The following is a 56,444-nucleotide window of genomic DNA, read 5'->3' on the forward strand; positions in this document are numbered from 1 at the left end:
CAGCCTCAACCCCACGGCGGCCGCCAGCGTCACAACCAGCCAGCGCCTGCCCTATGCCGCCTTCGATGCACATATCGAGCGGCATGCCGCCTACCCGCTGCAAGTGGCTGACCTGGCGCGCATCGCCGGGTTGTCCAGTGCCCGCCTGCATGCGCGCTTTACTGCGGAATGCGGGATGACGCCGATGGACTACATTCGCCAGCGGCGCTTGCTCAAGGCGCGACGGCTGGTGATGCAGACCTTGCTACCGATGGGAGAGATTGCGGCGCAGGTGGGGTACAGCTCGCAGAGTGCGTTTTCGGCGGCGATGTTGCGGGCGTTCGGGTGTACGCCGTTGGCTTTGCGGCGAGAGTCTGGCGACAAACCACACTAGCCTTGCGACAGAATGCATTCTCCTGAGCCTATACACTTGGCCTGTGCCGGCCCTTTCGCGGGTAAACCCGCTCCCACAGGTACTGCGCAGGCTTCGAAAGCGGTGCAGTAGCTGTGGGAGCGGGTTTACCCGCGAAGAGGCCGACACAGCCAGTAGAGATCTTGAGCAAGGACCACCCATGAACCACCGCACCGCCCTCGGCGCCCTGCACATCGGCGCGCTGTTCTTCGGCCTCACCGGCGTCTTCGGCAAACTGGCCGCCAGCGCCAGCCCGGTGATCATCGTCTTCGGCCGCGCCGCCTTCGCCGTGCTCGCCCTGGCCCTGTTCGCCAGCCTGGCCGGCCCGGGCTGGCAACGCCTGAGCGGCCAGGACGCCCGCCGCCTGCTGCTCGGTGGCGTGCTGCTGGCCGGCCACTGGGTCAGCTTCTTCATCGCGGTAAAGGTTGCCGGTGTGGCCATCGCCACCCTCGGCTTCGCCAGCTTCCCGGCCTTTACCGTGATCCTCGAGGGCCTGCTGTTCCGCGAACGCATCCGCCGCAATGAGGCTTTGCTGGTACTGCTGGTCAGCATCGGCCTGGTACTGGTCACGCCGGCATTCGACCTGGCGAGTGAAGCCACCGGTGGCCTGCTCTGGTCATTGCTGTCGGGGCTGCTGTTCTCCCTGCTGTCACTCACCAACCGCGCCGGCTCCGGCCGCCTGCCTGCAGTGCAGGCGGCGCTGTGGCAGAACCTGGTGGTGGGCCTGTGCCTGCTGCCGTTCGCGGTGCCGGACCTGGCCGGCGTAGCCACCATGGACTGGCTGTGGATCGCCCTGCTCGGCATCTTCTGCACCGGCGTGGCGCACAGCCTGTTCGTCGCCAGCCTGTCGGTGATCAAGGCGCGCACCGCCGCCGTGGTGTTCGGCATGGAACCGGTCTACGGCATCGCCGTGGCCTGGGTGGTGTTCGCCGAAACCCCCACCCTGCGCATGCTGCTGGGCGGTGCACTGATCATCTTCGCCATCGTGCTTTCCAGCCGCCTGGCCGCCGAACAACCGCCCAGGCAGCGGCCACTGGCCGAAAGCGCCTGACTCAGCGGTCGTTGTGACCCAGGTCACGCTGCGGGTCGATCTGGTCGCGCACCCGCTGCTTCAGCACCTTGGCTTCGGGGAAGCCACCGTCGGCTTTGCGCTCCCAGATCTGCACGCCATTGCAGGTAATGCGGAAGATACCGCCGGTGCCAGGCTCCAGGGCCACTCGGCCGAGGTCGTCGGCAAAGGTGCTGAGCAGTTCCTGGGCCAGCCAGGCGGCCCTCAGCAGCCATTGGCACTGGGTGCAATACGTGATGACAATTTCCGGTTTGCTGTCGGCCATGGTGAGGCATCTCCAGATGAGGGGCCGCTTATACTAGCGGTCTTTAGCCCACGGTTTGAGACTCACGATGCGCCGTTTGCTGTTCTGTTTCCTGCTCACCCTCTCCTCCTTCACAGCATTCGCCGCCGAACCGGCCAGGCCCAAGGTTGGACTGGTGCTGTCGGGGGGCGCGGCCCGCGGCCTGGCCCATATCGGTGTGCTCAAGGCCCTGGAGGAACAGGGGGTACGCATCGACGCTATCGCAGGCACCAGCATGGGGGCGGTGATAGGCGGCCTGTATGCCTCTGGCTACAGCGTCGAAGAGCTGGAAAAGCTTGCCACCACCCTCGACTGGCAACAGGCGTTGTCCGATGCCCCGCCGCGCAAGGACGTGCCGTTCCGGCGCAAGCAGGATGACCGCGACTTTCTGGTCAAACAGAAGCTCAGCTTTCGCGACGACGGCAGCCTGGGCCTGCCGCTGGGGGTGATCCAGGGCCAGAACCTGGCACTGCTGCTGGAAAGCAAGCTGGCGCACACCGCCGACACCCGTGACTTCGACAAGCTGCCAATCCCCTTCCGCGCAGTGGCCACCGACATTGCCAGTGGCGAAAAGGTGGTGTTTCGCCGTGGCCACCTGCCCCAGGTGATCCGCGCCAGCATGTCGATCCCGGCGGTGTTCGCCCCGGTCGAGCTGGACGGCCGGCTGCTGGTGGACGGCGGCATGGTCGACAACATCCCGGTCGACGTCGCCCGCGAAATGGGTGTGGACCTGGCCATCGTGGTCGACATCGGCACGCCGCTGCGTGACCGCAAGCAGCTGGCCACGGTAGTCGACGTGCTCAACCAGTCGATCACCCTGATGACCCGGCGCAACTCGGAAGAACAACTGGCCAGCCTGCACCGTGACGACATTCTCATCCAGCCACCGCTGACCGCCTTTGGCGTCACCGACTTTGGCCGCGCCAGGGAAATGATCGAGGCCGGCTACCGCGCCACCCGCCTGCTCGACCCGCGCCTTGTCGCCCTGCGCCAGCCCGAAGGTGACAGCAGCCTGGCCGTGGCCCGCTCGCCGCGCCAACGCACGCCGACGATCACCGCGATCAGGATCGAGAACGACTCCAAGGTCAGCGACGAGGTCATCCGCTCGTACATCCGCCAGCCGATCGGTGCGCCGCTGGAGCTAGGTCGCCTGCAGACTGACATGGGCACGCTGTACGGCCTGGACTACTTCGACCGGGTGCAGTACCGCGTGGTACACAAGGGCGACGACAACACCTTGGTGATCAACGCTCGGGGCCGACGCGGTGGCACCGACTACCTGCGCCTGGGCCTGAACCTGTCGGACGACCTGCGCGGCGACAGCGCCTTCAATCTGGGCGCCAGCTACCGGGTAAACGGCATCAACAGCCTCGGCGCCGAATGGCTGACCCGTGGCCAGATCGGCGACCAGCAGGAGTTGTACAGCGAGTTCTACCAGCCGCTGGACGTGGGCTCGCGCTACTTCATCGCACCGTACCTGGACTTCAGCTCGCAGAACATCGAAGCCACCCTGGACAACGACCCGGTGGCCGAGTACCGCCTGGAGCGTTACGGCTTTGGCCTTAACGTGGGGCGGCAGATCGGTACCAACGGTGAAGTGCGCCTGGGCGTGGGCAAGGCCTGGGGAGAGGCCGAGGTGCGCATCGGCGACCAGGACCTGCCCAAGGTCAGTTTCAACGAAGGTTTCTACGAGCTGAAGTACTCGTTCGACACCCTGGACAACGTGTACTTCCCGCACAGCGGCGAGGACATCGGCCTGACCTTGCGCAAGTATGACCAGTCGCTGGATTCCGACCAGGATTACCGGCAGTGGATGTTCAACCTGGACAAGGCCATCAGCAGCGGGCCGAACACCTTCGTGCTGGGCGGGCGCTACGGGCGCACGCTGGATGATACCGAGGTGGTGACGTCGAGCTTCGTGCTGGGTGGCGCGCGGGAGCTGTCAGGCTTCCGCCAGGACTCGGTGTCAGGGCAGAACGTGAGCCTGATGCGCATGGTCTACTACCGCCGCCTGACGCCACGGGCCTACGTACCGCTGGACTTCCCGCTGTACATCGGCGGGTCGCTGGAGCGAGGGCGGGCGTGGAACAACGACAACGAGTTCGACAGTGGGTACATCAATGCAGCGAGCATCTTCCTGGGACTGGAGACGCCGCTGGGGCCCTTGAACTTCACTTATGGTGCCAACAGTGCGCATGAGCAGGCGGTGTACCTGAACCTTGGGCATACCTTCTAGGTGCCGGACACATTGTGGGAGCGGCTTTAGCCGCGAACACCGGCAAAGCCGGTGCCATACACCGCGTTGCATTCTTCGCGGGTAAACCCGCTCCCACAAGCCGCAAAGCGGCCCCAGCCCCCCTCAGGATTTCTCCAGGTTGGCCAGAATCTTGGCATGCACCCGCATGCACACCTGCAGCTCCGCCTCATCCACCCCGGTGAACAGCTCTACCCGCAGTTGATTGGCAATGGTCTCGATCTGGTCGATCAGCGGCTTGGCCGGCGGGCACAGCACTATCTTCTTCGCCCGCCGGTCCTCCAGCACCGCCTGCCGGCGTACCAGCCCCTGCGCTTCCAGGCTATCGAGCAGGCGTGCCAGGGTTGGACCTTCGACGCCCACGCTCTGGGCCAGCTCACGCTGGGTCGGGGCCTCTTCGAAACGGGCCAGGTGCAGCAACACCAGCCAGCGCGCCTGTGAAAGGTTGAGCCCGGCCAGGCGGCGGTCCAGCTCGGCACGCCAACCCCGGGACATCTGGGCCAGCTGCATGCCGAAGCGGTGTTGGTTGTCGGTCAGGGGCATAAGCAACTCATTGAATAGATCTAATTATTAGGCAGCTAACCATGGCCCGTCCCACGAGGCAAGGCTCGGGCACTCTGGAATGTTCGATAATCGTCAAAAAACATGACAAAGGTCAGCAGATGGCAGTTCTGCCTCCGATCCTGTCACCACTTACAGCTCGAACTCGGCCGCCAGCGCAGCCCGCACGCAGTACAGCACGCCCTCCGGCACCCGTCCCCCGAACAGCGGCGCAATCGCAGACACCGGTGGCAGCTCGCCCTCGCCATCGAGGAAGGCATCCTGCACTTCCATCAACAGGTCTTGCGGGAGGTCCAGGGCCTGTTCCAGGCTCAGTTCCTGGCGCCCCAGCGCCTCGGCCAGCAGGCTGTAGACGTTCTTCTCGCTGCAGTTGAGCTGGCCGGCGATCTGCGCCGGGGTCATGCCGGCGCGTGCCAGGCTGACCAGTTCGTGGCGCAGGTCGAGCACTACTTTCGGTGCTTCGTCAGTGCCACCGCTATTGTTCAGCACCTCGAGGAAGGCCTGGCCATAACGCTCCAGCTTGCGCGCGCCCACGCCGCTGACCTGGGCCATGTCGCTGAGGCTGACCGGCTGGCTACGCAGCATCTCCAGCAGCGTCGAGTCGGGGAAGATGACATAGGGCGGCACGCTGTGCTCCTCGGCCAGCTTGCGCCGCAGGGTACGCAGTGCTTCCCACAGCTCGCGCTCTTCGGCACGCACCAGCTGGCTGGCCGGGCTGCCGCCACTGGACGACGAGGTCCTGGCGGTGGTCTGCGGCTTGAGGTCACGGCGCAGCTGCAAGGTCACCTCGCCCCGCAGCAGCGGCCGGCAGCTGTCGGACAGGCGCAGGCCACCGTAGCCTTCCAGGTCGATATCGACCAGGCCGCGCGCCACCAGCTGACGGAACAGCGAACGCCACTCGACCTCGGCCAGCCCCTTGCCGACGCCAAAAACCGAGAGTTTTTCGTGGCCGAAATTGCGCACCTTTTCGGTGTCCTTGCCCAGCAGCACGTCGACCAGGTGCCCGACGCCGTAGCGCTGGCCGGTGCGGAACACCGCCGACAGCGCCTGACGGGCAGGCTCGGTGGCATCCCAGGTCTGCACCTGGTCGACACAGTTGTCACAGTGCCCGCACGGTTGCTCGAGGGTTTCGTCGAAATAGGCCAGCAGTGACTGGCGGCGGCAGCGGGTTTCTTCGCACAGGGCCAGCATGGCGTCGAGCTTGTGCTGCTCGATGCGCTTGTGGCGCTCGTCACCTTCGGAGTTCTGCAGCATCTGCTTGAGCATGACCATGTCCTGCAGCCCGTAGGCCATCCAGGCATCGGACGGCAGCCCGTCACGGCCGGCACGGCCGGTCTCCTGGTAGTACGCCTCGAGCGACTTGGGCAGGTCAAGGTGGGCAACAAAACGCACGTTCGGCTTGTCGATGCCCATGCCGAAGGCAATGGTGGCGACCATGATCAGCCCTTCCTCGTTGAGGAAACGGTGCTGGTTGGCCGCGCGCGTCTCGGCTGCCAGGCCGGCATGATACGGCAGCGCCGGGAAGCCCTGGTCACAGAGGAAGGCAGCGGTTTCGTCGACCTTCTTGCGTGACAGGCAATAAACGATACCGGCGTTGCCGCGGCGCTCGCCGAGGAAAGCCATCAGCTGCTTGCGCGGCGCCTCCTTGGGCACGATGCGGTAGAAGATGTTGGGCCGGTCGAAACTCGACAGGAAGCGTTCGGCGCCTTGCAGGTGCAGGCGCTGGACGATCTCTTCACGGGTGCGCATGTCGGCGGTGGCGGTCAGCGCTATGCGCGGCACATGCGGGAACAGCTCGGCCAACTGGCCCAGTTGCAGGTATTCGGGGCGGAAATCGTGGCCCCATTGCGACACGCAGTGGGCCTCGTCGATGGCGAACAGCGAGATATCCAGGTCGCGCAGGAAGTCGAGCATGCGCGGCTGCACCAGGCGTTCCGGCGCCAGGTACAGCATCTTCACTTCGCCACGGCGCAGGCGCCCGGCCAGGTCACGCTGCTGCTCCGGGGTCAGCGTGGAGTTCAGCGCGGCGGCCGGCACACCCAGTTCGTCGAGCGTGGCGACCTGGTCATCCATCAGCGCGATCAGCGGCGAGACCACCACTGTCAGGCCCGGACGCAGCAGCCCCGGTACCTGGAAACACAACGACTTGCCGCCGCCGGTGGGCATCAGCACCAGGGCATCACCGCCATTGGCCACGCAGTCGATGATCGCTGCCTGGCGCCCGCGGAAACTGTCGTAGCCAAAGACGTCCTTGAGAACGCGCTGAGCCTGTTCGAGCATGTGCAACTCCACAAATCGCCGTACCATCCCGGATACAGGCTGGACGAAAAACCCGCCCCGCACACGCCAAATGCGTAAGCGGTTTTTGCCAGGCGGCCGGCAAATCCTGCCCCTGGATGAAAAATCGCGGAGTATACCGCAGCACCGCCCCGCGCAGGGCACCACGGCGATAGACGTTCCCTTTACCCCGCTGCCGTCGCAAGGTGCTAGAATTCGTTATCGTTTATTCCCCAAGGTAGCCCTGTAATGTCCTTCGCCGAGCAACTGACCCGCCTGCAAGCCTTCCTCGACGCCGACGAGCTGCACGAAGAAGCGCTGGACTATGTCGCCGCCCACGGCTACCTCACCGCCCTGTCGATCAATGCCGAGGAAGTGCCCGAGCGCGAATGGATCGACGCCCTGTTCGCCGAAGAGCCGCACTACGCCAGCGACGCTCAGCGCACCGAGATCGAGGCCACCCTGGTGGCGCTGAAAGCGCACATCGCCCGCCAGCTGGCCAGCGACGACGAATTCGAGCTGCCGTGCGACCTCGACCTGACCGAAGAGCCAGACGATTCCGACCTGCGCGGCTGGTGCATCGGCTTCATGGAAGGCGTATTCCTGCGTGAAGAGGCCTGGTTCGAGAACGCCGAGGAAGAAGTCAGCGAGATGCTGCTGCCAATCATGGTCGGCTCGGGCCTGTTCGACGAACAGCCGGAGTTCGCCGACATCGCCAGCAACGCTAACCTGCAGGACGACATGATCGTACAGATCCCCGAAGCACTGACAGCGCTGTTCCTGCTGCTGCATGCCCCTGACGAAAAGCCGGCACTGCTCAAGCCACGTCACCACTAAGTCGCCTGTGCGCTACCTGCTGCTGGCCACCGGCTGGCTCAGCGTCGCGTTGGGGGTGTTGGGGATATTCCTGCCGGTATTGCCCACCACCCCGTTCCTGCTATTGGCGGCTGCCTGCTTTGCCCGCAGCTCGCCGCGCTTTCACCACTGGCTGGTCCATCACCCCAAGCTCGGGCCATGGATCCGTGACTACCTCAGTGGTGAAGGCATCCCCCTCAAGGGCAAGGTCTACGCCATCGGCCTGATGTGGGCCAGCATCGGTCTGTCGTGCTATCTGGTGCCCCTGTTCTGGGCACGTATCTTCATGTTGTCCAGTGCCGTCCTGGTAAGCCTGTATATCCTCAGACAGAAAACCCTGCACAAGCCAAAGTGACAATATTTTGTCGCCAAATATCACTTTCGCCTAATTCGTGCTTCCCTTAGCCGAAATGATTCTGGAACTCGGTTAAAGCCCTGTATTCATTGGCCTTAATGGAGTTTTTCGCCGCCATTTCCAGTGTTCATCTGCGAGCCTGTTAGATGATTTATTTATGTTATGGTAATTTTTTATGAATAAATCTTCTTGTCTATCGCGTTGAATGTACTTAGCTGTGTTATTAAAAACCTGCAACACTATATGAAATAACTTTATCGTCATTTTTTTGGCGATTAGCAGGATCAATTCCAAGATCAGGGAGATGTACCATGCGCGTTTTGAACCCCATCACCAGTGCATTATTGTTGGCCCTGGCGAGTGCCAACGTACAGGCGATGTCGATCACAGAGGCTGTCCAGAGCGCCGTGGACTACCACCCGCAGGTCAGCTCCAACCGCAACAGCAAGCTGTCTGCCGATGAAGATGTGAAGTTTGCGCGTGGTGGCTACTACCCTTCCGTGGATCTGGTTGCCGGCTATGGCCGCCAGCGTTCTGACAACACCACGACTCGTGCCGAGGGCAACCACAACAAGGAAACCCTCAACTACACCCAGTCCGAGCTGCGCCTGCGGCAGATGATCTTCGACGGCTTCAACACCTCGAATGAAGTGGGCCGCACCGAAGCGGTCTCCACCTCCCGCGCCTACTACACCCAGGCCGTTGCCCAGGATGTCGCCCTGCGTGCAGTCGAGGTGTACCTGGAAGTGCTCAAGCGCCGTGAACTGGTGACCCTGGCCAGGAACAACCTGCAAGCCCACCTGCGCGTCAACGACCAGATCGGCTTGCGCAGCGAGCGCGGCGTCGGCAGCACCGCCGACCTTGACCAGTCCCGCGCACGTCGCGCCCTGGCGGAAAACAACCTGGACACCGCCGAAGTCGACCTGGCCGATGCCGAGGCCAACTTCTTCAGCGTCGTCGGCCGCATGCCGGACGAGCTGGAAAGCCCGCAGTCCATCAAGGGCGAGGTGCCTGGCACCCTCGATGAAGCCCGCGACGGCATGCGTCAGAACAACCCGTACATCAAGTCTGCGCAGGCTGACGTCAATGCTGCCGAGCAGCAATACGAAGTGGCCAAGTCGACCTTCTACCCACGCTTCGACGCCATTCTGGCTACCGGTGCCAACAACAACACCGGTGGCGAGAAAGGCCACAACAATAACGACTGGCAAGCCGGCGTGGAGATGAACTACAACCTGTTCCGCGGTGGCAGCGACAAGGCTCGCCTGCAGTCCGACGCGCACAAGATCAACCAGGCCCTGGACATCCGCAACAACGCCCTGCGTGAGCTGACCGAAAACCTGAGCCTGGCGTGGAACGCCATGAACAACGCCAGCAAGCAGCTGCCGACTGCGCGTGAATACGCCGAGACCACCAAGCGCGTGCGTGCCGCCTATCAGGACCAGTTCGGCCTGGGTCAGCGCACCCTGCTTGACGTGCTGGACAGTGAAAACGAGCTGTACAACGCCGATCGTCGCTACACCGAGGTGCGTTATACCGAGGAGTTCTCGCGCTACCGCGTGCTGGCGACCATGGGCGAGCTGTTGACCAAGCAACGTATTTCGCTGCCGCCGGAAGCGCTGGCTACCACCGAAGTACGCACCGAGGCGCGTTTGCCTGATATGCGTTGATCGGGTTCGAGATAGCCGGGGCCGCTTTGCGGCCCCCTGCCCTCACTCACTACCATGGTTACGCTGGAACGTCTCCAAACCCATGGCCCTGATCTGCCCCTCGATCAACGCCTCGAACGGTGCCAGCAGCGCATCGAAACAGGCAGGCTGCTCCAACGCGTTCAGCGCTCCCACCACCGCCTCGATAGTCGACAACGCCCCCGCCTCCGGCGCCTTGCGCAAGCGGTAGCGTGAAGGCGCGACAGCCCCCAGCGTCACCCGCGGCAACGCCTCCAGCAACGGGTTCAGGTACAACAGCTTGCGCGCCTTGCGCCAGGTGCCGTCGGGCACGATCAACAGCAAGGGTTTGTCGTCCGTCTCGCCATAGGCAACCAACTCCTGGGCGTCGCCGCCCGGGAACAGCAGGGCCGGCCGGTAACCGGAAGTCGCCAGCAATTCGTTCAAGTCCTCGAACACCTCGCCTACCCGCAACTCGGCGTTGTTCAGGCCAAGGGCGGCCAAGCGGGCGGTATTCAGGGCATGGGCGGTTTCACTGGGGTGCTGCAGCAGGATGACGCGGGTACGGCTGTCGAGCGCAGGGATCAGTGAACAGAGGCAATGGTCGAGCGGGCGCTGGCAGCGCTCGCAGCGGGGTCTGGGCATGGGGTTCTCCTTGGCGGGAACAGTTTGCCACAGAACCGGGGCCCGCTTTGCGGGCCATTCGCCGGCAAGCCAGCTCCCACAGGATCACCACAGACCTGGGCCTTGTGCAATACCTGTGGGAGCTGGCTTGCCGGCGAAAGGGCCGCAAAGCGGCCCCGGCGATCTCAACGGTTGAACCGCTCTGCCAGGCTATGCAGGTATTCCGCCATGCGCTCCAGGTCCTGGCTGATTTCCGCGCCCTGCCTGGCCTGCCCGGCACTCTGGTCGCACAGGTGGGCTATGCGCACGATCTGCTGGTTGATGTCCTCGGCCACATGGCTCTGCTGCTCCGACGCCGTCGCCATCTGCTGGCTCATGCCGGTGATGCGGCTGACCGCTTGGGCAATCCCGCTCAACGCTGCCTGCACCGCCTCGACGCTGTGCACGCTGTCCCGCGAGATCTGCTCGCCGCGGCTGGCAGTGCTGACCGCGCGCTCTGCCCCGGCGCGCAACGAGGCGATGATCTGGTGGATCTCCTCGGTCGAGGCACGGGTGCGCTGGGCCAGCGAACGCACCTCGTCGGCCACCACGGCAAACCCGCGCCCCTGTTCGCCGGCACGCGCCGCCTCGATGGCTGCGTTGAGCGCCAGCAGGTTGGTCTGCTCGGCGATCGAGGTAATCACATCGACCACGCTGCCGATCGACTGGGTCTGCTCGGCCAGGGCATTGACCGCCTGGCCGATGTCGTTGACCGCATTGCTCATGCTGCCCATGGCTTGCAGGCTCTGCATCGCCAGCTCGCTGCCCTGTTGCGCCAGCTGGTCGGCATCGCCCGCTGCGTGCGCCGTGCTCTGCACGTTGTGGGTAACCTGCTGGATGGTCGCCGCCATCTGCGCGATGGCGGCGGCGGACTGGTCGGTCTCGTTGCGCTGGCGGTCGAGCATTTGTGCCTGGGCATCGGACAGGTCGGACGACTGCGCGGCCCGCGATTTCACTCCGACGCCGGCATCCACCAGGCGGGTCAAGGCCGTTTGCAGGCGTGCTTCTTCACTGATGATGGCAAGATCCAGCTGGCCTTGCAGGCCTGGGTTATCACTGTAGGTCAGTGCCACCAGCGGGCTGGTGAAGGCCTTGGGATGCTCGGCCAGCGTGCGGCGGACCGCCTGGTTCTGCCGGTGCTCGACCAGATACCAGGCCAGCAGCAGGCTGGCCATGAGCACCCCGAGCGCCGCGTAGGGCGGTAGCCACAGGTAGCCCGCCGCCGACAGCAGCCCCGCACCTATCAATGGCCAACCGTGGCCCAGGCCCTGCAGCAGGCGGGCCGCCCACGGCACCGGTGTGCGGCCGGCCCGCAGGCGCGCATACAACGCCTCGGCGCGACGGATCTGCTCGCGAGTGGGCACCGAGCGCACCGACTCGTAGCCACTGATGCGGCCCTGCTCGTAGATGGCCGTGACGTAGGCGCTGACCCAGTAGTAATCACCGTTCTTCGCCCGATTCTTGACGACCCCCATCCATGGTTTGCCTTGCTTGATGGTTTCCCACATGTGGCCGAACACCGCCGGCGGCATGTCCGGGTGGCGCACCAGGTTGTGGGGTTGGCCGACCAGCTCGTCGTAGGTGAACCCGCTGATCGCCACGAAAGCGTCATTGCAGTAGGTGATGCGGCTGTTGAGGTCAGTGGTGGAAATCAGGCGCTGATCGTTGGGAAAGGTTCTTTCGTGCTCAGTGACGGGCAAATTCATGCGCATCTTGGGCAATCCTTGCAGGATGAAAGGGAGGTAGACAGCAGCACACGCAAATTTGATATATAGCAGGACGCCATTATGTTGTCGGTCGACAGCACCAACAATTTAACGGGTGCCGACGAAATACAGCATATGCCGGGCTTCAGCCCACGTTGAGCTGGCTTTTGAGGAGGTCGCGGAAGGTCTGGATCAATGGCTCGCGGCTGCGCCCGCGGCGAATGATCAGCGAGAACGGTGCCTGGTAGCCGAAGGTCGACGGCGACAGCACGCGCAAGTCGCCCTTGTCGACCCAGGCCTGGGCATAGTGCTCGGGCAGGTAGCCGATGTAGGCCCCGGACAGAATCAGGATCAACTGCGCCTCCATGCTCTCCACCGTCGCCGCGCTGTGCTTGAAGCCATGCCGGGCCAGTTCGGCCTGGCTCCAGTAGCCACGCCCGACCATGCGCTGCTGGGTCACCACCTGCTCGGGGATGCGCCGTTCGGCATACAACGGGTGGCGGCTGCTGCAGTACAGCCAGTGCTGCTCACGGTACAGCGGCTGGTAGAGCAGCCCGCTCATGCGCGAGGAGAACGCCCCGATCGCCAGGTCCAGACGGTTGTCCTGCACGCCCAGTTGCAGCTCGTAAGGGCTGGATACCGACAAGTGCAGGTGTACCGCCGGGTGTTCCTGGCTGTAGGCGCCGATGGCTTCGGCCAGCGGCAAGGCCCTGTCACCGACCGTGGAGTCGATCACCCCCAGGTTGAGGGTGCCACGCAACTCGCCCTTGAGGGCGGCGGCGTACTGTTCGAAGCCGTCCAGCTCGGCCAGCAGGCGCAGGGTTTCCTGGTGGAACAGCTCACCCTTGCTGGTCAGGCTGAAGCCGCCACGGCCACGATGGCACAGCACGATCCCCAGGGCACCTTCCAGCTGGCTCATGTAGGTGCTGATGGCCGAGGTCGACAGGTTCAGCTCGCGCTGGGCATTGGCAAAGCCCTGGTGGCGCACCACGCTGACGAAGATGCGCAGCAGTTTCAGGTCGGGCAAGGTCGAGGCCATGGTGCAACGGTTCCGCAGAGGGTATTAGCGCGCAGTCTAACCGCTCTGCCGCCTTTAGTTCAGAAATTCCTGAACTAAGTATTTGCCGGTAGCGATTTTTCCCCGGCACTACCTTCAGCAGACTTGGCCGAAATGTCCCTGCCCGCCGGCAAGACCACACCTGGAAGGCGCGCGGCGGCACAGGTTCGAACAAACAGAACAATCGACCGACTGATGAGGCCCACCGTGGACAAGATCCTCCACCAACCACTGGGCGGCAACGAAATGCCGCGTTTCGGCGGCATCGCCACCATGCTCCGTCTCCCCCACCTGCAAAGTGCCCAAGGCCTGGACGCTGCCTTCATTGGCGTGCCACTGGACATCGGTACTTCGCTGCGCTCCGGCACCCGTTTCGGCCCGCGTCAGATCCGCGCCGAATCGGTGATGATCCGCCCGTACAACATGGCCACGGGAGCCGCACCGTTCGACTCGCTGTCGGTGGCCGACATCGGTGACGTGGCGATCAACACCTTCAACCTGCTGGACGCCGTGCGCATCATCGAAGAAGCGTATGACGAGATCCTCGAGCACAACATCATCCCGCTGACCCTGGGTGGCGACCACACCATCACCCTGCCGATCCTGCGCGCGCTGCACAAGAAGCACGGCAAGATCGGCCTGGTGCACATCGATGCCCACGCCGACGTCAACGATCACATGTTCGGCGAGAAGATCGCACACGGCACCACCTTCCGCCGCGCCGTGGAAGAAGGCCTGCTCGATTGCGAGCGCGTGGTGCAGATCGGCCTGCGCGCCCAGGGCTACACCGCCGATGACTTCAACTGGAGCCGCCGTCAGGGCTTCCGTGTAGTCCAGGCCGAAGAGTGCTGGCACAAGTCGCTGGAACCGCTGATGGCCGAAGTGCGCGAAAAGGTCGGCGGTGGCCCGGTGTACCTGTCGTTCGACATCGATGGCATCGACCCGGCCTGGGCTCCCGGTACCGGCACCCCGGAAATCGGCGGCTTGACCACCATCCAGGCGATGGAGATCATTCGCGGCTGCCACGGCCTGGACCTGATCGGCTGTGACCTCGTCGAAGTCTCCCCGCCTTACGACACCACCGGCAACACCTCGCTGCTCGGTGCCAACCTGCTGTTCGAGATGCTCTGCGTGCTACCGGGCGTAGTGCGCCGCTAAACGAGAGCAACACCGTTCCCTGTGGGAGCGGGCAAGCCCGCGAAGGGGCCAGCACTGACAACCCCTGTGCATGGCAAGGGCTGTGCCCTTGTTCGCGGGCACGCCCGCTCCCACAGGGGACTAGTGCAAGCCTCTAGAAAGTACCCCGGCAGGAGCCATATGGGAGGGCCATTGAGGCCCGCCAACAACACGACAAGACCGCCGGGCGCCGTGAACCCGCCCGCGTGGTCGATCTCGCCATAATAAAGATAATCGGGAGACCCCCAATGGCCTTGGACATCATTGTTGTAATGATCTATACCGCCGGCATGCTCGGGCTTGGCTGGTACGGCATGCGGCGCGCGAAAACCCATGAGGACTACCTGGTGGCCGGGCGCAACCTCGGCCCGGTCCTGTACATGGGCACCATGGCCACCACCGTACTCGGTGGCGCTTCCACCGTCGGCACCGTACGCCTGGGCTACGTCCACGGCATCTCCGGCTTCTGGCTGTGCGCAGCCCTGGGCCTGGGCATCATCGCCCTCAACCTGTTGCTGGCCAAACCCTTGCTGCGCCTGCGCATCTTCACCGTGACCCAGGTGCTGGAACAGCGCTACAACCCGGCCGCACGCCAGGCCAGCGCCGTGATCATGCTGGCCTACGCACTGATGATCGGCGTCACCTCGACCCTGGCCATGGCCACCGTATTGCAGGTGCTGCTCGACCTGCCGTTCTGGGCCTCGCTGCTGCTGGGCGGTGGTGTGGTGGTTCTGTACTCGACCATTGGTGGCATGTGGTCGCTGACGCTGACCGACATCGTCCAGTTCGTGATCAAGACCGTCGGCCTGATGTTCATCCTGCTGCCGGTGTGCCTGTACAAGGCCGGTGGCTGGGACACCTTGGTGGCCAAGCTGCCGGCGGCCAGCTTCCAGCTGACCACCATTGGCTGGGACACCATCATCACCTACTTCCTGATCTACTTCTTCGGCATCCTCATCGGCCAGGACATCTGGCAGCGGGTGTTCACTGCCCGTGATGAGAAGGTCTGCCAGCGTGCCGGCACCACCGCCGGTGTGTACTGCATACTGTACGGCCTGGCCTGCGCCGCGATCGGTATGGCTGCGCATGTGCTGATGCCCGACCTGGCCAACCCGAATAATGCCTTTGCCGAGATGATCAAGACCACGCTGCCGGATGGCATCCGTGGCCTGCTGATGGCAGCGGCGCTGGCCGCCATGATGTCCACCGCCAGCGCCGGCCTGCTGGCTGCGTCCACCACCCTGACCGAAGACCTGCTGCCCAAGCTGCGTGGCGGCAAGGCGTCGAGCCTGGGCGTCAGCCGCCTGTTCACCCTGCTCACCGGCCTGGTGGTGCTGGGCATTGCGCTGGTGGTGAACGATGTGATCAACGCCCTGACCCTGGCCTACAACCTGCTGGTCGGCGGTATGCTGATCCCGCTGATCGGGGCGATCTTCTGGAAGCGCGCTACCACCGCCGGGGCTATCGCCAGCATGTCGCTGGGCTTTGCCACCGCGCTGCTGTTCATGTTCAAGGATGGGCTGGAGGCCAATACGCCGATCTACTACAGCCTGGCAGTTGGTCTGGTCAGCTTTGTGGTGGTCAGCCTGATGTCGCGTAAATCGGTAGCGGCGGTTAAGCTGGCCTGATAGGTCCCGGTTGCCTGTACTGGCCCTTTCGCGGGTAAACCCGCTCCTACAGGAATATCACAGGCCTCGAGTGCTGTGGGTTACCTGTGGGAGCGGGCAAGCCCGCGAAGAGGCGGTACAGGCAACACACAACTGGCAGACACAAAAAGGCCGCTGCACCCACCCAGGTGCAGCGGCCTTTGTCTGTATCAGCGACGACGCGGTTGGCGTTTGCGCTGCTCTTCATCAGTCGGGATCGGCACCGGCTGCAAGGGTGGTGGAATCAGCCCCAAGGCGACAGCCAGGTCATGGAGCCAGTTGGACAGTGGTTTATTCATAATGCCCCCTTGACGGGTCAGCCTCACGGCAATTCAATCCTGCGATGTTTCATACAGATCATAGCCCTATGTCCTGTATTACGCATGCCTCTAAAGCTACAGATACGGGCCATTTTGATACGGATCAAGCCGTAACGGCGCATTCCGACGACTGGTTAATCGTTTCGCTTTGTTGCAGGTCGATCCAGGCCTGCAAATTTGCCCCGCGCATGCCCTGGGGCCACATCAACCAGGTGACCGCCTGATCGAACGGTGCCTGCAGGTGGTGCACCCGCACCCGGTCGCGCCCGGGCAGACTGTCGAGCATCGACCTGGCCATCATCGCCACACCCGCGCCGGCGATCACGCAGGCCAGCATGCTCTGGTACGACTCGATCTCCATCACCCGGCCCATGGGCGTATGGGCATGGGCATACCAGGCCTCCAGGCGCATGCGGTACGAGCAGCCCTGGCGGAAGGTGAACACCGCCTTGCCGGCCACATCCTTGGCAGTGTGTACCGCCGGGTGCTCGGGGCTGGTGATCAGCACCAACTGCTCATCGCAAAGCGGCACGCCATCCAGCCCGGCCAGGCTCGGTGGCCCATCCACCAGGGCCGCGTCCAAGGTGTGGTTGAGCAGGCCTTCCAGCAACTCGCCACTGGGCGCCGCACGCACCTGCAAGTTAACCGCCGGGTAGGCCTGATGATAACGCGCCAGCAACCCCGGCAAATGGGTCGCCGCCGTGCTGTACATGGTCCCCAGCACGAAGTCCCCGGCCGGTTGGCCGCCCCGCACGGCGGCCAGCGCCTCGTCGCGCAAGGCTGACAGGCGGTTGGCGTAATCCAGCAGCACCTTGCCCGCGGGCGACAGCTGCAGGCGCTGGCGCTCGCGCAGGAACAGCTCGACACCCAGTTGCTCTTCGAGCTGGCGCAAGCGCGTCGACAGGTTCGACGGCACCCGATGCAGGCGCTCTGCGGCGCGGGTGACCGAACCTTCCTCGGCCACGGCCTGGAAGATACGCAGTTGGCTGAATTCCACGGCATTCTCCAAAACAGAACAACTTGATCATCATTATTCAATTCTATTGAAAAAGAAACCGACCTAACCTGCCAGCCATCGCTTACATCCGCGCAGGAGACTTGTCATGTCGCCACTCATTCAACTGCTGGCCAGCGCCGTGGCGCTGATGATGGCCATGGGCATCGGCCGTTTCGCCCTGACCCCGCAGCTGCCGCAACTGATCGCCGAAGGCCAGTTCGACCTGACGGTCGCCGGGCTGGTGGCCGCGGCCAACTACCTGGGTTACTTCATCGGCGCGGTCGATGCCATGTTCGCCCGCTCGCCGGGCCAGGTGCGCCTGCGCCTGCACGGTGGGCTGTGGCTGTGCGTACTGCTGACCCTGGCCTCATGGGCCGCAGACGGGTTCTGGAGCCACCTGCTGCTGCGCTTCGGCACCGGCGTGGCCAGCGCCTGGGTGCTGGTGATGATAACCAGCCTCAGCCAACAGGTGGCCAATGCCGACAACCGCCAGCGCCTGGGCGCCCTGGTGTTCGCGGGGCCCGGCCTGGGCATTGCGCTGACTGGTTTGTTGGCGCTGGTGGCGCATTTGTGGGGGCTCGGCTCGGCAGCACTGTGGCTGATCTATGCCGTGGCCGCGCTGGTGATGCTGCTGGCGGTGCGGCCTTGGCTGCCCAGGGCGCTGCAAGCCGCGCCGGTATCGCCCGCTACACACCTGGGCCCGACCCGCAGTGTCGGCATCGGTCGCCTGGGGCTGGTATATGCGCTGTATGGCGTAGGTTACATCCTGCCGGCCACCTTCCTGTCGCAGATGGCCAACCAGCAGTTCCACGGGCAGTGGCTCGCAGACCTGTTCTGGCCGGCATTCGGCCTGGCGGCGGCGCTGGGGGTTCTGCTCGTGAGCCTGCGGCGTGGCGGCCGAACCGCGACCTGGCTCACCGCCACCCTGTGGCTGCAGGGGCTGGGTGTGCTGGCCTGCCTGATGGGCGGAGGTGTCGGGCTGGCGTTGGGCGTGATGCTGTGTGGCGGGCCGTTCCTGGCCTGCATGCAGCTGGTGATGCAACGTTCGCGGGAGCTGGCGCCGCATGCCACGCAGCGCAATGCCGGGCTGCTGACAGCCTGCTTTGCCCTGGGGCAGTTGAGCGGGCCGCTGCTGGCAGCGGTCAGCAGCCATTACAGCGGCGGGCTGCAGCCGGCGCTGATGGTGGCCGCGGGTGGGTTGGTGGTGGCTGGGGGGCTGGTGCTGTTTGGCAGCGCTGCACAGCAGGCCAACGCCTGTCAGGCCAAGGCTGCATCCTGAATCGTAGCTGCCTGTGCCGGCCTCTTCGCGGGTAAACCCGCTCCCACAGGTACTGCACAGGCCTTGAAGATTGTGCGGCCCCTGTGGGAGCGGGTTTACCCGCGAAGAGGCCGTAACAGGCTAGAACTCACCCCACAAACTTACGCAACTGCTGCTTCACCCAAGGCTCGGCACTCACCAGCACCACCCCCAGCAGCACCATCAACGCGCCAACCACAAAGTTCAGGCTAAGCGGCTCATCCAGCAACAACACGCCAAAGGTCACCCCGAACAGCGGGGTGATGAACGAGAACACTGCCAGGTTCGACGCCAGGTATTTGCGCAGCAACCAGAACCAGGTCAGGTAGCTGATGAACGACACCACAATCCCCTGGAACAGCACGCTGCCCATCGCCAGCGGCGTCAGCGTCACCGCGCCGATCTGGCCGCTGAGCAAGGCAATCAGCAGCAAGCCGGCAAAGCCCACCGCCAGCTGATAGAACAGGGTCAGGGTAGCCGGTGCTTCCGACAGCCGCGAGCAGCGCACCACCACCGTAGTCGCCCCCCAGGCCAGCCCGGCGATCACGCCAAAGGCATCCCCCAGCAGAGTGCGGCCATCCATGTGCTCGAACGACATACCGCCGGCAAACGCCATGGCAATGCCGCCGAACGCCAGCAGGATCCCAAGCCATTGCAGCAGCCGCAGGCGTTCGCTGGGCAGCCTGAAATGCAGGCCCAACGCGGTAAACACCGGCGCTGTATAGAGAAACACCGACATGTGCGCCGCCGACGTCAGCTTCAGCCCCTCGGCAATGAACAGGAACTCCAGGCCGAACAATCCGCCCGCCACCACCCCGGCACGCCAGGTGCTGCCGACCTGCTCCCAGCCCCCGCGCCAGCACAGCATCAGGCCCACCAGCACGGCGGCGATGCCGTTGCGCAGGGCCGCCTGCATCACCGGCGCGATATCGATGGCAGCAGTCTTGATCAGGACCTGCTGGCAGCCCCAGATCAGGCACAGCCCCAGCATCACCTGGAAGGCAAAGGCGTCAGGGTTCTTGCGGGCCGCGCTCATGAGCGGGCCTCTGCGATGGTCATTGGCATGGGCGAGGGCTCGGCAGTTATTCAGGAACTACCGATTATCGGGTTTCCATGGCCACCCTTGCCAGCCTCAAAACGACCTCAGGCGATCTGTGCCTTCGCCGACACCTGCTCGAAGGTGGTTTCATCCAGCGCATCCTCCTGCTCGTCCAGCACCTGGCGCGGGTGCTCGAAGCCGGGGATGCTGCTGTCGATCAGGCTCATCAACCGCGAGCCTCGTTCGGTCAGCACGAAATTCTCGCCATTACCACCATCTTCTTCGGGTCGGGTTTCGATGAAACCACGCTCGAACAACAGCCTCTCGTACTCGCAGGCACGGGTTTTCAGGTGGTCCAGGTCGCCCACCGGCTCCCCCTTGGCAGCCAGTGCCGCAGCGTGCTGCTCGGCATAGGGGCGTGGCGTGAAGCTGTGACCGGCGCCGTTCTGCACCTCGTGCAGCAAACGCTCGATCAGGTCCCAGTCGTAGGCGATGCTCATGGCTACGGGCTCCTGCTGTGGACGGAAGGGGTACACAGGTTGGGACCTGCCGAGGTTGCCCGGCGTTCCGAAATATCTCAGCGCTGGCGTTTTTGCGCTTGCATGTACTGGCGCAGCAACTGGTTGATCCGGGTCTGGTAGCCGCTACCCTGCTCTTTGAACCAGGCGAGGACATCGGAATCGAGGCGAATGGTCACCGTCTGCTTGGCTGGAACTCGCAGCTCAGCCTCGCGGAAGAAATTTTCATCCAGCTCAGGAATATCCGAGGTATCAATAGCCTGGTCGTCCTGTCGAGCCAGGCGACTCCAGTCAGTTTTCGATGCTTTGGTCATAATGTCTGGCCTCCCATTTGGTCCGTATTTACACCTGTACATACGACACCTCCTGATCCAGGCCAAAGCTAGGGAGCGATCGCACACTCTTCAATAGCTTCAGGAGGTTTTGGGAAAGGGATTACAACCTGGAGGGAAGTGGCCTGGCCAAATGGCTCACAAGGCTAGGTCAGATGCCCAGCTGGGGACAGGCTGACCATGAAGTGCCACCGGTCGAAGGCGCTGAACTAACGGCCAGGCACATGCCTCCACCGGGCATCACCACCGCCGGAGGTAGGAAGGATGAAACTGCTGCTGCCCATTGCCTGTGCCACTGCCCTGTCCTGCGCCCTGCCCGCCTGGGCCTGCACACCGGAAGAAGCAACGCAGAAACGCGAAGAGCTGGCCGGGTTGGTCACCCAGTTGACCGAGCAGAACCCGCAGAAGGCCAAGGAGATCAATGACGAACTTCAAGGGATGGAGCTGGGGACGGCGAGCAAGGATTTGCCCGACAAGTGTCAGCTGATCGACAAGCGGATCAAGGAGTTGAAAGAGGCGGAGAAAAAGGCTGAATAGTGGTCGCCTGTGCTGGCCTCTTCGCGGGTAAACCCGCTCCCACAGGGATCGCACAGGCCTGGAAGCCTGTGGGGTCGCTGTGGGAGCGGGTTCACCCGCGAAGAAGCTAACACCGTTACCGAGCGTTACTCAGCCGCAGGCCTGCGCTTCTTCAGCGGCGCCAGGCCGTCAGCGCTGGCCAGCGGTGCATTGGCCTTCGGCTTGGCGGTTGGCTTGCGCTTGGCGGCCGCCTTCTTGTCACCGGTCTTCTTCTCGACCTTTTTCTTCTTGCTGCCAGCCGCCTTGCCCGAGGCCTTGACCTTCTTAGGCCCGTTGTAGGTGCCCTTCACTTCCTTGATCACCCGGCGCTCGAACTGCTGCTTGAGGTAGCGCTCGATGCTCGACATCAGGTTCCAGTCGTTGTGGGTGATCAGCGAGATCGCCAGGCCTTCGCCACCGGCACGGCCGGTACGGCCCACGCGGTGCACGTACTCGTCACCGCTGCGCGGCATGTCGAAGTTGATCACCAGGTCCAGGCCGTCGATGTCCAGGCCACGGGCCGCAACGTCGGTAGCCACCAGCACCTTGGAGCTGCCCTGCTTGAAGCGGTCCAGGGCCAGCTTGCGGTCCTTCTGGTCCTTCTCGCCGTGCAGCACGAAGGCCTTCACGTCCTTGGCCACCAGGTGGCCGTAGATGCGGTCGGCCAGCGCGCGGGTGTTGGTGAAGATGATCGCCTTGTCGAAGGTTTCGTTGGCCAGCAGCCACTGCACGATCTGCTCTTTGTGCTGGTCGTGGTCGGCGGTGATGATCTGCTGGCGGGTGCCTTCGGCCAACTGCGAGACGCTGTTGAGCATCAGGTGCTCTGGGTCTTTCAGCACCTTGCCGATGATGTCGCGCAGGGCCGCACCACCGGTGGTGGCGGAGAACAGCAGGGTCTGCTGGCGGTCCTCGCACTCCTTGCACAGGCGCTCCATGTCCTCGGCAAAGCCCATGTCGAGCATGCGGTCGGCTTCGTCGAGGATCAGCACCTGCACGTGGGACAGGTCGAGGTTGCCGGCATTGAGCTGCTCGAGCAGGCGGCCCGGGGTGCCGATCAGCACGTCCGGCACCTTGCGCAGCATGGCGGCCTGTTCCTTGAAGTCTTCACCGCCGGTAACCAGGCCCGACTTGATGTAGGTGAACTGCGAGAACAGCTGTACCTGCTTGAGGGTCTGCTGGGCCAGCTCACGGGTCGGCAGCAGGATCAGCGCGCGGATCTCGACGCGGCGTTCGCGCAGGTCGACCAGGCGGTTGAGCAGCGGCAGCACGAAGGCCGCGGTCTTGCCGCTGCCGGTCTGCGCGGTCACGCGCAGGTCACGCCCTTGCAGGGCCAGGGGGATGGCCGCGGCCTGCACCGGGGTTGGCTCGACAAAGTTAAGCTCGGCCACGGCTTTAAGCAGGCGTTCATGCAGGGCGAATTGGGAGAACACGGAGGTAACCTCAGGCAAGTGCGGAAAATTCAGTTGCATAGGGTAACGTTTTCTGCCGCCTTAGCCGAATTTCTTTTGGCAACTTTGTCGCCATCCGCGCTCTAATGGCGCTTCGTTTGGCAACAAAGACTGTACGCAAGCCCATGGATATCCAACGAATCTGGCGTGACTCCCTCGACCTGTGGGGCACCCTTGACCAACATCCGATGCTGCACGCGGCCATCGGCCTGGCGGTGCTGCTGCTGGTTTCCCTGGTCATCGGCCGCCTGGCACGCTTCCTGGTGTTGCACGGCGCCCGCCTGCTCGCCCGCCAGCCAGCGCTGAAGTGGCTGGACGACCTGCGCAACAACAAGGTTTTCCACCGCCTGGCACAGACCACGCCGTCACTGGTGCTGCAGTTCGGCCTGAAACTGGTGCCCGAGCTGTCCGACACCGCCCAGCACTTCCTCGGCAATGTCGCCCTGGCCTTTACCCTGCTGTTCATGACCATGGCGTTGTCGTGCCTGCTGGATGCCCTGCTCGACATCTACGCCCGCACCGAACACGCCCGCACCCGCTCGATCAAGGGTTACGTGCAACTGGCCAAGATGATGCTGTGGATCTTCGCCTCCATCGTCATCGTCGCCACCCTGATCGACCGCTCGCCACTGTTGCTGCTGTCGGGTCTGGGTGCCATGTCGGCGGTGCTGCTGTTGGTGTACAAGGACACCCTGCTGTCGTTCGTCGCCAGTGTGCAGCTGACCAGCAACGACATGCTGCACGTGGGCGACTGGATCGAAATGCCCCAGGTGGGCGCCGATGGCGATGTGGTGGACATCACCCTGCACACCGTGAAAGTGCAAAACTTCGACAAGACCATTGTCTCCATCCCCACCTGGCGCCTGATGAGCGAGTCGTTCCGCAACTACCGCGGCATGCAGCAGTCCGGTGGCCGACGCATCAAGCGCAGCCTGTTCATCGACGCGGCCGGCGTGCGGTTCCTGACTCGCGAGGAAGAACAGCGGCTGAGCCAGGTGCACTTGCTGGCCGACTACCTGGCCGGCAAGCGCCAGGAGCTGCAGCGCTGGAACGAGGCCATGGGGCCGGTGGCCGAGCTGTCGGCCAATCGCCGCAAGCTCACCAACATCGGCACCTTCCGAGCGTTTGCCCTGGCCTATCTGAAGAATCATCCCAACGTGCACCCGAACATGACCTGCATGGTGCGGCAGATGCAGACCACCGCCGAGGGCGTGCCGCTGGAGATCTACTGCTTTACCACCACCACGGTGTGGGCGGATTACGAGCGGATTCAGGGGGATATCTTCGACTACCTGCTGGCGGTGTTGCCGGAGTTTGGCTTGAGCCTGTATCAGCAGCCGAGTGGCAACGACATGCGGGCGGGGTTGAGCGGGCGTGTATCGCAAGAGCCTGTGCCGCGTCGGCTGGAAGACATGAGCGAGGCTTGATATTGCCGGGGCTGCTTCGCAGCCCATCGCCTGCAAGCCAGCTCCCACAGAGGTCACGCAGATCGTGAGATCTTCGTTGTACCTGTGGGAGCGGCTTTAGCCGCGAAGAATCCAACGCGGTGCATGGCACCGGCTGCGCCGGTGTTCGCGGCTAAAGCCGCTCCCACAGGGCCCCTGCTAATTCAATGAGTTATGTGCAGTTCGATGAGAGCTGGCTTGCCGGCGATGGGCCGCAAAGCGGCCCCAAATTGTTTGACTGACAGGCATTACGAGGGTGGTGTTTAAGCAGCCCTTTTCGTGTCAGGGCCGAGTCAGGTGTGCGCATTCATGGTTGTCGAAAGCCGGTTGCTCCCGCGCCCATGGACCATGCAGTACAGCGCACCGGCCAGGATCAACCCCATCGCCCAACTGATATCCACCCCCAGCCACTCAGCCACGAACCCCGTGTAGAACGACAGCTTCATGAACGGGATGGTACCGATGATCGACACGGCGTACACCGCCAGGCTTCGACGATTGAAGCATCCATAACGCCCCTTGGAGTCATACAGCGCCCCCACATCATAGCGGCCCCTGCATACCCAGTAGTAATCCACCAGGTTGATGGCGCTCCATGGGATCAACAGGTACAGCTGGCCGATCAGGATGTCGGCAAAGAACGTATCGAAATTGTATTGGGTGGCGATGGCGATCAGCGTTGCCGCTGCGGTCAGGCCAGCCATTACCAAGGCCTTGGCCGTCGCGGTCACACGCCGGATGGCCTTGAAGGCACCAAAGATCGTGACCGACGACATGTAGGCGCTGTACAGGCACAGCACGTTGTACTGGATCACCCCCAGCGCTATCACTGCCAGCGCCAACGGCGCCCACGGGCCGAACAACGCGGCAATGGCTGTGGCCGGGTCATGCCCCAGTGCCGACGGCAATGCCACTGCCACCAGCGCGCCGAGTGCCATCATGGCGAAGGAGCCCAGCGCACAACCGCAGTAGGTGGCCCAGAACGTGGCGCGTGGGTTGACGTTGGCCGGCAGGTAGCGCGAGTAATCGGCTACATAGGGGCCATACCCCAGCGTCCAGGAGGCCGACTGGGCCACGATCAGGTTGAAGGCGGTGAACGAGAAGCCGGTACTCACTGCCGTCGTGGTTGCCATGTCGCCGGGGTGCAGCAGGATCAGCACCAGGGCGCCCGCAAAAACCAGCGTGGACAACAGGCTCATCCACGCGCCCAGGCGGTGGATCAGCTCGTAGCCGACAAAGCCGATGACAAAGGTCAGCAAGCCGACCACCACGATCGCCTGGTCATCGCTCATGGGCACCAGCGCCTGCAAGGCACTGCGCATCAGCACGCCGCTGGCGGCGAGGAACAGGACTGCGGCCGTGACCATCACCAGCAGAGGGAGCGCGGCACCATGGACACCGAACTGGGCCCGGCTCTGGATCATCTGTGGCACGCCCAGGTGAGGCCCTTGGGCAGAATGCGCGGCCATGAACACGGTGCCGATGAGGTTACCGACCAACAGGCCCAACAAGGTCCAGCCAAGGCTTAGCCCCGATGCAATGCCCAGGGTGCCGACCATCAGCGCGGTTATCTGGAAATTGGAGCTGAACCAGATGGTGAACAATCGTTTAGGCGTGCCATAACGCTCTGCGTGTGGGACAAATTCGATACTTCGCGTTTCTAGCTTCACGCCGGTCTCCCGATTTTGTTTTCCGGATTATCGGGTAGGGACCGGCGGAATTTGGGTTCAGTAACGAACGCGTCATAGCTGACTGCGCCATGGCTTGCTTGATAACGTCAGGGTACCCAGGCGGCTCATCCACACCGACGCCAGGATCACTGCCCCGCCGATGAACAGCCTGCCCAATGGCTCGTCCTGGTTCCAGATCAGTAGATTGAGCAGCAACCCTACCGGCACATGCAGGTTGTTCATCACCGCCAGCGTCCCGCCCGAAACCATGCAGGCGCCCTTGTTCCACCAGTACAGCCCCAGCGCCGTCGGGCACAGGCCCAGGAACAGCAGCACCAGCCACTGCACATCGGTGGTCGGCAGGTGCTGGGCGTTGCCGAACAGCAGGAAGGCCGGCAACACCACGAGCAAAGCCCCCAGGTAGAAATAGCCGAAGCGCTTGTAGTGCGGCAGGTCGCTGGGGTGGCGTGCAACCAGATGGCGGTACAGCACCTGGCCGGCGGCGTAGGTGAAGTTGGCCAGTTGCAGCAGCAGGAAGCCGATGAAGAACTCGCCGCTGATGGTGTCGAAGCGGATCACCGCCGCGCCGGCCACCGCCACCAGCGCTGCCAGCAGCGCCCACGGGTTGAAGCGCCGGTTCATGGCGTCTTCGATCAGCGTCACGTGCAACGGCGTGAGAATGGTGAACAGCAGCACCTCCGGCACGGTGAGCACGCGAAAGCTCAGGTACAGGCAGACGTAGGTGATGCCGTACTGCAACGCGCCGATCAGCAGCATAGAGCGCATGAAGCGCGGCTCGACCTGGCGCCAGCGGGTCAGCGGCAGGAACACCAGGCCAGCCAGCACCACGCGCGCGAGCACGGCAAAGTAGCTGTCGACGTGCCCGGCCAGGTACTCGCCGATCAGGCTGAAGGAAAACGCCTGGATCAGCGCGACGATTATCAGGTAGCCCATGGTTGCCTCTCGTGGATCAAGGCCGCGACCTTAGCGGGTTGCGGCAAATGAGTTCAACCATGAGGAATGTAAGGGCTGTGCCGGCCTCTTCGCGGGTAAACCCGCTCCCACAGGGACACCACAGGCCTCAGGTGCCGTGATATCCCTGTGGGAGCGGGTTTACCCGCGAAGAGGCCGGCACAGGCACCCATGAAATTCCAGGCATAAAAAAAAAGCCCGGCCATGCAGGCCGGGCAGGTACACCCAAAGGAGCAACAACAGGTGTCAGGGTTGGGAATTCGCTAAGCCTCAGGCCACCGCCGCCAGCTTGGCCTTGGCCTGGTTGACGCCCTTCTCGTGGAAGTCAGCGCTCATGTTCAGGCCTTCGGCATGGATGAAGTCGACATCGTGAATGCCGATGAAGGCCATTACCTGGCGCAGGTACGGTTCTTGGTGGTCGCTGGTGGCGCCGGCGTGGATGCCGCCACGGGCAGTCAGGACGATGGCGCGCTTGCCGGTCAGCAAACCCTGCGGGCCGGTGGGGGTGTACTTGAAGGTGATGCCGGCACGCAGCACATGGTCCAGCCAGGCCTTCAGGGTGCTGGGGATGGTGAAGTTGTACATCGGCGCAGCCATCACCAGCACGTCGGCGGCGAGCAGTTCATCGGTCAGTTCGTTGGAGCGGGCCAAGGCGTCCAGTTCCGCCGCACTGCGCTGTTCTTCGGGCTTCATCCAGCCACCCAGCAGGTTGGCGTCCAGGTGCGGCACCGGGTTCACGGCCAGGTCGCGCACACTGATCTGATCGGCCGGGTGGGCGGCCTGCCACTGCTGGATGAAATCACGGGTCAGCTGACGGGAAACGGAATCCTGCTGGCGGGCGCTGCTTTCGATGATCAGTACGCGGGACATTGGGGTGCCTCCATCGGCAAAAAGGGTTGCGATTCGATGGAGGTGAGATTACGGGTTGACCTATCGATAAAAAAGCGTAAAAAATGGGTTCAATCTATCGATTTATCAGTTTATTCTGCACTGCAGTTCAAGGCGATCCGTAGTTTGATGATCTGCCGGTTGAACTTGGCAGTGACATCGACGCTTTTACCGGCCGGTACGTTCACCCGGCGCACCCTTGGTGCCTCGGGGCCATTGCGGAAGGTCACCTTGCACGCGGCCGGTACCTGCCCATAGTTGTTGAGGGTGATGGCGCCAATGTCATAGGCCGTGTCATAGGCGGTGTAGTCGAGCTTTACCCCGGTCAGTTCCTTCTCAACGTCGATGGGATAAGCCATGGCCCCGAGGGGCAGGCACATCAGTATTGCCGCACAACATTTCTTCATTGGCCGCTCTCCTTGAAAGAGCGCAGCTTAGGACAACAGGAGCGAAAGATGAAAGCGCCGCGCGTAACCCTTGACCAGTGGCGAACCCTGCAGGCAGTGGTCGATCACGGTGGGTTTGCCCAGGCCGCCGAGGCACTGCACCGCTCGCAGTCATCGGTCAGCTACACCGTGGCCCGCATGCAGGAGCAACTGGGCGTGCCGCTGCTGCGCATCGACGGCCGCAAGGCGGTGCTCACCGAGGCCGGCAGTGTGCTGCTGCGCCGTTCGCGCCACCTGGTCAAGCAGGCCAGCCAGCTCGAAGACCTTGCCCACCACATGGAACAGGGCTGGGAGGCCGAGGTACGCCTGGTGGTGGATGCCGCCTACCCCAGTGCCCGCCTGGTCCGCGCCCTGGCCGCGTTCATGCCGCAGAGCCGTGGCTGCCGGGTGCGCCTGCGTGAAGAAGTGCTGTCTGGCGTCGAGGAAGTGATGCACGAAGGCATCGCCGACCTGGCCATCAGCAGCTACAGCATCGGCGGCTACCTGGGCGCCGAACTGAGCGCGGTGGAGTTCGTCGCCGTCGCCCACCCCGAACACAGCCTGCACCGCCTGGGCCGCGAACTGACCTTCCAGGACCTGGAGAGCCAGTTGCAGGTGGTAATCCGCGACTCGGGCCGCGCCCAGCCGCGCGATGTCGGCTGGCTGGGTGCCGAGCAACGCTGGACCGTCGGCAGCCTGGGCACCGCCGCTACCTTTGTCAGCAGTGGCCTGGGCTTTGCCTGGCTGCCCCGCCACATGATCGAGCGCGAGCTACGCGAAGGCGTGCTCAAGCCGTTGCCGCTGGATCAGGGTGGCAGCCGCCACCCACTGTTCTACCTTTATTCGAGCAAAGAGAAGACCTTGGGCCCGGCTACGCAGATTCTCATCGACCTGCTGCGCAATTTCGACACCGCGCCATTGGACGTGCCCTTCGCAGCCCCCCCGCAAGCCTGAGAGGACCGCGCCCATGGCCTATTTCGAACACGAAGGATGCACACTGCATTACGAGGAATACGGCCAGGGCGAACCCCTGGTATTGCTGCATGGCCTGGGCTCCAGCTGCCAGGACTGGGAGCTGCAGGTGCCGGTGCTCAGCCGCCATTACCGGGTAATCCTCATGGACATCCGCGGCCACGGCCGCTCCGACAAGCCACGCGACGGTTACCAGATCGCCACCTTCAGTGCCGACCTGCTGGCCCTGCTCGAACACCTGCACACCGGCCCCGTGCACATCGTCGGCCTGTCCATGGGTGGCATGGTCGCCTTCCAGTTCGCTGTCGACCACCCGCAGTGGCTGCGCAGCCTGTGCATCGTCAACAGCGCCCCCGAGGTCAAGCGTCGCACCCGCAGTGACTGGGTGTGGTGGCTCAAGCGCTGGGGCCTGGCGCGCCTGCTCAGTGTCGAAACCGTCGGCAAGGGCCTGGCCGAGCGGCTGTTCCCCAAACCGCAGCAGGCCGAACTGCGGCACAAGATGGCCCAGCGCTGGGCACGCAACGACAAGCGCGCCTACCTCAAGAGTTTCGACGCCATCGTCGACTGGGGTGTGCAGGAACGCATCGGCCAGGTTCACTGTCCTACCCTGGTGATCGCAGCCGACCAGGATTACACCCCGATACAACTGAAAGAACGCTACGTTGCCCTGATGCCTCACGCCAGGCTGGTGGTCATCGACGATTCCCGGCACGCTACACCCCTCGACCAACCCGAGGTCTTCAACCAGACCCTGCTGCAGTTCCTTGCAGCCGCTTCCACCTCTCAAGGATCTTTGAGCCCATGCTGAAAAAACTCCTGCTCACCGCCTGCTCGGTCGCCTTCGCCACCAGCGTCATGGCCTCCGACAAGACCCCGCACGTACTGCTGGACACCAGCTTCGGCCAGGTCGAGATCGAGCTCAACGCCGAGAAGGCACCGATCAGTACCAAGAACTTCCTGCAGTACGTCGACAGCGGCTTTTACAACAACACCATCTTCCACCGCGTGATCCCGGGCTTCATGGTCCAGGGTGGCGGTTTCACCGAGCAGATGGTGCAGAAAGAAACCCAGGACCCGATCAAGAACGAGGCCGGCAACGGCCTGCAGAACACCCGTGGCACGCTGTCGATGGCGCGCACATCCAACCCGAACTCGGCCACCAGCCAGTTCTTCATCAACGTCGCCGACAACGATTTTCTCAATCCGGGCCGCGACGCCGGTTACGCCGTATTCGGCAAAGTGACCAAGGGCATGGAGGTGGTAGACCAGATCGTCAATTCACCGACCACCGTCAAGAAAGGCATGCGCGATGTGCCAGCCGATCCGGTCTACATCAAGTCCGCCAAACGCATCGACTGACCGCAGGTTTCACAGGGACGTGAAAACCTTCCGGGGTCGGGTAGCACAGGAGTCTTGTCACCCATGCTGTACCGCCGTTTCGAGCAACTGATCGACATCTTCCGCGACGCGCCCAGCGAGTCGCCACCTGGCCAGGTGTGGCCGTTCTACCTGTACTACCTGCGCCAGGTGTGGCCGAGCTTTCTCGCCCTGCTGGTGGTGGGCCTGTTCGCCTCGCTGATCGAGGTGGCGATGTTCAGCTACCTCAGCCGCATCATCGACCTGGCACAGGGCACGCCCAATGCCAGTTTCTTCAGCGAACACAGCGGCGAACTGATCTGGATGCTGGTGGTGATCCTGCTGTTGCGCCCGATATTCTTCGGCCTGCACGACCTGCTGGTGCACCAGACCATCAACCCCGGCATGACCAGCCTGATCCGCTGGCAAAACCACACCTATGTACTCAAGCAGAGCCTGAACTTCTTCCAGAGCGACTTCGCCGGGCGCATCGCCCAGCGCATCATGCAGACCGGCAACTCACTGCGAGACTCTGCGGTGCAGGCGGTGGATGCGCTATGGCACGTGCTGATCTACGCCATTACCTCGCTGGTGCTGTTCGCCGAGGCCGACTGGCGCCTGATGCTGCCGCTGCTGCTATGGATCGCAGGCTACATCGCCGCGCTGTTCTACTTCGTCCCCCGGGTGAAGGAGCGTTCGGTGATTTCCTCCGACGCCCGCTCCAAGCTGATGGGCCGCATAGTCGACGGCTACACCAACATCGCCACCCTCAAGCTGTTCGCCCACACCGACTTCGAACAGCAGTACGCGCGCGAAGCGATCCGCGAACAGACAGAGAAAACCCAGCTGGCCGCACGCGTGGTCACCAGCATGGACGTGGTCATCACCACCCTCAATGGCTTGCTGGTGGTCGCCACCACAGGCCTGGCGCTGTGGCTGTGGAGCCAGTCGCTGATCACCGTCGGCGCCATCGCCCTGGCCACCGGCCTGGTGATCCGCATCGTCAACATGTCGGGCTGGATCATGTGGGTGGTCAACGGCATCTTCGAGAACATCGGCATGGTCCAGGACGGCCTGCAGACCATCGCCCAGCCGGTCACCGTCACCGACCGGCCCAACGCACCGGCGCTCAAGGTCAGCCGCGGTGCGGTGCGTTTCGATGATGTGGACTTCCATTACGGCAAGGCCGCCAACGTGATCGAAGGGCTCAGCCTGGACATACGCCCGGGCGAGAAGATCGGCCTGATCGGCCCCTCGGGGGCAGGCAAGTCGACCCTGGTCAACCTGCTGCTGCGGCTGTATGACGTGCAGGGCGGGCGCATTCTCATCGACGGCCAGGACATTGCCGAGGTAAGCCAGGCCAGCCTGCGCGCGCAGATCGGCATGATCACCCAGGACACCTCGCTGCTGCACCGCTCGATCCGTGACAACCTGCTGTATGGCCGCCCCGATGCCAGCGAGGCCGCGCTTCATGAAGCGGTGCGCCGGGCCCGCGCCGACGAGTTCATCCCGCAGCTGTCGGACGCTCAGGGGCGCACCGGTTTCGATGCCCATGTGGGCGAGCGCGGGGTCAAGCTGTCGGGTGGCCAGCGCCAGCGCATCGCCATTGCCCGGGTGCTGCTGAAGAATGCACCGATCCTGATCATGGACGAGGCCACTTCGGCGCTGGACTCGGAGGTAGAGGCAGCAATCCAGGAAAGCCTGGAGACGCTGATGCAGGGCAAGACGGTGATCGCCATTGCCCACCGGCTTTCCACCATCGCCCGGATGGACCGGCTGGTAGTGCTGGACAAGGGGCGGATTGTCGAGAGTGGCAGCCACAGTGAACTGCTGGAGCAGCAAGGCTTGTATGCCCGGTTGTGGCATCACCAGACCGGGGGGTTTGTCGGGGTCGACTGATTCCTGTACTGGCCTCTTCGCGGGTGAACCCGCTCCCACAGGGACCGCACAAATTTCACGGTCTGTGCAGTACCTGTGGGAGCGGGTTCACCCGCGAAAGGGCCGGCACAGGCAATATGAATGGATCAGTCCCGGCGATAGGGCAACATTCCCCTGGCCTCCTCGGCATACGCCCGCACCCCTTCCCGCTCCTGCGCCAGAAAATCCTCTACCGCCCGCCGCAGCCCCGGGTGCAGCAGGTAGTGCCACGACCGCGTCAGCACCGGCTCGAAGCCGCGAATCAGCTTGTGCTCCCCCTGTGCCCCGGCATCGAAACGCTGCAGCCCTTCGGCAATGGCAAAGTCCATGCCCTGGTAGAAACAGGTTTCGAAATGCAGCCGGTCGAATTCGTCCAGGCACCCCCAATAACGGCCAAACAGGCTGTCGCCCCCCACCAGGCTAAGGGCCATGGCCACATCACGGCCACCCTGCCGCGCCATCACCACGCGCAACGCTTCGGGCATGCGCTCGGCAAGCAGGCTGAAGAACTCGCGTGTCAGGTAAGGCGCACGGCGGCGCACCGCGTAGGTATTGGCGTAGCAGCGGTAGACGAAATCCCACTGCGCCTCATCCAGTTCAGCCCCACGGTACCAGCGGAATTCAATACCGTGCCCGGCCACCTGTTCACGCTCCTTGCGCATCTGCTTGCGCTTGCGCGAACTCAGACTGTCGAGAAAATCCTGGAAGTCACGGTAGCCGTGGTTGCGCCAATGAAACTGGCAGCCCAGGCGCTCCATCCAGCCCGGCTGGCCGGCCAGCTGTTCGTCCAGCGCCGGCTCGGTGAAATTGATGTGCGCGCCAGACAGCCCGCCCTTGGCCAGGTACTCCGGCAACGCCTGCAGCACCAGCAGGCCATCGGCTGGGTCGGCGGCGAGCAGGCGTGGGCCGCTGACCGGGCTGAACGGCACGGCACCGAGCAGCTTGGGGTAGTAGGCAATGCCGGCCCGCTCACAGGCATCGGCCCAGCCATGGTCGAACACGTACTCGCCAAACGAGTGCCATTTGCGGTACGCCGGCAGCAGCGCCCGTACCCGCCCGTCACGTTCCAGCACCAGGTGTTCGGCGGCCCAGCCGGTGTTGCGCGCGACGCTGCCGCTGTCCTCCATGGCGCTTAGAAACGCATGGCGTAGAAACGGTTGGCCAGCGGGCACCAGGGCATCCCAGGTGGCCGCCGGAAGATCACGCAAATGAGCAAGGCTGTACAGGCTGGTCACGGTTTCGGCTCGCTGTTTCAAGGTACCCAGTATCCCCAAGGAAGGCCCACCACTCAAATCACGATAGCCGGGACAGATCCTTTTATTCTCAATTACTTAACCGCAGTGCCACCAATTCGACATTAATCTGTCATTCGCCCCCGCAATACTTGCGCCTGTTTTCCGGAACCCCAGAACCTGTCTATTCAGGCCCTTTCCGAAGACATGCCAACACAGGGGCGGGCGCTTGAGCCTCCCCATCTTATTCAACAGGGAGAACCTTATGCGTCTTGTTTCTACACTTACCGGAGTGAGCCTCACCGGCATGATGCTGGCTCTGAGTACTCCGGCCAGTGCAGCTGTCGACGCCAAGCTGCTCGAAATGCTCCGCGCCAATGGCTCGATCAACCAGGCGCAGTACAACGAACTGCAGGCGGACCTGGCTCAAGAAACCAAGGAAAAGGCCGCTCAGAAAGCTCAGTCCGAACGGATGAGCTCCTTTGAACAGAAAGTGGCATGGGCCGCCAAGACCCAGGTCAAGGGTGATTTGCGCCTGCGTTACGAAGACGTCAACGTCGACGACCCGAACAGCAGCAGCGGCAACCAGGACCGCCAGCGCGTGCGTGCCCGTGTCGGCTTCTACAGCGAAATCAACCCGCAGGTCGACGCGGGCATCCGTATCGCCACCGGCAGCAGTGCCGACCGCCGTTCGACCAACCAGAGCTTCGACAACTACTTCGACAAGAAGTCGCTGTGGGTCGACCAGGCCTACCTCGACTGGCACCCGACTGCAGTTCCCAACCTGCACCTGATTGGCGGCAAGATGGCGCAGCCATGGGTGAGCATGGGCGACATCATCTGGGACAGCGACATCAACCCGGAAGGCGTGGCAGCCACCTACAAGACCGACCTGGGCGGGGCCGAAGTGTTCGCCAGCGCCGGTCAGTACACCCTCAAGGACAACGTCGATGGCGACGGCGTGCAATACAAGCATGACGCACAGGTCTATCACGGCCAGTTGGGCGCCAAATTCGCCCCGGCAGACGTGCTCAAGCTGACCGTAGGTGCCAGTATCTATGGCTACGACAACGACAAGGAAGCCACCATCCTGCAGTCGTTCGGCAACACCACCAACGAGTTCAACCTCGTGGAAGGCTTCGGCCAGCTGGACTTCACCGGCTTTGCCATCCCGCTCTCTGCTTACGGTCAGTATGTGAAAAACACCGAGAGCACCGATGGCGAAGACCAGGCCTGGTTGGCAGGCCTGAAAACCAAGGTCGGCGCCTGGAGCCTGGACTACAACTACCGCGACGTGCAGCGTAACGCCGTGGTCAGCCTGTTCACCGACTCTGACTTCGGCAACGGCTTTACCGGTTCGCGCGGGCACAAGTTCAAGGTCGGATATGAAATCGACAAGAACTTCTCCCTGGGCGCTGCCTACCTGATGGCCAAGACCGACCTGTCGCAGTTGCCCAACAGCGATGCCGATGTAGATACCCTGCAGGTAGACTTGGAAGCCAAGTTCTAAGCAAAACCCTGCACTGCTTCACCTGAAGCGGGAAATGCCGACCCCATCCGGCATTTCCCGCTTTTTTTGCCTGTGAAAAATGCACCGGCCTCTTCGCGGGTAAACCCCACAGGGCCCCCACAGATCTCAGGGCCTGTGGAGTACCTGTGGGAGCGGGTTCACCCGCGAAGAGGCCGATACTGGCTTGCGCTCAATCAGCGCTTGCGCAGAACCACGCTACCTATCGAATACCCCGCACCAAACGAGCTCAACACGCCCAGCGAGCCCTTGGCCAGGTCGTCCTGGTAAAGGTGGAAGGCAATCACCGACCCCGCCGAACTGGTGTTGGCATAACGGTCGAGAATCACCGGTGCATCTTCTTCGGCCACTTCACGCCCCAGCAGCTTCTTGACGATCAGGTGGTTCATGCTGAGGTTGGCCTGGTGCAGCCAGAAGCGTTTCACATCGCTGGGTTGCAGCCCGTTTTCCTGCAGGTGCTCACCGATCAGCTCGGCCACCTTCGGGCACACCTCGCGGAACACCTTGCGGCCTTCCTGGATGAACAACTTGTCCGCCGCGCCCTCGCCCTCTTCCGCCGCGCGGTTGAGGAAGCCGAAGTTGTTACGGATGTTGTTGGAAAACTCGGTCCACAGCTTGCTGCTGACGATGTCGAACTGGTGCGCCGAGGTGGCCTTGTCGGCACGTTCGAGCAACACCGCAGTGGCAGCATCACCAAAGATGAAGTGGCTGTCGCGGTCACGGAAGTTCAGGTGGCCGGTGCACACCTCCGGGTTGACCATCAGCACCGCGCGCGCCTGGCCCAGGGCCACGCTGTTGGCGGCGGTCTGGATGCCGAAAGTGGCCGACGAGCAGGCCACGTTCATGTCGAAGGCAAAGCCCTGGATGCCCAGCGCCTGCTGCACTTCGATGGCGATGGCCGGGTACGGGCGCTGCAGGTTGGAGCAGGCGACGATCACCCCGTCGACATCGGCCGCCGTGCGACCGGCGCGCTCCAGGGCCTGGCGGGCGGCGGCCACGGCCATTTCGCAGAGCACCGACGGTTCGTCGTTGGAGCGCTCGGGCAGACGCGGTTTCATGCGCTGCGGGTCGAGAATGCCGGCCTTGTCCATGACGAAGCGGCTCTTGATGCCCGAGGCCTTTTCGATGAACGCCGCATCGGACAGCGGCGCCGCCTCGACTTCACCGCGCTCGATGGCGGCGGCGTTGTCCTGGTTGAACTGCTGCGACCAGGTGTTGAAGGACGCCACCAGTTCTTCGTTGGAAATGCTCTGGGCCGGGGTGTACAGGCCGGTGCCGCTGATCACGACGTTATGCACGGTCGTTCCTCTGGTCAAAGGCCATCGCCACGGGGCGCTGGCTGGAAACATGACAGGTTAATGGCACTTTAGTACCAATTTATAGGCGAGGGCTGCGCCCTCGTTCGCGGGCACGCCCGCTCCCACAGGGGTTGCGCCGCTCCCGAGGACACTGCTGTACCTGTGGGAGCGGGTTTACCCGCGAAGGGGCCGCCAAGTGGCCCCAAATTGCATCAATATTGCCACAACTGCGGAAGTTTAGCCCTCCACCTGGCTCCATTGCTTGCTCAATCGCTTGTCGGAAATCGGCACCTTGGTCCCCAATTGCTGGGCAAACAGCGAAACCCGATATTCCTCCAGCCACCAGCGGTACACCGTCAGTTGCTCATCACGCTTGCCTTCCTGGGCATGCTTGTCGGCACGTGCCTTGTACTGCGCCCACAGGTTGGCCAGCTCACCGCTCCAAACCCGGTCCTTCTGCACCTGCGACCCCAGCTTCTCCAGGCGCAGTTCCACCGCCTTGAGGTAACGCGGCAGCTCCTTGAACCAGGCCCCGGGGGTTTCACGCACGAAGCCTGGGTACACCAGGTTGCCGAGCTGTTGCTTGATGTCGTTAAGCGCCACTGCCTGGCTCAGGTCGATCTTGCCCTTGAAGCGCTTCTGCAGTCCATGCCACAGCTTCAGCACTTCCAGGGTCTGCCGTGCCAGGCGCTCGGCATGCTCGGCCCAGCTGCCGCGCTTGCGCTCGGCCAGGCCAGCCAGGGCCGCACCATCGCGTGGCAGCGGCTGTTCGCCTTCAAGGATGCAGCTGTCCAGGCTGGCCAGCAAAATGTCCTCGACCAGCGCCTCGACCCGGCCCATTTCACGGTACAGCAGGCCCAGCTCGGTCAGCCCCGGCAGCTTGCCGCGCAGGTACTTGGCCGGCTCGGCCAGCTGCTGCAGCAACAGGCGCTGCAAGGCGCGGCGGTGCTGGAATTCGGCCTCGGCCTGGGTCGAGAAGCGCCCTTCGCGCACGGTGCCGCCCTCTTCCACCAGTGCCGGGTACACAGTCATCGACAGGCCGGCGATCTTCTGCTGCGCGGTCTGCTTCACCTCGCTGAAAGCCTTGGCCTGCACCGGCTGCTCGCTCTTGGCGTCACGCGGCACGGCCAACGCTGCCTGGCTGGCTGCTGCAAAGCGCGCGGTCAGCTCGGCCAGGTCGCGACCTTCACCCAGAAACTTGCCCTGGCCATCGACCACTTCGATGTTCATGCGCAGGTGGCCTTCGACCAGGTTGACCGACTCGTCCCATGCCTCGTCGGGCACACGGGCGCCGGTCATGCGCAGCAGTTCCTGGCCCAGGGCCTGCGGCAATGCGCCCTGGCCGAAGGTCATGCGCGCCAGCGAGGCCTTGACGAAGTCCGGCACCGGCACAAAGTTCTTGCGCAGCGCCTTGGGCAGGTTGCGCACCAGCGCCACGCACTTGGCTTCCAGCAGGCCGGGCACAAGCCATTCCAGGCGCTCGCCCGGCAAGCTCGGCAGCAGCGGCGCCGGTACCCGCACGGTCACGCCATCGCGGGGGTGCCCGGGCTCGAAGTGGTAACTCAGCGGCAGGCGAAGCTCGCCCACCTGCAGGCTGTCGGGGTACTGCGCGGCGGTGACTTCGCTGGCCTCGCGGGCCAGCACGTCTTCCTCGCGCATGATCAGCAGGTTGGCGTCCTTCTGGCTGCCCATGCGGTACCAGCTGTCGAAGGTCGCCGTCTGGTGGATTTCCGCCGGCAGACGCGCTTCGTAGAAGGCATATAGCGTCTCTTCGTCGGCCAGGATGTCACGGCGACGGGCCTTGGCCTCCAGCTCGTCGAGCTCTTCCAGCAAGCGCTTATTGGCCGCCAGGCACTTGGCCCGCGACTGGATTTCGCCACCCACCAGGCCTTCGCGGATGAACAGCTCGCGCGAGGTGACCGGGTCGATCGGGCCGAAATGCACCGGCCGACGGCCGACCAGGATCAGCCCGTACAGAGTGATCTGCTCGTAGGCCACGACCTGCCCGCGCTTCTTCTCCCAATGCGGTTCGAAGTGGTTCTTCTTGACCAGGTGGCCGGCCAGCGGCTCGATCCAGTCCGGCTCGATCCTGGCCACCATGCGTGCGTACAGCTTGGTGGTTTCGACCAGTTCGGCCGCCATCACCCACTGTGGGCGCTTGCGCCCCAGGCCCGACGACGGGTGCACCCAGAAGCGCCGCTGGCGGGCGCCCTGGTAGTCGCCCTCTTCGGTCTTCTGGCCGATCTGGCTGAGCAGGCCACTGAGAATGGCCTTGTGCATTTTCGGGTAGTCGGACGGGTCCTTGTTCACTGTCAGCTGCAGGTCACGGCAGATCAGTGCCAGCTGGCGATGGGCATCGCGCCATTCGCGCAGGCGCAGGTAGTTCAGGAAGTTCTTGCGGCACCAGTTGCGCAGCGGGTTGGCGGTCAACGCCTGGCGCTGTTCCTCGAAGCCACGCCACAGGTTGACCAGCGCGGCGAAGTCGGAATCCACGTCCTTCCATTGCGCGTGCGCCTGGTCGGCGGCCTGCTGGCGCTCCGGCGGGCGTTCGCGCGGGTCTTGCACCGACAGCGCACTGGTGACGATCAGCACTTCCTGCAGGCTGCCCAGGCGGGCGCCTTCGAGCAGCATGCGCCCCAGCCGCGGGTCGATCGGCAGGCGCGCCAGTTGGCGACCGATCGGCGTCAGCTGGTTTTCGCGGTTGACCGCCGACAGCTCCTGCAGCAGGTTGAAACCATCGCTGATGGCCTTGCCATCCGGCGGCTCGATGAACGGGAAGGCGTCGATTGCGCCCAGGCGCAGGTGCAGCATCTGCAGGATCACTGCCGCCAGGTTGGTGCGCAGGATCTCCGGGTCGGTGAACGCCGGCCGGCTGTTGAAATCCTCTTCGCTGTACAGGCGCACGCAGATACCCGGCTCGACCCGGCCGCAGCGGCCCTTGCGCTGGTTGGCACTGGCCTGCGACACGGCCTCGATGGGCAGGCGCTGCACCTTGGCGCGGTAGCTGTAGCGGCTGATGCGTGCGGTACCGGTATCGATCACGTAGCGGATGCCCGGCACGGTCAGCGAGGTTTCCGCAACGTTGGTGGCTAGCACCACACGGCGCCCGGTGTGTGGCTGGAAGATGCGCTGCTGCTCGGCCGGCGACAGGCGCGCGTACAACGGCAGGATCTCGGTGTGGCGCAGTTGCGCCTTGCGCAAGATCTCGGCGGCATCACGGATCTCGCGCTCGCCCGGCAGGAAGATCAGCACATCGCCGGGGCCCTTGCCCTCACTCCGCTCGTGGTGCGCCAACTCGTCCAGCGTGGCGAGGATGGCCTGGTCGACGGTGAGGTCGTCCTCGATCTGGTTGCCCTCCTCGTCCTGCTCGCTGGTTAGCGGGCGGTACCAGGTTTCCACCGGGAAAGTACGCCCGGACACCTCGATGATCGGCGCGCCGTCGAAGTGTTTGGAGAAGCGCTCCAGGTCGATGGTCGCCGAGGTGATGATCAGCTTCAGGTCCGGGCGCCGGTGCAGCAGGGTCTTCAGGTAGCCGAGCAGGAAGTCGATGTTGAGGCTGCGCTCGTGGGCCTCGTCGACGATGATCGTGTCGTAGCGCTCGAGGAAACGGTCGTGTTGGGTTTCGGCCAGCAGGATGCCGTCGGTCATCAGCTTGACCAGGGTGTTGGCGTCGCTCTGGTCTTCGAAACGCACCTGGTAGCCGACCAGCCCGCCCAGCGGCGTGCCCAGTTCTTCGGCGACCCGCGCGGCAACGCTGCGGGCGGCGATCCGGCGTGGCTGGGTGTGGGCGATCAGGCCATGGCTGCCACGGCCCAGTTCGAGACAGATCTTCGGCAACTGGGTGGTCTTGCCCGAGCCGGTTTCGCCGGCGATAACCAGCACCTGGTGCTCGGCCAGGGCCTTCTTGATTTCGTCACGCTTGGCAGCGATTGGCAGGCTGTCGTCGTAGCGCACGGTCGGCACGCTCTGCTGGCGCGCGGTGACCTGGGCGCAGGACGCCTGGACCTTTTCCACCCACTGCGCCAGCTTCGCCTCGTCGGGGCGCTTGCGCAGTTCGTGCAATTGCCGGCGCAGGCGATGGCGGTCGGCGATCATGGCGTGGTCGAGGTTTTGCAGCAGTTTGTCGATGGCGTGGTCAGTCATGGGGCTTTTTAGTGATGCAGGTGGGCCTGCTTTTTCATGATCGGCATTCGGAAAGTTGGGCGATTGTCGCAGATTTGCCGGTTCTCTGCTGCCTGTGACGGCCTCTTCGCGGGTAAACCCGCTCCTACAGGGACCGCACAACACCCAGCCTTGATGCAATCCTGTAGGAGCGGGTTTACCCGCGAAGAGGCCAGGTGCAACGGCACAAATGTTTAGCCAGGTGCGATGTAAAGGTTGCCATTCACTGCTTTAATCAACCTTACGCCGCATGTGAGTATCAAAGGCATGACTCCCGTCCAGCCCATCGCCCCACCGTCGTCCCGCCCTTCGCAAGCGAAGGCCCGGCGCCGTGCCGGTGAGAATCCGCTGGTCCACATCATCCTCGCCTTCTGGGCCCTGTGGCACTGCCGTCACGCACGCCCACCGGATTTCTCGCTCACGCCGTTGTGACCAGACCCGGCCGTCTTCCGGCCGTTTGACTCAGCCGGGCCGCCAGCATGCGCGGTGGCCCGTGCGCCCGTGAGCGAATCCATCATGCACTTTGCACCTGTAGAGCAGGCCAGCCGTTTTCTGGCCGACAACCCCGATATCGAACTGTTCGAACTGTTCATCCTCGACGCCAATGGCGTGCCGCGCGGCAAGCTGCTGCACCGCGACGAACTGTTGGCCGTGTACCAGACCGGCCGGCCGCTGCCCAGCACCATTCTCGGCCTGACCCTGAACGGCGACGACGTGGAAAACTCCGGCCTGGTGTGGGACGTGGGCGATATCGACTGCCGCGCCTACCCGCTTGAAGGCAGCCTGGTGCGCCTGCCCTGGCGCCGGGTGCCGACCGCCGCGGTGCAGGTGAGCATGCACCCGAACGAGGGCCTGCCAGCCAGCATCGCCGACCCGCGCCATGTGCTGCTGCGTACCATCGAGGCGTTGAAGGCCGACGGCTACCATCCGGTGATGGCCTGCGAGCTGGAGTTCTACCTGCTGGACCAGCAACCTGATGCCCAGGGCCGCCCGCAACCGGCACTGGACAATGACGGCGGCCGCCCACGCACCACCCAGGTGTATGGCCTGCGCGAACTGGAGCAGATCGAGCCGTTCCTTGCCGACCTCTACGCCGCCTGCAAGGCCCAGGGCATCCCGGCGCGCACGGCGATTTCGGAATACGCCCCCGGCCAGGTGGAAATCACCCTCGAGCACGGCGACGCTCTGCAGGCGATGGACCAGGCCGTGCGCTACAAGCGCCTGGTCAAAGGCATTGCCCATGCCCATGGCATGCAGGCCTGCTTCATGGCCAAGCCGTTCGCGCAACTGGCCGGCACCGGCATGCACATGCACCTGAGCCTGGCCGACAGCGCCGGCAACAACCTGTTCGCCAGTGAGGACAAGGCCGGCACCCCGCTGCTGCGCCAGGCCGTGGCAGGCATGCTGCGACACCTGCGCGACTCGCTGCTGCTGTTCTGCCCCAACGCCAACTCGTTCCGCCGCTTCCAGGCCAACAGCTATGCCCCGCTGGCGCCAACCTGGGGCGTCGACAACCGCACCGTGAGCCTGCGCATACCGGGCGGTCCGGCCAACAGCCGGCACGTGGAGCACCGCATCTGCGGCGCCGATGCCAACCCCTACCTGGCCGCTGCGGCGATCCTTGCCGCCAGCCACTGGGGCATTCGCCAACAGCTGGACCCGGGGGCACCGGTGGAAGGCAATGGCTATGCCCAGGCCACCGAACACCTGCCCACCGACTGGCTGACTGCCCTCGACGCCCTGCAGCATTCGAGCTGGGCTCGCGAAGCACTGGGCGAGGACTTCCTTGGCGTATACCTGAAGGTCAAGCGCGCCGAGTACCGCCAGTTCATGGCCGAAGTCAGTGAGCAGGACTGGCGCTGGTACCTGCACCAGGCCTGATCCCCGGATAACAAGGAACACCCATGAATGCAGCATTGAACAAAGGGCCGGCGCAACGCGCGCCGTCCTACTACAGCGCCACCCTCAACGACCACACCGCGTACCCGCAGCTCAAGGGCACGGTACAAGTGGATGTGGCGATCATCGGCGGCGGCTTCACCGGCGTGGCCACGGCGGTGGAACTGGCCGAGCGTGGCCTGAAGGTGGCCATCGTCGAAACCAACCGCATCGGCTGGGGTGCCAGCGGGCGCAACGGCGGCCAGGTCACCGGCAGCCTGTCGGGCGACGAAGCCATGCGCACGCAGATGCGCAACCGCCTGGGTGCCGAGGTCGATGACTTCATCTGGCACTTGCGCTGGCGCGGGCACCAGGTGATCGAGCAGCGCGTGGCACGCTACAACATCGACTGCGACCTCAAGCGCGGCCACCTGCACGCGGCCATGAAGCCCTCGCACATGGACGAGCTGCGCGCATTCGAAGCCGAGGCCCGGCGGCGCGGCATGGGCGAGCAGGTGCAACTGCTGGACCGCGATGGCGTGGCCGAGCACCTGCAAAGCCCGCTGTACCTGGGCGCGCTGAAAAACCTGCGCAACCTGCACCTGCACCCGCTCAACCTGTGCCTGGGCGAGGCCCGTGCCGCCCATGGCCTGGGGGCGCTGATTTTCGAAAACTCCGAAGTGCTGGACATCGTCCACGGCCCGCGCCCGGCGGTAGTCACTGCCCACGGGCGGGTCGAGGCGCGCCAGGTGATGCTGGCCGGCGATGTGTACCACAAACTGGAAAAGCGCCAGCTCAAGGGCAAGATCTTCCCGGCCATGGGCGGCATCGTCACTACCGCACCGCTGGGGGAACTGGCCGAACAGATCAACCCGCAGGACCTGGCGGTGTACGACTGCCGCTTCGTCCTCGACTACTACCGGCTGACCGCCGACAAGCGTCTGCTGTTTGGCGGTGGCGCCAACTATTCCGGCCGTGATTCACGGGATATCGAAGGCGAACTGCGCCCGTGCATCGAGCGCACCTTCCCGGCGTTGAAAGGCGTGCCGATCGAGTTCCAGTGGAGCTGCGCCATGGGCATCGTGGTCAACCGCATCCCGCAGCTGGGCAAGCTGTCGGACAACGTTTGGTATTGCCAGGGTTATTCGGGGCACGGCATTGCCACCAGCCACATCATGGGCGAGATCATGGCCGAGGCGTTGACCGGGACGCTGGAGAAGTTCGACACCTTTGCCCAGTGCAAGCATGTGCGGGTGCCAATGGGGGAACTGCTGGGGAACCCGCTGTTGGCGGCAGGGATGTGGTATTACCAGATGCTGGAGAAATTGCGCTGATTTTACCGGCCTCTTCGCGGGTAAACCCGCTCCCACAGGTATTGCACAACCCTTGAGAGTTGCACAGAACCTGTGGGAGCGGGTTTACCCGCGAAGAGGTCGGTAAAGCCAGCAGAGATTCAGAAGATCAGGCGATCTTCTTCAGGCCCTGCTTCTTCAGCTCTTCATCACGCAGCTCACGGCGCAGGATCTTGCCCACGTTGGTGGTCGGCAGCGCGTCGCGGAACTCGATCTGGCGCGGTACCTTGTAGCCGGTAACGTTGGCGCGCATGTGCTCCATTACCTGTTCCTTGGTCAGGGTCATGCCCGGCTTGACCACGATGAACACCTTGATCACTTCACCGGACTTCTCGTCCGGCACGCCGATGGCCGCGCACTGAAGCACGCCCGGCAGGGCCGCCAGCACATCCTCCAGCTCGTTGGGGTAAACGTTGAAGCCCGAGACCAGGATCATGTCCTTCTTGCGGTCGACGATGCGCATGTAACCATCCGGCTGGATCACGGCGATGTCGCCGGTCTTCAGCCAGCCATCGCTGTCGAGGATCTCGGCAGTGGCCTCCTCACGCTGCCAGTAGCCCTTCATCACCTGCGGGCCCTTGACGCACAACTCGCCCACCTCGCCCAGCGGCAGCTCGTTGCCGTTGTCGTCGATGACCTTGCACAGGGTGGACGGCACCGGAATACCGATGGTGCCGACCTGGTTGGCCTCAGCCGGGTTCACCGCAGCCACCGGGCTGGTCTCGGTCATGCCATAGCCTTCGCAGATGGCGCAGCCGGTCACGGCCTTCCAGCGCTCGGCCACGCTCAGTTGCAGGGCCATGCCGCCAGAAAGGGTGATCTTCAGCGCCGAAAAGTCCAGGGCACGGAACGCCTCGTTGTTGCACAAGGCAACGAACAGGGTGTTGAGGCCGACGAAGCCGCTGAACTTCCACTTGCCCAGTTCCTTGACCATGGCTGGCAGGTCACGCGGGTTGCTGATCAGCACGTTGTGGTTGCCGATCAGCATCATTGCCATGCAATGGAAGGTAAAGGCGTAGATGTGGTACAGCGGCAGCGGGGTGATGAGGATTTCGCAGCCTTCATGCAGGTTGGAGCCCATCAGCGCCCGGCACTGCAGCATGTTGGCCACAAGGTTGCGGTGGGTAAGCATCGCGCCCTTGGCCACGCCGGTGGTGCCACCGGTGTACTGCAGCACCGCCACGTCGTTGGCCTGCGGGTTGGCCTCGGTCACCGGCTGGCCCTTGCCCTGCGCCAGAGCGTCGTTGAAGCGTACGGCACGCGGCAGGTTGTAGGCCGGCACCATCTTCTTCACGTACTTGATCACGCTGTTGATCAGCAGGCGCTTGAGCGGCGGCAGCAGGTCGGCCACTTCGGTGACGATGACGTGCCTGACCTGGGTCTTGGGCACTACCTTCTCGGCCAGGTGGGCCATGTTGGCCAGGCACACCAAGGCCTTGGCGCCGGAGTCGTTGAACTGGTGTTCCATTTCCCGTGCGGTGTACAGCGGGTTGGTGTTGACCACGATCAGCCCGGCACGCATGGCACCGAATACCGCTACCGGGTATTGCAGTACGTTAGGCAGCTGCACGGCAATGCGGTCACCCGGCTTGAGGTCGGTATGCTGCTGCAACCAGGCGGCAAACGCTCCCGACAGCGCATACAGCTCGCCATAAGTGATAGTCTTGCCCAGGTTGCTAAAGGCCGGTTTGTCGGCAAAGCGTTGGCAGGATTGCTTGAGTACCGCCTGGATATTGGGGAATTCGTCAGGATTGATTTCCGCCGTAATCCCGGCTGGGTACTTATCCTTCCAAAAATTTTCGATCATGGAAGCCCACTCCTTCAGCAACAGCGAAGTTCGATTCACGCGTCGATGCGCTTATTATTGATATGGGATGACGGCTCGTTGCAAACCGGATCATCTGAAAGCGGGCCGAGAGTAACAGCTTTGCCTGGGGTCGCCTAGAGGCCAAAATAGGCCTCACGGTCATAAAAATGACTCAATGAACAATACAGGTCATTTTTAGAGTAATTATCCAAAATGTCGCAGATCGGGCTGTGATCAGCCTGTTAGAGCGGCTTTAAGGCATTCGCGGGTGAACCCGCTCCTACACTGGACGGTGTAGGAGCGGGTTCACCCGCGAAGAAGCCAACCCGGTATCAAGCTATGTCGCGCAGCTCCCGCCGCAGGATCTTGCCCACCGGCGTCATCGGCAACGACTCGCGCAGCACGATGTGCTTGGGCACCTTGTAGCCGGTGAAGTTGGCCTTGCAGTAGGCCTTCAGCTCATCCACGCTCAGCCCGCCCTCGCGCGGCACAACGAACAGCTTCACCGCCTCGCCGGAGCGCTCGTCCGGTACGCCGATGGCCGCGCAGTTGGCGACCTTGGGATGGCCCATCACCACATCCTCGATCTCGTTGGGGTACACGTTGAAACCCGAGACGATGATCATGTCCTTCTTGCGGTCGACAATGCGGGTGAAGCCGTCCGGGTCGATCACCGCGATGTCGCCGGTCTTGAACCAGCCCTCCGCATCCAGGGCCTGGGCCGTGGCCTCGGGCTGCTGCCAGTAGCCTTTCATCACCTGCGGGCCCTTGATGCACAGCTCGCCCCGCTCGCCCAGCGGCAGCTCGTTGCCGCCATCGTCGATCACCTTGAAGGCGGTGCCCGCCACCGGGATGCCCACCGTACCCAGACGCGCCAGCTGGCCATAGGGGTTGGTGCTGGCCACCGGCGAGGTTTCGGTCAGGCCGTAGCCTTCGACGATGCGGCAACCGGTAAGCGCCTCCCAGCGTTCGGCGGTGGCCTTGACCAGTGCGGTGCCGCCGGAGTTGGTGACCTTCAGCGCCGAAAAGTCGAGCTGGCGGAAGCCCGGGTGGTCCATCAGTGCGACGAACAGCGTGTTCAGGCCCAGCAAGGCGGAGAAACGCCATTTGCCCAGCTCCTTGATGAAGCCGGAAATATCACGCGGGTTGGTGATCAGCACGTTGTGGTTGCCGGTGACCATCATGCACATGCAATTCGCGGTAAACGCATAGATGTGGTAAAGCGGCAACGGCGCGATCATCACCTCCTGGCCGTCCTTGATCAGCTTCTGCCCGTCCGGCCCGTGCTGCGAGAAGCAGGCCAGCACCTGCAGCATGTTGGCCACCAGGTTGCCGTGGGTGAGCATGGCGCCCTTGGCCAGGCCGGTGGTGCCACCGGTGTATTGCAGCACGGCAGTGTCGTCCAGGCTGAGCGGCACCGGCTTGTGCGACAGCTCGCGGCCCTGGCGCAGCACCTGCTTGAACGACACAGCCTGGGGCAGCTGGTAGGCCGGCACCATCTTCTTGACCTTGTCGACCACGGTGTTGACCAGCCAGCCCTTGGCGGTGGGTAGCAGGTCGCCCATCCTCGCCTCGATCAGGTACTCGATGCCGGTATCGGGCAACACCTCCTGCACGCGCTTGCCGAACATGTTCAGGTACACCAGCGCACGCGCGCCGCTGTCCTTGAACTGGTGGCGCATCTCGCGCTCGGTATACAGCGGGTTGGTGTTGACCACGATCAGGCCAGCGCGCAGGGCACCGAACACAGCGATGGGGTATTGCAGCACATTGGGCATCTGCACCGCGATGCGGTCGCCCGGCTTGAGGTCGGTGTGCTGCTGCAGCCAGGCGGCGAAGGCCGCCGAATGGCGTTCCAGGTCCGCGTAGGTCAGGGTCACGCCCAAATTGCTGAAGGCCGGGCGGTCGGCGAAGCGTTTGCAGGAGCGCTCGAACACCTCGACGACCGAGGTGTAGGCATTGATGTCGATGGTGGAAGGCACGCCCGCCGGGCGCTTGTCATTCCAGAAGTCGGCTTGCATTTATTATTGTTCCTCTGCCTGGACCTGCTGTGAGTCCTGTAATCCTTTCACCTGCCCGCCCGAAAGCGAAAAGGCGTTGATCCGACGTTAGCAGGTAAGACCAAGGTGGCATATACGCCAAGTGCCGCCATTAACATTGTGAATCTTATTTGTGCCCTTCCTGCAATCCGGTCGGTTGTGCATACACTGTTCGGGTACCTGTGCGCACAAGGACCCGCCATGCCTCACGACGCCTTCTGGCTACCCGCCAGCGAGCACTGCAGCCTGTATGTGCACCAATGGTTGCCGGCCACACCGGTAAAAGCCGTGGTGCTGCTGGCCCATGGCATGGCCGAGCACGCCGGGCGCTACCAGCACCTGGGCCATGCCTTGAGCGAGGCCGGCTTCGCCCTGTTCGCCCCCGACCAGCGCGGCCATGGACGCACGGCCGAGCTGGGCAGCCTCGGCCTGTTCGCCCGCCATCATGGCTGGAATGCCGTGGTCAACGACATCGGGCTGCTGGCCCAGCACATCGGCCAGCAATACCCGTGCACGCCGCTGTTCCTGTTCGGCCACAGCATGGGCAGCTACATCGCCCAGGCCTACCTGCTGCACCACAGTGGCAGCCTGCACGGGGCGATCCTTAGTGGTTCCAACTACCAGCCGGCAGCGCTCTACTGTGTGGCGCGCCTGATTGCCCGGCTGGAGGCCTGGCGCCAAGGGCCGCTGGGAAAGAGCGCGCTCATAGAGTGGTTGTCGTTCGGCTCGTTCAACAAGGCCTTCAAGCCCAACCGCACGGCGTTCGACTGGCTCAGCCGCGACCCGGCGCAGGTCGACCTGTACGTCAACGACCCGCTCTGCGGCTTTCGCTGCAGCAACCAGTTGTGGCTTGACCTGCTGCAAGGCTTGGCGCAGATCAGCCAGCCGAGTAATCTCGCGCAGATCGATCCTAACCTGCCGCTGCTGGTGATAGGTGGTGAATGTGATCCGGTCAGCGCCGGCAAGCGTCTCACCCACCTGGCCGACGCTTTGCGCGCGACCGGCAATCGACATGTACAGCTGCGCGTCTATCCTGAGGCGCGGCACGAAGTACTCAACGAAACCAACCGTAACGAGGTCACCGCCGATATTCTCGGCTGGCTTGAACAGGCGCTGGCTCTTGGCCGCCCTGTGCGCAGTGAATGATAGCCGCCCTCGCCTACCGCTTAAGGAAGCCCCGATGTCCCAGGTCACCAACACGCCTTACGAAGCCCTCGAAGTCGGCCAGAAGGCCGAGTACAAGAAGTCCGTCGAAGAACGCGACATCCAGTTGTTCGCCGCGATGTCCGGTGACCACAACCCGGTACACCTGGACGCCGAGTTCGCTGCCAAGAGCATGTTCCGCGAGCGCATCGCCCACGGCATGTTCAGCGGCGCGCTGATCAGTGCTGCAGTGGCCTGCACCCTGCCTGGCCCTGGCACCATCTACCTGGGCCAGCAAATGAGCTTCCAGAAGCCGGTGAAAATTGGCGATACCCTGACCGTGCGCCTGGAAATCCTGGAGAAGCTGCCCAAGTTCAAGGTGCGCATCGCCACCAATGTGTACAACCAGAACGATGAGCTGGTGGTCCAGGGTGAGGCCGAGATCCTGGCACCGCGCAAGCAGCAGACCGTCGAGCTGGTGTCGCCGCCGAATTTTGTGGCTAGCTGAAGATTGATGCAGGCAGTACCGGCCCTTTCGCGGGTAAACCCGCTCCCACATGGACCTCACAGCATCAAGCCGTGACGCAATCCTGTGGGAGCGGGTTTACCCGCGAAGAGGCCGGCGCAGCCAACATCATTCGATAGCCTGCAACCGCCGCTCGATATGCCTGCGCTCCGGTTCCTGCCGGGTCAACGCCAGCGCCTGCCGCCAGGCCGCCCGGGCCTCTTCCATATGCCCCAGCTGGTAATGCAGCTCACCCCGCGTCGCATGCGCCAGGTGATAGTCCAGCAACTCTCCCCGCGCCAGAATCCCTTCGACCTCCCGCAGGCCAACCTCCGGCCCATCCCGCTTCGCCAGCGCCACGGCCCTGTTCAGTTCAACCACAGCTGACGGCCAATGCCGCTGCAGCACGTCATACAGCCCGACGATCTCCGCCCAGTCGGTCGCTTCGGCTGTCGCCGCTTCGGCATGCACCGCCGCAATCGCCGCCTGCAAGGTATAGGCACCGAACGCCCGGCTTTGCAGGGCCTGGCGCACCAGTTCGCAACCTTCGGCAATGCGTTGCCGGTCCCACAGGCTACGATCCTGCTGCTCGAGCAATACCAGGTTACCCCGGCCATCGGTACGCGCCCGCTGCCGGGATGCCTGCAGCAACATCAAGGCCAGCAGGCCGACCGCCTCCGGGTCGGGCAGCAACTGCACCAGCAGGCGCGCCAGGCGAATGGCTTCATCGCTCAGCTCCTGCTGCAACAGCGCCTCGCCCGACGACGCCGAATAGCCCTCGTTGAACACCAGGTAGATCACCCGCAGCACACTCTCCAGGCGCTCGGGCAGTTCGTTCAGCTCCGGCACCTGATAAGGGATGCCGGCATCGCGGATCTTGGCCTTGGCGCGCACGATACGCTGGGCGATGGTGGCCGGGCTCTGCAGGAAAGCACGGGCGATCTGCTCGGTGGTCAGGTCGCAGACTTCACGCAGGGTCAGCGGCACCTGGGCATCGGCGGACAAGGCCGGGTGGCAGCAGGTGAAGATCAGCCGCAAGCGGTCGTCGGCCAGCAGCTCTTCTTCGCTGGGGTCCTGCGCCTGGCCGTCGAGCAGCATGCTCAGGTCCGCCTGGGAACGGTCGAACCGGGCGCGCCGGCGCAGCGCATCGATGGCCTTGAAGCGGCCGGTGGACACCAGCCACGCCCGCGGGTTATCGGGGATACCGTCGCGCTGCCAGCGCTCGACGGCGATGAAGAAGGCATCGTGCATGGCCTCCTCGGCCAGGTCGAAATCACCCAGCAGGCGGATCAGCGTCGCCAGGATGCGCCGTGACTCGCTCCGGTAGACCGCCTCGACCTCGGCGCGCACCTGCGCCAGTGCCGTCATCAGTCGGGCATCCGCTGGGTCACCACCTCCACCAGGCGGTCCAGGCTCTCTCCCCAACCCTGGTGGAAGCCCATTTCCTCATGGGCGCGGCAGTCGGCGGCATTCCAGTGCCAGGCGCGGGCGGTGTAGCGGGTTTTGCCTTGTTCCTCGTCAAAACTGATCACGGCAGTCATGAACGCCTTGTCCGAAGGCACCCAGCCTGGGCCGAAGGCATCGGTGAACACCAGCCGTCGCGGCGCAGCAATCTCCAGGAATACGCCCTGGTTCGGGTAATCGCTGCCATCCGGCGCCCGCATCACGGTGCGGAACAGGCCACCGATCCACAACTGCATCTCACATTCCGGGGTGGTCATGCCGTGCGGCCCCCACCATTGCATCAGCCACTGAGGGTCGGTCCAGGCGCGGAACACCTTGGACGGCGGTGCGTCGATCAGGCGACTGATGGACAACTCGTGTTGCACTTGCGCGGGGTGTGCCAGGCTCATGCTGGGAAGTCTCCATTGCTGTCAGGGTTGCAGTTCGCGCACCGGTCGCACCTCGACACTGCCGACCCGCGCGGCGGGGATGCCCTTGGCGATGTTCAGCGCCTCGTTCAGGTCGCGGGCTTCCACCAGGTAGAAGCCCGCCAACTGCTCCTTGGTCTCGGCGAACGGGCCGTCGGTCAGGCTCATGTGCCCGTTGCGCATGCGCACTGTGGTGGCGGTCTGCACCGGCTTCAGCGCCTCGGCCGCCAGCATTCGCCCAGAGCCTTGGATGGATTCGGCATACGCCATGCATTCGGCGTCTTCCGGGCTGTCGGGCAGGCTGTGCAACAGCCCCTCGTCACAATAGACCAGGCACAGGTATTTCATGGTCGCCTCCAGGGCATTGGCAAAGTGCGATTGGCGATAACGGTTCAGGGTTTGAGATCGAACAGGGCCTTCTGGGTTTGCATGTCGAACGGCGCCGACCAGTGCTCGTGGATTACCTGCCACTGACCACCTTGACGACGATAGCCCACGGTGGCGCGCATGAAGCCGCACTGGCTTTCGTTGTCCGCGGGGCCACAGCGGTTAAGCCAGTGGGCCAGGGCCAGGTCGCCAGCGGCATGCACGGTGAGTTCGGCGTATTCGAAAACCATGGGGCCGGGGCACATGCCCATGCACATTTCCCAGTGCGCCTGGTAGGTTGCCTTGCCCTTGAACTGCAGGGCCTGGATGGCATCGAAGGCGACGATGTCGTCGGCATAGGGAGCGATGATGTTGGGGATGTCGCGATCGCGCACGGCCTGCATCCAGCGCTCGATCAATTGGCGGATCTCGGTTTCGGCTGCGGTGCTCATCGGGGGTTCCTCCGACAGGTCATGGGTGATTGGGCACGGGGTGCAACGTGCTCTCACCTATGGTCGAACGAGGGACGGAGGAATCGACAGGTCGAGGAAATTATTCTGGGTTGGTTGTGGTTTGAAATGCATATGGGGGGATTGCGTCGGGGCGACAAGGTGCATGCCTTGGGTGATGTGGCGCCTGTGAGACCGCGCGCCGCGCGGGCGGCGCTCGGTCTCACAGGCGCTGAAAATGCTGTGGCAGGCCCTTGGCGGGCTCAACCCTGCTGGCACCCCTCACCCATGGCCCGGTACTGGATGGTGTGCACCTGGCCCTGGTGGTCTTCGTAAGTCATGGTCGCAGGTACCACTTCGCAGACGTTGGGGATGGTCGACAGGTTGATCACCCGCTTGATGTCCAGGTTCATGGAGTAGTCGTACTGCTGGGCGACGGGCTCGCTGGAGACAGGTCTGGCCTCATCGGCGAGGGCGAACGAGGACATACCGACCAATGCAAGAATCAGTAATGGTTTCATGTGAGTTTGCCTTTTGAGCATTCAAGCTGATCGATTGACTTCTATTGCCGTGCCCGGCGCGGAGAAGTTGCCATCTGCGGTGAAGATGGCACGAAGTACCGATCCCGCTTCGTACTGCCAGTGGGGATAGGTAAAAGTCTACTCCCGGCCTGGAATAGTTGAACCCCGAACTCGGACATTCACCCTTGCCAGATATGCAACAATCTGCGACAAGTTGACCGCAAAACATCGGGCCAGAGCCTTTGGCCACCTTTCAGGGCAGGGCGCGCAATTTCTGAAAATTTGTACTGTTCGAAACTTTCGGCCCCGGAACGCCGGCTGCTGGACCACTTTTACCGCCAGCACGGCTCACGCATGCGTGCTGCGGGCGACGCTGAGCTATGGGTGGCGCGGGGTCCCGGCATCATCGCGGGCCTGAGCCTGAGCCCGGTGGGCGAAGGCTTCTGGCTGACCGGGTTATTCGTCGACCCGCAGCGGCGCAGCCAAGGGGTGGCCGGGCGGTTGGTCGAGGCGGCGCTGGCGCAGGCTGGCGGGCCCACCTGGCTGTTCTGCCACCCGGACCTTGCGCCCTTCTACCAGCGCCTGGGCTTCGACATCGCCCAGCAGCTGCCAGAAGCCCTGGCTGGCCGCCTGCAGCGCTACCAGCGCAGCAAACGCCTGGTGGCACTGCAACGAGGTCAGTCGTCGCTGGCGTCGAGCCCGGGGAACAGCACCTCGGTGTAGCCGAACCGGGAAAAGTCCTGGATGCGTGACGGGTAAAGCCGGCCGATCAGGTGGTCGCATTCATGCTGCACCACCCGCGCATGGAAGCCGTCGGCAAAACGGTTGATCGGGTTGCCCTGGGGGTCGATGCCTTCATAGCAGATGTGCTTGAAACGCGGTACCACACCGCGCAGGCCGGGCACCGACAGGCAGCCTTCCCAACCGTCCTCGATCTCGCTGGATGTGGGCGTGATGACCGGGTTGAGCAGGATAGTCTGCGGCACCGGTTCGGCATCCGGGTAACGCTCGCTGCGCTCGAAGCCGAAGATCACCAGTTGCAGGTCGATGCCGATCTGCGGTGCGGCCAGGCCGACACCGCCCACATGGCGCATGGTTTCGAACATGTCGTCGATCAGTTGCTGCAGTTCGGCGCTGCCGAGCATGTGCTCGGGCACTGGCGGGGCGATGCGTAGCAGGCGTTCGTCGCCCATCTTGAGAATGTCACGGATCATCTGGGGTTCGGCTCTGAAGATTGGTGCTCGCTCGGAACGGGGTGCTCATGGCCCAGCACGGTAATGGTTTCGCGGGGCTTGTGCTCATCGACGTCCTTTTCGCCAGGGTTCTTGCCCTCGCTCGACATGTGCTCGATCACTGCGTTCATCTCCGCGCCCAGCAGCAAAACGGCGGCGGAGATATAGAAATACAGCAATAGCACGATGATTGCACCGATACTGCCGTACATGGCGTTGTAGTCGGCAAAGGTCTTCACGTAGTAGGCAAAGCCCAGCGACGCCAAGATCCACACCACCACCGCCAGCACCGAACCCGGGGTGATGAAGCGGAACTGCTGCTTGACATCGGGCATCACGTAGTAGATCAGCGCCACCGCTACCATCATCAGGATGATGATCGCCGGCCAGCGCAGGATGGTCCACACCGTGACGATCACCTCCTGCATGCCGACCTGGGCGGCAATCCACTCCATCACCTGCGGGCCCAGCACCATCAGCGCCGCTGCCACCAGCAACATGCCGGCAATGCCCACGGTATAGATGATCGACAACGGAATGCGCTTCCACACCGGGCGGCCCTCGGGCACATCGTAGGCGGCGTTCATCGCGCTCATCATCAGGCGCACACCGGCCGATGCGGTCCACAAGGCAATCACGATACCTACTGACAGCAGCCCGCCCTTGGACTGCTGCAACTGGTCGATCACCGGGTTGACCTGCTCCAGCGCCTGGGGTGGCAGCACCAGTTCCGATTGCAGGCGCAGCCAGGAGAAGAAGTCCGGCAGGTGCAGGAAACCGATCAGGGCGATCAGGAACAGCAGGAACGGGAACAACGAGAACAGCATCTGGTAGGCCAGTGCAGAAGCGTAGGTCGACATCTCGTCGTCGAGGAATTCCTTGACGGTGCGTACCAGCACGCGGTGCAGGGGCAGGCCGCGCAGGTCGGGGAAAATCATAGCGTCTCCTTTCGCCGCTTGATTCGTGGGTACCACGGGTAAGTCTAATAGACCATGCCGCTGCTGTGCTGATCCTGGCCATGCTGCAAGAATTTGCTTACGCCAGTAGCGGCCTATTCATAGGGACGCCCGCTCCCACAGGTACCGCACAGTGCTTGAAATCTGTTCAGTACCTGTGGGAGCGGGCACGCCCGCGAAAAGGCCGGGACAGGCCACTCACATCAAGGCTTTTTCACCGCGTCCTTCACGTTGCCCTTGATCTGTTGCCCCTCGCCCTTGAGCTCCTGCGCCTCGCCCTCGGCCCGCAGCCGCTCGTTGTCGGTCACTTTGCCGACACCCTGCTTGACGTTGCCGATCGCTTCGTTGGCCAGGCCTTTCGCTTTGTCTTTGGTACCGCTCATGGCAAAACTCCTGCAATTGGGGGCACGTGGACCGTGCCGACAGTCGGTGGACCCGACGCCTTCGCCAAGCGTTCCAACAGTTTTTTCGCCTTCGAACCGAGCGGCAAGGCGGTTGGCAAACCTTGCCCCCGCTACCCGCCACCCCTCACAATGCAGGCCTTCATAGCGTCAACCCGCAGGAACCTGCATGAAACTCGACAAACCCGCCGCCATCGCCCGGCGTAACGAAGCACTGGCCCGCCCGGTGCTGACCAGCAGCAACACCCTGTTCGCCATCCTCGACCGCAAGCGCAACCTGTGGTGGTTCGAGGTGCCGGTGGCGCTGCTGCGCAAGGGCCAGCCCGACTGGGTCAACCTGCTGCTGCACACCCCGGAAAGCGACGAGCTGCAGCACCTGAAGGTGCCGACCAACTTCCTGCGCGCTCACCAGGAACAGATGGAAGTGCGCAACCCCGGCAAGCGCCGCTCGACCATCAGCCTGGCCCTCAGCGCCGACCGCGACTCGCTGCTGCGCGACACCCGCCCGGGTGGCGAGCAGCTGGACTTCCGTACCTTCGTGCAGGCCTGATCAGGCCTTTTCGATGCGATCGTCATGGATGACGATGCGGCCCTGCTTGAACAACCCGCCAATGGCCTTCTTGAAGTTGCCCTTGCTGACGTTGAACAACTTGCTGATCAGAGCCGGGTCGCTCTTGTCGCACACCCCCAGCACCCCGCCTTCGGCCTCCAGGCGCGCCATGATCTGCTCCTGCAGGCTGTCGGCCAGGGCAGCACCCACCGGTTGCAAGCTCAAGGCGATCTTGCCGTCCGCGCGCACTTCCTTGATGAAGCCCTTCTCGTGCATTCCCGAGCGCAGGAACTTGAACACCTCGTTCTTGTGGATCAGGCCCCAGTGGCGGTTGTTGATGATCGCCTTGAAGCCCATCGGTGTCTCGCCGGCCACCAGCAGCTCGACCGGCTGGCCCACCTGGTAGTCCGCCGGGGTGCGGTCAAGATAACGGTCCAGGCGTGAGGTGGCGGTGATGCGGCGGGTGCGCTTGTCGAGGTACACGTGCACCACGCAGTAGTCGCCGATCTTCAGCGGCCGCGCCTCTTCCGAGTACGGCATCAGCAGGTCCTTGGACAGGCCCCAGTCGAGGAAGATGCCGGCACCGTTGATATCCTTGACCTTGAGGCTGGCGAACTCGCCAACCTGCACCTTGGGCTTCTCGGTGGTGGCGATCAACTGGTCTTCGCTGTCCAGGTAGATGAACACGTTCAGCCAGTCATCCACTTCGGTTTCGGCGTTTTTCGGGATGTAGCGCCCGGGCAGCAGGATCTCGCCGTCGGCGCCGCCGTCCAGGTACAGGCCGAAGTCCACGTGTTTCACGATTTGCAAACTGTTGTATCGCCCAAGCAGAGCCATTTCCGATGTTCCTCAAGACAAGGCGGCTATTCTACACCTGAAGCCAGCGCGCCGCCCGACCGCTGATGCAGTGGAACCGTCAGCGTCCCTCTTGCGTCTACCGACGGGCAAGCACCCGCAAGGAGCAGCCCATGCCGCTACGCCTGTCCAAAGCCCTGCTCGTCGCCATCGGCTGCGCACTGGCCTTGGCCGCCTGCAGCCGTATCG

General features: G+C 63.5%; 53 protein-coding genes (2 of these 53 cut by a window edge). 23 read left to right on the forward strand and 30 right to left on the reverse strand.

Annotation, left to right across the window (positions count from 1 at the left end; translation table 11 throughout):
- Nucleotides 1-373 carry the final stretch of a helix-turn-helix transcriptional regulator gene (locus QN085_RS18900; protein WP_013973681.1) on the forward strand. The gene continues 401 nt to the left of window position 1, outside the view, so only the last 373 of its 774 coding nucleotides appear in the window; the start codon falls outside the window, past its left edge; the stop codon is at nt 371-373.
- 178 nt (nt 374-551) lie between these two features.
- On the forward strand, nt 552-1,442 hold the full coding sequence (locus QN085_RS18905) for a DMT family transporter (RefSeq protein ID WP_013973683.1): 891 nt from the start codon (nt 552-554) through the stop codon (nt 1,440-1,442).
- Nucleotide 1,443: 1 nt separating this feature from the next.
- Here the strand turns inward: QN085_RS18905 and QN085_RS18910 are convergent, their stop codons facing one another.
- Nucleotides 1,444-1,725, reverse strand: a complete 282-nt coding sequence (locus QN085_RS18910; protein WP_003259082.1) for an Rdx family protein — start codon at nt 1,723-1,725, stop codon at nt 1,444-1,446.
- Between the two features lie 67 nt (nt 1,726-1,792).
- Here QN085_RS18910 and QN085_RS18915 point away from each other — a divergent pair, with 67 nt between their 5' ends.
- Nucleotides 1,793-3,979: a patatin-like phospholipase family protein gene (locus QN085_RS18915; RefSeq protein WP_013973684.1), complete on the forward strand. Its 2,187-nt coding sequence runs from the start codon at nt 1,793-1,795 to the stop codon at nt 3,977-3,979.
- 123 nt (nt 3,980-4,102) lie between these two features.
- Here QN085_RS18915 and QN085_RS18920 read toward each other — a convergent pair whose 3' ends face one another.
- Together QN085_RS18920 and recQ are read right to left on the reverse strand one after the other, a co-directional pair.
- The gene (locus QN085_RS18920; protein WP_013973685.1) at nt 4,103-4,540 is read right to left on the reverse strand and encodes a MarR family transcriptional regulator; all 438 of its coding nucleotides are present in this window, start codon (nt 4,538-4,540) and stop codon (nt 4,103-4,105) included.
- 150 nt (nt 4,541-4,690) lie between these two features.
- Nucleotides 4,691-6,838 (reverse strand): DNA helicase RecQ, encoded by a 2,148-nt coding sequence (recQ, locus tag QN085_RS18925; RefSeq protein WP_023662314.1) that lies wholly within the window; start codon nt 6,836-6,838, stop codon nt 4,691-4,693.
- A 246-nt stretch (nt 6,839-7,084) separates the two neighbouring features.
- On the opposite strand from recQ, the gene QN085_RS18930 reads away from it, so the two are divergent.
- From QN085_RS18930 to QN085_RS18940, 3 genes are all read left to right on the forward strand, one after another.
- Entirely contained in the window at nt 7,085-7,672 is a 588-nt protein-coding gene (locus QN085_RS18930; protein WP_013973687.1) for a YecA/YgfB family protein, read from the forward strand.
- Nucleotides 7,626-8,045 carry a YbaN family protein gene (locus tag QN085_RS18935; RefSeq protein WP_162097110.1) on the forward strand — a complete coding sequence of 140 codons (420 nt, stop codon included), beginning with the start codon at nt 7,626-7,628 and terminating at the stop codon, nt 8,043-8,045. The genes QN085_RS18930 and QN085_RS18935 overlap by 47 nt, the downstream gene beginning before the upstream one ends.
- A 311-nt stretch (nt 8,046-8,356) precedes the next feature.
- A complete protein-coding gene (locus tag QN085_RS18940) occupies nt 8,357-9,715 on the forward strand; it encodes a TolC family outer membrane protein (RefSeq protein ID WP_023662315.1) in 1,359 nt (452 codons plus the stop codon).
- A gap of 42 nt (nt 9,716-9,757) precedes the next feature.
- Here the strand turns inward: QN085_RS18940 and QN085_RS18945 are convergent, their stop codons facing one another.
- The 3 genes from QN085_RS18945 to QN085_RS18955 all read right to left on the reverse strand — a co-directional run bounded on the left by QN085_RS18945 (nt 9,758) and on the right by QN085_RS18955 (nt 13,120).
- Nucleotides 9,758-10,357, reverse strand: a complete 600-nt coding sequence (locus QN085_RS18945; RefSeq protein WP_013973690.1) for a tRNA-uridine aminocarboxypropyltransferase — start codon at nt 10,355-10,357, stop codon at nt 9,758-9,760.
- A 164-nt stretch (nt 10,358-10,521) separates the two neighbouring features.
- Nucleotides 10,522-12,087 (reverse strand): methyl-accepting chemotaxis protein, encoded by a 1,566-nt coding sequence (locus tag QN085_RS18950; RefSeq protein WP_041505664.1) that lies wholly within the window; start codon nt 12,085-12,087, stop codon nt 10,522-10,524.
- 139 nt (nt 12,088-12,226) lie between these two features.
- Nucleotides 12,227-13,120, reverse strand: a complete 894-nt coding sequence (locus tag QN085_RS18955; protein ID WP_013973692.1) for a LysR family transcriptional regulator — start codon at nt 13,118-13,120, stop codon at nt 12,227-12,229.
- A 225-nt stretch (nt 13,121-13,345) separates the two neighbouring features.
- On the opposite strand from QN085_RS18955, the gene speB reads away from it, so the two are divergent.
- Both speB and QN085_RS18965 read left to right on the forward strand, forming a co-directional pair.
- Nucleotides 13,346-14,296: an agmatinase gene (gene speB, locus QN085_RS18960; RefSeq protein ID WP_013973693.1), complete on the forward strand. Its 951-nt coding sequence runs from the start codon at nt 13,346-13,348 to the stop codon at nt 14,294-14,296.
- Between the two features lie 266 nt (nt 14,297-14,562).
- Nucleotides 14,563-15,942, forward strand: coding sequence for a sodium:solute symporter family protein (locus QN085_RS18965; RefSeq protein WP_013973694.1), 1,380 nt, complete (start codon nt 14,563-14,565; stop codon nt 15,940-15,942).
- A 188-nt stretch (nt 15,943-16,130) separates the two neighbouring features.
- Here QN085_RS18965 and QN085_RS18970 read toward each other — a convergent pair whose 3' ends face one another.
- Together QN085_RS18970 and ptrR are read right to left on the reverse strand one after the other, a co-directional pair.
- On the reverse strand, nt 16,131-16,259 hold the full coding sequence (locus QN085_RS18970; RefSeq protein WP_009683677.1) for a PA1414 family protein: 129 nt from the start codon (nt 16,257-16,259) through the stop codon (nt 16,131-16,133).
- Nucleotides 16,260-16,383: 124 nt separating this feature from the next.
- Nucleotides 16,384-17,277: a putrescine utilization regulator PtrR gene (gene ptrR, locus QN085_RS18975; RefSeq protein WP_024087552.1), complete on the reverse strand. Its 894-nt coding sequence runs from the start codon at nt 17,275-17,277 to the stop codon at nt 16,384-16,386.
- Between the two features lie 106 nt (nt 17,278-17,383).
- Here ptrR and QN085_RS18980 point away from each other — a divergent pair, with 106 nt between their 5' ends.
- Complete coding sequence (locus QN085_RS18980; protein WP_013973696.1) at nt 17,384-18,556, forward strand: MFS transporter; 1,173 nt, start codon at nt 17,384-17,386, stop codon at nt 18,554-18,556.
- A 127-nt stretch (nt 18,557-18,683) separates the two neighbouring features.
- Here QN085_RS18980 and QN085_RS18985 read toward each other — a convergent pair whose 3' ends face one another.
- From QN085_RS18985 to QN085_RS18995, 3 genes are all read right to left on the reverse strand, one after another.
- Nucleotides 18,684-19,610, reverse strand: a complete 927-nt coding sequence (locus QN085_RS18985; RefSeq protein WP_013973697.1) for a DMT family transporter — start codon at nt 19,608-19,610, stop codon at nt 18,684-18,686.
- A 107-nt stretch (nt 19,611-19,717) separates the two neighbouring features.
- Entirely contained in the window at nt 19,718-20,113 is a 396-nt protein-coding gene (locus tag QN085_RS18990; RefSeq protein WP_013973698.1) for a hypothetical protein, read from the reverse strand.
- A 77-nt stretch (nt 20,114-20,190) separates the two neighbouring features.
- On the reverse strand, nt 20,191-20,445 hold the full coding sequence (locus tag QN085_RS18995) for a BrnA antitoxin family protein (protein ID WP_013973699.1): 255 nt from the start codon (nt 20,443-20,445) through the stop codon (nt 20,191-20,193).
- A 282-nt stretch (nt 20,446-20,727) separates the two neighbouring features.
- Between QN085_RS18995 and QN085_RS19000 the strand changes: the two genes are divergently transcribed.
- Nucleotides 20,728-21,000, forward strand: coding sequence for a hypothetical protein (locus QN085_RS19000; RefSeq protein WP_013973700.1), 273 nt, complete (start codon nt 20,728-20,730; stop codon nt 20,998-21,000).
- A 125-nt stretch (nt 21,001-21,125) separates the two neighbouring features.
- Here QN085_RS19000 and QN085_RS19005 read toward each other — a convergent pair whose 3' ends face one another.
- On the reverse strand, nt 21,126-22,487 hold the full coding sequence (locus tag QN085_RS19005) for a DEAD/DEAH box helicase (protein ID WP_041505663.1): 1,362 nt from the start codon (nt 22,485-22,487) through the stop codon (nt 21,126-21,128).
- Nucleotides 22,488-22,591: 104 nt separating this feature from the next.
- Between QN085_RS19005 and QN085_RS19010 the strand changes: the two genes are divergently transcribed.
- Nucleotides 22,592-23,893, forward strand: coding sequence for a mechanosensitive ion channel family protein (locus QN085_RS19010; protein ID WP_023660848.1), 1,302 nt, complete (start codon nt 22,592-22,594; stop codon nt 23,891-23,893).
- A 311-nt stretch (nt 23,894-24,204) separates the two neighbouring features.
- On the opposite strand, the gene QN085_RS19015 is transcribed toward QN085_RS19010, so the two are convergent.
- From QN085_RS19015 to QN085_RS19030, 4 genes are all read right to left on the reverse strand, one after another.
- A complete protein-coding gene (locus QN085_RS19015; protein ID WP_031324337.1) occupies nt 24,205-25,581 on the reverse strand; it encodes a purine-cytosine permease family protein in 1,377 nt (458 codons plus the stop codon).
- Between the two features lie 72 nt (nt 25,582-25,653).
- Nucleotides 25,654-26,535 (reverse strand): carboxylate/amino acid/amine transporter, encoded by an 882-nt coding sequence (locus QN085_RS19020; RefSeq protein ID WP_013973704.1) that lies wholly within the window; start codon nt 26,533-26,535, stop codon nt 25,654-25,656.
- Nucleotides 26,536-26,823: 288 nt separating this feature from the next.
- Complete coding sequence (locus tag QN085_RS19025) at nt 26,824-27,423, reverse strand: FMN-dependent NADH-azoreductase (protein WP_013973705.1); 600 nt, start codon at nt 27,421-27,423, stop codon at nt 26,824-26,826.
- Between the two features lie 110 nt (nt 27,424-27,533).
- A complete protein-coding gene (locus QN085_RS19030; RefSeq protein ID WP_012051530.1) occupies nt 27,534-27,848 on the reverse strand; it encodes a hypothetical protein in 315 nt (104 codons plus the stop codon).
- A 48-nt stretch (nt 27,849-27,896) separates the two neighbouring features.
- Between QN085_RS19030 and QN085_RS19035 the strand changes: the two genes are divergently transcribed.
- The 4 genes from QN085_RS19035 (at nt 27,897) to QN085_RS19050 (ending at nt 32,093) form a co-directional block, all read left to right on the forward strand.
- Nucleotides 27,897-28,820 carry a LysR family transcriptional regulator gene (locus tag QN085_RS19035; RefSeq protein ID WP_009683100.1) on the forward strand — a complete coding sequence of 308 codons (924 nt, stop codon included), beginning with the start codon at nt 27,897-27,899 and terminating at the stop codon, nt 28,818-28,820.
- Between the two features lie 13 nt (nt 28,821-28,833).
- On the forward strand, nt 28,834-29,646 hold the full coding sequence (locus tag QN085_RS19040) for an alpha/beta fold hydrolase (protein ID WP_013973707.1): 813 nt from the start codon (nt 28,834-28,836) through the stop codon (nt 29,644-29,646).
- Nucleotides 29,640-30,197 (forward strand): peptidylprolyl isomerase A, encoded by a 558-nt coding sequence (locus QN085_RS19045; protein WP_013973708.1) that lies wholly within the window; start codon nt 29,640-29,642, stop codon nt 30,195-30,197. The genes QN085_RS19040 and QN085_RS19045 overlap by 7 nt, the downstream gene beginning before the upstream one ends.
- Nucleotides 30,198-30,260: 63 nt before the next feature.
- Nucleotides 30,261-32,093: an ABC transporter ATP-binding protein gene (locus QN085_RS19050; protein WP_013973709.1), complete on the forward strand. Its 1,833-nt coding sequence runs from the start codon at nt 30,261-30,263 to the stop codon at nt 32,091-32,093.
- 125 nt (nt 32,094-32,218) lie between these two features.
- Here the strand turns inward: QN085_RS19050 and QN085_RS19055 are convergent, their stop codons facing one another.
- On the reverse strand, nt 32,219-33,346 hold the full coding sequence (locus tag QN085_RS19055; RefSeq protein WP_013973710.1) for a GNAT family N-acetyltransferase: 1,128 nt from the start codon (nt 33,344-33,346) through the stop codon (nt 32,219-32,221).
- 262 nt (nt 33,347-33,608) lie between these two features.
- On the opposite strand from QN085_RS19055, the gene QN085_RS19060 reads away from it, so the two are divergent.
- Entirely contained in the window at nt 33,609-34,853 is a 1,245-nt protein-coding gene (locus QN085_RS19060) for a putative porin (protein ID WP_023660852.1), read from the forward strand.
- A gap of 194 nt (nt 34,854-35,047) precedes the next feature.
- Here the strand turns inward: QN085_RS19060 and QN085_RS19065 are convergent, their stop codons facing one another.
- Both QN085_RS19065 and hrpA read right to left on the reverse strand, forming a co-directional pair.
- Nucleotides 35,048-36,169 carry a beta-ketoacyl-ACP synthase III gene (locus QN085_RS19065; protein WP_024087555.1) on the reverse strand — a complete coding sequence of 374 codons (1,122 nt, stop codon included), beginning with the start codon at nt 36,167-36,169 and terminating at the stop codon, nt 35,048-35,050.
- Nucleotides 36,170-36,406: 237 nt separating this feature from the next.
- Entirely contained in the window at nt 36,407-40,312 is a 3,906-nt protein-coding gene (gene hrpA, locus QN085_RS19070) for an ATP-dependent RNA helicase HrpA (protein WP_047933722.1), read from the reverse strand.
- Between the two features lie 534 nt (nt 40,313-40,846).
- Between hrpA and QN085_RS19075 the strand changes: the two genes are divergently transcribed.
- On the forward strand, nt 40,847-42,211 hold the full coding sequence (locus tag QN085_RS19075) for a glutamine synthetase family protein (protein ID WP_024087557.1): 1,365 nt from the start codon (nt 40,847-40,849) through the stop codon (nt 42,209-42,211).
- Between the two features lie 23 nt (nt 42,212-42,234).
- Nucleotides 42,235-43,542, forward strand: a complete 1,308-nt coding sequence (locus QN085_RS19080; RefSeq protein WP_023662137.1) for an NAD(P)/FAD-dependent oxidoreductase — start codon at nt 42,235-42,237, stop codon at nt 43,540-43,542.
- A 127-nt stretch (nt 43,543-43,669) separates the two neighbouring features.
- Here the strand turns inward: QN085_RS19080 and fadD1 are convergent, their stop codons facing one another.
- Together fadD1 and fadD2 are read right to left on the reverse strand one after the other, a co-directional pair.
- Entirely contained in the window at nt 43,670-45,367 is a 1,698-nt protein-coding gene (gene fadD1 / locus QN085_RS19085) for a long-chain-fatty-acid--CoA ligase FadD1 (protein WP_023663600.1), read from the reverse strand.
- A 332-nt stretch (nt 45,368-45,699) separates the two neighbouring features.
- Nucleotides 45,700-47,388 carry a long-chain-fatty-acid--CoA ligase FadD2 gene (fadD2, locus tag QN085_RS19090; RefSeq protein WP_013973717.1) on the reverse strand — a complete coding sequence of 563 codons (1,689 nt, stop codon included), beginning with the start codon at nt 47,386-47,388 and terminating at the stop codon, nt 45,700-45,702.
- 219 nt (nt 47,389-47,607) lie between these two features.
- Here fadD2 and QN085_RS19095 point away from each other — a divergent pair, with 219 nt between their 5' ends.
- Complete coding sequence (locus QN085_RS19095) at nt 47,608-48,552, forward strand: alpha/beta hydrolase (RefSeq protein ID WP_013973718.1); 945 nt, start codon at nt 47,608-47,610, stop codon at nt 48,550-48,552.
- A gap of 34 nt (nt 48,553-48,586) precedes the next feature.
- Complete coding sequence (locus QN085_RS19100; RefSeq protein WP_012273633.1) at nt 48,587-49,057, forward strand: MaoC family dehydratase; 471 nt, start codon at nt 48,587-48,589, stop codon at nt 49,055-49,057.
- 126 nt (nt 49,058-49,183) lie between these two features.
- On the opposite strand, the gene QN085_RS19105 is transcribed toward QN085_RS19100, so the two are convergent.
- The 5 genes from QN085_RS19105 to QN085_RS19125 all read right to left on the reverse strand — a co-directional run bounded on the left by QN085_RS19105 (nt 49,184) and on the right by QN085_RS19125 (nt 52,261).
- Nucleotides 49,184-50,422 carry an RNA polymerase sigma factor gene (locus QN085_RS19105; RefSeq protein ID WP_023661921.1) on the reverse strand — a complete coding sequence of 413 codons (1,239 nt, stop codon included), beginning with the start codon at nt 50,420-50,422 and terminating at the stop codon, nt 49,184-49,186.
- Entirely contained in the window at nt 50,422-50,907 is a 486-nt protein-coding gene (locus QN085_RS19110) for an SRPBCC family protein (protein WP_013973720.1), read from the reverse strand. The genes QN085_RS19105 and QN085_RS19110 overlap by 1 nt, the downstream gene beginning before the upstream one ends.
- A gap of 21 nt (nt 50,908-50,928) precedes the next feature.
- On the reverse strand, nt 50,929-51,273 hold the full coding sequence (locus QN085_RS19115) for a YciI family protein (protein ID WP_013973721.1): 345 nt from the start codon (nt 51,271-51,273) through the stop codon (nt 50,929-50,931).
- A 44-nt stretch (nt 51,274-51,317) separates the two neighbouring features.
- The gene (locus QN085_RS19120; protein WP_013973722.1) at nt 51,318-51,743 is read right to left on the reverse strand and encodes a YybH family protein; all 426 of its coding nucleotides are present in this window, start codon (nt 51,741-51,743) and stop codon (nt 51,318-51,320) included.
- Nucleotides 51,744-52,003: 260 nt separating this feature from the next.
- Nucleotides 52,004-52,261 carry a DUF2790 domain-containing protein gene (locus QN085_RS19125; protein ID WP_004375752.1) on the reverse strand — a complete coding sequence of 86 codons (258 nt, stop codon included), beginning with the start codon at nt 52,259-52,261 and terminating at the stop codon, nt 52,004-52,006.
- 354 nt (nt 52,262-52,615) lie between these two features.
- On the opposite strand from QN085_RS19125, the gene QN085_RS19130 reads away from it, so the two are divergent.
- A complete protein-coding gene (locus QN085_RS19130; protein ID WP_024087560.1) occupies nt 52,616-52,984 on the forward strand; it encodes a GNAT family N-acetyltransferase in 369 nt (122 codons plus the stop codon).
- On the opposite strand, the gene def is transcribed toward QN085_RS19130, so the two are convergent.
- The 3 genes from def to QN085_RS19145 all read right to left on the reverse strand — a co-directional run bounded on the left by def (nt 52,939) and on the right by QN085_RS19145 (nt 54,832).
- Entirely contained in the window at nt 52,939-53,475 is a 537-nt protein-coding gene (gene def / locus QN085_RS19135) for a peptide deformylase (RefSeq protein ID WP_013973724.1), read from the reverse strand. The two genes, QN085_RS19130 and def, sit on opposite strands and share 46 nt — an antisense overlap.
- Nucleotides 53,472-54,431, reverse strand: coding sequence for a YihY/virulence factor BrkB family protein (locus QN085_RS19140; protein WP_013973725.1), 960 nt, complete (start codon nt 54,429-54,431; stop codon nt 53,472-53,474). The genes def and QN085_RS19140 overlap by 4 nt, the downstream gene beginning before the upstream one ends.
- A gap of 221 nt (nt 54,432-54,652) precedes the next feature.
- Nucleotides 54,653-54,832, reverse strand: a complete 180-nt coding sequence (locus QN085_RS19145; RefSeq protein WP_015271319.1) for a CsbD family protein — start codon at nt 54,830-54,832, stop codon at nt 54,653-54,655.
- A gap of 187 nt (nt 54,833-55,019) precedes the next feature.
- Between QN085_RS19145 and QN085_RS19150 the strand changes: the two genes are divergently transcribed.
- Nucleotides 55,020-55,400 (forward strand): hypothetical protein, encoded by a 381-nt coding sequence (locus QN085_RS19150; protein ID WP_013973727.1) that lies wholly within the window; start codon nt 55,020-55,022, stop codon nt 55,398-55,400.
- Here QN085_RS19150 and QN085_RS19155 read toward each other — a convergent pair whose 3' ends face one another.
- Complete coding sequence (locus QN085_RS19155) at nt 55,401-56,237, reverse strand: CvfB family protein (RefSeq protein WP_013973728.1); 837 nt, start codon at nt 56,235-56,237, stop codon at nt 55,401-55,403. It abuts the gene before it with no gap.
- Between the two features lie 131 nt (nt 56,238-56,368).
- On the opposite strand from QN085_RS19155, the gene QN085_RS19160 reads away from it, so the two are divergent.
- On the forward strand, nt 56,369-56,444 hold the 5' end (the start) of the coding sequence (locus tag QN085_RS19160; protein ID WP_013973729.1) for a DUF6279 family lipoprotein. 785 nt of this gene lie beyond the right edge of the window; the window shows 76 of its 861 coding nt (coding positions 1-76); it begins with the start codon at nt 56,369-56,371; its stop codon lies off the right edge, out of view.

This window comes from Pseudomonas sp. M2(2023), assembly GCF_030263955.1.
GTDB classification, from domain to species: Bacteria; Pseudomonadota; Gammaproteobacteria; order Pseudomonadales; family Pseudomonadaceae; genus Aquipseudomonas; species Aquipseudomonas asiatica.

Coding starts and splice junctions, on each gene's coding strand:
- QN085_RS18905 (WP_013973683.1), top strand. CDS start 552: ATGAACCACCGCACCGCCCTCGGCGCCCTGCACATCGGCGCGCTGTTC.
- QN085_RS18910 (WP_003259082.1), bottom strand. CDS start 1,725: ATGGCCGACAGCAAACCGGAAATTGTCATCACGTATTGCACCCAGTGC.
- QN085_RS18915 (WP_013973684.1), top strand. CDS start 1,793: ATGCGCCGTTTGCTGTTCTGTTTCCTGCTCACCCTCTCCTCCTTCACA.
- QN085_RS18920 (WP_013973685.1), bottom strand. CDS start 4,540: ATGCCCCTGACCGACAACCAACACCGCTTCGGCATGCAGCTGGCCCAG.
- recQ (WP_023662314.1), bottom strand. CDS start 6,838: ATGCTCGAACAGGCTCAGCGCGTTCTCAAGGACGTCTTTGGCTACGAC.
- QN085_RS18930 (WP_013973687.1), top strand. CDS start 7,085: ATGTCCTTCGCCGAGCAACTGACCCGCCTGCAAGCCTTCCTCGACGCC.
- QN085_RS18935 (WP_162097110.1), top strand. CDS start 7,626: ATGCCCCTGACGAAAAGCCGGCACTGCTCAAGCCACGTCACCACTAAG.
- QN085_RS18940 (WP_023662315.1), top strand. CDS start 8,357: ATGCGCGTTTTGAACCCCATCACCAGTGCATTATTGTTGGCCCTGGCG.
- QN085_RS18945 (WP_013973690.1), bottom strand. CDS start 10,357: ATGCCCAGACCCCGCTGCGAGCGCTGCCAGCGCCCGCTCGACCATTGC.
- QN085_RS18950 (WP_041505664.1), bottom strand. CDS start 12,087: ATGCGCATGAATTTGCCCGTCACTGAGCACGAAAGAACCTTTCCCAAC.
- QN085_RS18955 (WP_013973692.1), bottom strand. CDS start 13,120: ATGGCCTCGACCTTGCCCGACCTGAAACTGCTGCGCATCTTCGTCAGC.
- QN085_RS18965 (WP_013973694.1), top strand. CDS start 14,563: ATGGCCTTGGACATCATTGTTGTAATGATCTATACCGCCGGCATGCTC.
- QN085_RS18970 (WP_009683677.1), bottom strand. CDS start 16,259: ATGAATAAACCACTGTCCAACTGGCTCCATGACCTGGCTGTCGCCTTG.
- QN085_RS18980 (WP_013973696.1), top strand. CDS start 17,384: ATGTCGCCACTCATTCAACTGCTGGCCAGCGCCGTGGCGCTGATGATG.
- QN085_RS18985 (WP_013973697.1), bottom strand. CDS start 19,610: ATGAGCGCGGCCCGCAAGAACCCTGACGCCTTTGCCTTCCAGGTGATG.
- QN085_RS18990 (WP_013973698.1), bottom strand. CDS start 20,113: ATGAGCATCGCCTACGACTGGGACCTGATCGAGCGTTTGCTGCACGAG.
- QN085_RS18995 (WP_013973699.1), bottom strand. CDS start 20,445: ATGACCAAAGCATCGAAAACTGACTGGAGTCGCCTGGCTCGACAGGAC.
- QN085_RS19000 (WP_013973700.1), top strand. CDS start 20,728: ATGAAACTGCTGCTGCCCATTGCCTGTGCCACTGCCCTGTCCTGCGCC.
- QN085_RS19005 (WP_041505663.1), bottom strand. CDS start 22,487: ATGCAACTGAATTTTCCGCACTTGCCTGAGGTTACCTCCGTGTTCTCC.
- QN085_RS19010 (WP_023660848.1), top strand. CDS start 22,592: ATGGATATCCAACGAATCTGGCGTGACTCCCTCGACCTGTGGGGCACC.
- QN085_RS19020 (WP_013973704.1), bottom strand. CDS start 26,535: ATGGGCTACCTGATAATCGTCGCGCTGATCCAGGCGTTTTCCTTCAGC.
- QN085_RS19025 (WP_013973705.1), bottom strand. CDS start 27,423: ATGTCCCGCGTACTGATCATCGAAAGCAGCGCCCGCCAGCAGGATTCC.
- QN085_RS19030 (WP_012051530.1), bottom strand. CDS start 27,848: ATGAAGAAATGTTGTGCGGCAATACTGATGTGCCTGCCCCTCGGGGCC.
- QN085_RS19035 (WP_009683100.1), top strand. CDS start 27,897: ATGAAAGCGCCGCGCGTAACCCTTGACCAGTGGCGAACCCTGCAGGCA.
- QN085_RS19040 (WP_013973707.1), top strand. CDS start 28,834: ATGGCCTATTTCGAACACGAAGGATGCACACTGCATTACGAGGAATAC.
- QN085_RS19045 (WP_013973708.1), top strand. CDS start 29,640: ATGCTGAAAAAACTCCTGCTCACCGCCTGCTCGGTCGCCTTCGCCACC.
- QN085_RS19050 (WP_013973709.1), top strand. CDS start 30,261: ATGCTGTACCGCCGTTTCGAGCAACTGATCGACATCTTCCGCGACGCG.
- QN085_RS19060 (WP_023660852.1), top strand. CDS start 33,609: ATGCGTCTTGTTTCTACACTTACCGGAGTGAGCCTCACCGGCATGATG.
- hrpA (WP_047933722.1), bottom strand. CDS start 40,312: ATGACTGACCACGCCATCGACAAACTGCTGCAAAACCTCGACCACGCC.
- QN085_RS19075 (WP_024087557.1), top strand. CDS start 40,847: ATGCACTTTGCACCTGTAGAGCAGGCCAGCCGTTTTCTGGCCGACAAC.
- QN085_RS19080 (WP_023662137.1), top strand. CDS start 42,235: ATGAATGCAGCATTGAACAAAGGGCCGGCGCAACGCGCGCCGTCCTAC.
- fadD1 (WP_023663600.1), bottom strand. CDS start 45,367: ATGATCGAAAATTTTTGGAAGGATAAGTACCCAGCCGGGATTACGGCG.
- fadD2 (WP_013973717.1), bottom strand. CDS start 47,388: ATGCAAGCCGACTTCTGGAATGACAAGCGCCCGGCGGGCGTGCCTTCC.
- QN085_RS19095 (WP_013973718.1), top strand. CDS start 47,608: ATGCCTCACGACGCCTTCTGGCTACCCGCCAGCGAGCACTGCAGCCTG.
- QN085_RS19100 (WP_012273633.1), top strand. CDS start 48,587: ATGTCCCAGGTCACCAACACGCCTTACGAAGCCCTCGAAGTCGGCCAG.
- QN085_RS19105 (WP_023661921.1), bottom strand. CDS start 50,422: ATGACGGCACTGGCGCAGGTGCGCGCCGAGGTCGAGGCGGTCTACCGG.
- QN085_RS19110 (WP_013973720.1), bottom strand. CDS start 50,907: ATGAGCCTGGCACACCCCGCGCAAGTGCAACACGAGTTGTCCATCAGT.
- QN085_RS19115 (WP_013973721.1), bottom strand. CDS start 51,273: ATGAAATACCTGTGCCTGGTCTATTGTGACGAGGGGCTGTTGCACAGC.
- QN085_RS19120 (WP_013973722.1), bottom strand. CDS start 51,743: ATGAGCACCGCAGCCGAAACCGAGATCCGCCAATTGATCGAGCGCTGG.
- QN085_RS19125 (WP_004375752.1), bottom strand. CDS start 52,261: ATGAAACCATTACTGATTCTTGCATTGGTCGGTATGTCCTCGTTCGCC.
- QN085_RS19130 (WP_024087560.1), top strand. CDS start 52,616: ATGCGTGCTGCGGGCGACGCTGAGCTATGGGTGGCGCGGGGTCCCGGC.
- def (WP_013973724.1), bottom strand. CDS start 53,475: ATGATCCGTGACATTCTCAAGATGGGCGACGAACGCCTGCTACGCATC.
- QN085_RS19140 (WP_013973725.1), bottom strand. CDS start 54,431: ATGATTTTCCCCGACCTGCGCGGCCTGCCCCTGCACCGCGTGCTGGTA.
- QN085_RS19145 (WP_015271319.1), bottom strand. CDS start 54,832: ATGAGCGGTACCAAAGACAAAGCGAAAGGCCTGGCCAACGAAGCGATC.
- QN085_RS19150 (WP_013973727.1), top strand. CDS start 55,020: ATGAAACTCGACAAACCCGCCGCCATCGCCCGGCGTAACGAAGCACTG.
- QN085_RS19155 (WP_013973728.1), bottom strand. CDS start 56,237: ATGGCTCTGCTTGGGCGATACAACAGTTTGCAAATCGTGAAACACGTG.